Raw genomic sequence first — 56,030 nt, 5'->3', positions numbered from 1 at the left:
AGCGACATCCTGATCGTCCACGACGCCGCCGCGGCCGCCGACCCACGGGTCAGAGAGCTTCGGCTCGCCACCGCCGCCGAGGGGCTCAAGGTCGCCCAGACCGAGTCGGGCGGCATGACCGCCACGACCGCGAACGGCGCCCTCGACTACGTCTCGCCGCTCCCCCTCATGTGGGACTCCTCCACCGAGGCCGCTGGAACGCCACAGGCGAAGTCCGTCCTGACGAAACCGGGCACCCAGGCCGCCGCGGAAGCGCCCACCGTCACCGCCGCGCAGCGGCCCGGGGCACCGGCCGCCTCCTCCGTCGGCGGACCGGGTGGCGGCGCATTCGTCGACACGGTCCCGATGACGGCCACGCCCGACGCGCTCACTCTGCGCCCGGACGCCTCCGCCCTCACCGGCCCGGACGTGGTCTACCCGCTGTACATAGACCCGTACACCAACCCCGTGTCGAGCAAGTCGGGCCACTACGACGAGGTGTACTCCAACAGCTCCTGCTCCGGCAGCCCGCAGTACGACAAGCCGCAGTCCGGCGGTGAGGGCGTGGGCTACCAGCGCTGGGGCGGCGTCTGCGGCAGCGGCCTGGAGCGCTCGTACTACGCCATCGACACCAGCGGGCTCTCCCCGCAGATGGTGGTGTCCAAGGCCCTGATCACGATTCCCACCACCTACGCGGCGAGCTGGGACTGCTCGCAGAACCAGCCGATCACCCTGCGCACCACGGGGGTGATCTACTCCAACACCGCCTGGAACAACCAGCCCTCCGTCGACAACGGATACGCGGCGGTGGGCGTGACGGTGCCCAGTGGCGCCAACTCCAAGAGCAGCTGCAGCAACAGCACCGCCACCTTCACGGTGACCGGTCAGGCGCAGAAGATCGCCCAGAACGGCATCGACACCTGGACGGTCGGCCTGTTCGGCGACGAGTCGATCTCCAGCAACAACGACAACTACCTGCGCGTATCGACCGTGATCACCCTGGTGACCACCTTCGACATCGCGCCGGAGGTGCCGTCCGACCTGCACACCACCCCATCCGCCGTCGGGGCCTCCGGCCCGTGCACCATCACCGGGCTCGGATGGGTCGGCGCCACGAGCTATTCGGCCGCGGGCAGCAACCTCCAGCTGCACTCGACCGTGAGGACCAATGTCTCGGGTGAACTCGCCAGCGCCGTCTACGAGTTCTGGGACAGGACCATTCTGACCAACGGCAACCCGACCACGATCGCCTCCCCGTCGAGCACGTACGTGGCCTCCGGCCAGGACGCTGCCGTCCCCGTCGGGATCGCGCTCAAGGACGGCCACGAGTACGGCTGGGACGCCTACGCGAAGGACAACGCGTCCGCCGCGCTGACCTCCCCGGTCTCCGAACACTGCTGGTTCCGTACGGACTTCAGCCCGCCCGAGACACCCGCCATCGCCGCGAACGCCTCCTTCCCGCACGTCGGCGCCGGCGCCGGCAATCCGGTCGTCTACGCGGGACCGGGCCGCACCACCTCCTTCGACGTCGGCGCGAGCGATGTCGCCCCGGCCACCACCTGCACTCCCGGCCCCTGCCTCTCCAGTGGCATGGACCACTTCGTGTGGCGCCTCGACAGCCAGCCCACGGCCCAGGTCGGCACCCCGGTCGCGATCGGCGCGACCGACGGCGCCGGCCGGGCGACCGCGAAGCTCACCGTGCCCGTGACAGCCTGGGGCGTGCACACCCTGTACGTCGCCGCCGTGGACAAGGCGGGCAACCTCTCGCAGGCCCCGGTCAGTTACACCTACGCCGTCCCGTGGAACCCCGACACCAAGATCACCCCGGGTGACATCACCGGCGACGGCATATCCGACCTGCTCGCCACCACGCGGACCGGCGACCTCAACCTGATCCCAGGCAACACCGACGCGGCGCAGCCCGTCAAGCCGGTGCAGACCGGCCCCCACACCGACCCCGCCCCGCCGGCCACCGGCCCGGTGACCGTCGCGACCGCCGCGCAGTCCCCCGACGGCACGGGCTGGGACAACTACCTCATCGCGCACCGCGGCAACCTGCACGGCAGCGACGTGGACGACCTGTTCGCCTTCAACAAGACGAGCCACCAGCTCTACATCGTCAAGAACGACCTCGACCCGAACGCCGACAACGCCTTCCCGCGCGTCGCGTACTCCACGTACGGCGGCTTCACCGGCAAGCGCTTCGACGTGGTCCCCAAGGACGCCTGCGAGCCGGTGACGCGCGTGGTGGACGACAGCCGCTGCCGCACCGCCGGGTACAACGCCTCCGCCTGGAACATCGAGCAGCTGATCACCCCGGGCAACCTGTACGGCAACACCACGAACTATCCCGCGGTGATCACCGTCGAGGGCAAGAAGCTGTGGATCTACCAGACCGACGGCGGCGGCCACTTCAAGCACCCGCTGCTGCTCGGTGACGGCGACTGGTCCGGCTACACGCTCCTCGGCCCGGGCACCGTCGGCGGCGCTCTTACCAAAGACGCCAACGGCAAGGGCGCCATCATCGGCGGCTCCGCCGTCGTCTGGGCCCGGGACGACATGACCGGCTCGGTGATGTCCTTCCCTATCACCGTGGACGCGAACCTGGTGCCCTCGCTGCTGCACGCCCCGGTGCGCACGGCGCTGACCTCCCAGGTGACCACGACCGACGGCCAGAAGCTCTGCCTCGACGTGGACCACGCCAGTAAGGCCAACGGCACCCGCGTCCAGGTCTGGTGGTGCAACCAAACCAACGCCCAGAGCTGGACGCTGATGGCCGACGGCACGCTCCGGGCCCTGGGCGGCTGCCTGGACGTCGACAACAACGGTTCGACCAACGGCACCATCGTGCAACTGTGGTCCTGCGGCCCCGGCGTCGCCGCCCAGCAATGGGTCCTCAGCCCCGGGGGCGGTCTGATGAACCCCAGCTCCGGCAAGTGCCTGGACGACCCCAACGCCAACCAGACCCCCGGCACCCAGCTGACCATCTACACCTGCAACCAGACCAACGCTCAGGTCTGGACCGCCGGCGCCCCGGCCGGCTGGGCCTCCAACCCACCCACCCCACTGGCCCCGGTCCTCACCGCGGCCGACTACCCCGCGGTCATGTCCCCGGGCGACCTCAACAGCCCGGCCGGCGGCCCCGACGGCAACCCCGAGCTCTACGCCGTCGACGCCGCCAGTCAGCTGATCGAGTTCCCCGGCACCGCCCCGCAGGCCGGGATCGCCGCCTTCGCCGCTCCCGCCTCCCTGGGCGCGGTCGGCAGCTCGGCCACGCACGCCTGGCGGTTGAACGAGGGCACGGGCATCTCGGTGGCCGACGGTCCGGGCGCACTCGACGCGACCCTGTCCGGTACGTACGCCTGGACCACGGACGCCGCCCGCGGGCGGGTCCTGAGCCTGTCCGGCACCACCGGCTACGCGGCCTCCACCGGCCCCGCAGTCGACACCTCGGCCAGCTACTCGGTCTCGGCCTGGGTGAAGCTGGGCTCCCTGACCGGCAACTCGACGTTCGTCTCGCAGACGGACGCCGCGGCCCAGTACAACGGCATGCAGCTGTACTACTCGGCGGGCAAGAAGGCGTGGGCCTTCGGCCTGCACCACGATCCCGCGGTCAGCACCACCACGTTCTCGGCGGTGTACGGGGAATCACCGGTTGTGGGCCGCTGGACCCACCTGGTCGGCGTCTTCAACGCGACCACCGACCAGCTCAGCCTCTACGTCGACGGCCAGCTCTCCGCGACCGGCCCGTACACGAGCCCGAACTGGAACGCGGCGGGCCCGGTACAGATCGGCCGCCGCATCGCCACCGGCGCGTACGGCGAGTACGCGAACGGCGCGGTGAGCGACGTCCGCATCTACCCGACGGCCCTGCCCGCCGCCAACGCGGCCGCCACGGCCGACCTCCCGACGATCACCCAGCTCGACTGATCCCCGGATCGTGAACGCGATGTCCCCCACCGGCATGCCGGTGGGGGACATCGCCATTGCGGCCCGAGCACCATCGCCGTGGGGCCCCCTCCGGAGCGCCAGTCCCGTCGGCGATGACGGAAGAGACAACATTGCTCAGCAGGAGAGGATCCTCCCCGCATATTTCCCCTTCCGGTTCCGGGCCGAGGCCGACGACGATCGCCGATGTCACACGGGTCGCCGGGGTGTCGCGCACCACGGTCTCGCACGCTCTCAATGGGCTCGGCAAGGTCGACTCCCGGACCCGAGAGCGCATAAAGCAGGTCGCCGCCGCCAGCACCAGGGAAGGCAAGGCGAGGCTCCGCCGGTTCGGCCACTTCCCTCGACGGGGCAACGGTCCCAGCCGGGCCGGTCCGCTGATGTCAGGCTTCATCCGCTCGCTCCTCGGCATTTGATCCCGAGGGCGAGCGTGACGCCTGCGACGCCGATCCATCACCACACCCGGCCCCAGCACTCCGATTTCCAGTAAATCGGAGTACTACTGAGGTTGTAGGCGTGGTGTCGGCAGTGTGAGTCCGGTCCCGGTGAGGCATCCGTCGATGATGTCGCTGCGGTACTGGATCAGGGGGTGTCTTGGGATCGGTCACCATGCGGGGAGAGACCCAGTACGATTTCGCCCGTCCGCGCGTCGAGGGCCACCGCGGCACCGGTACGGCCGCGCAGCGCGTCGAATGCGGCCCGCTGCACCACCGGATCGATGGTGGTCGCCACGTCCTTACCCGCGTCGAGGTCCTCCCGCCGAATGCTCTCAAGCTGGATGTCTCCGAACGCCAAGGAGCGGTAGCCGGTGACGGGCGCATACAACTCCCCGTCCGTATAGGTTCGCCGGAACGGGAACCTCGCGTTGCCGGAGGGGACCGAACCGGTCACAGGACGGCCGCCCACGAGGATGTCACCGGGCGCCCCCGCAGGCTTCGGCGCGGGCGGTTTCGCCTCCGCCGTCCCCGCCGCGCCGGACGGATTCGCCCTGTTCGCGTCGGGCTGGTTCAAGGAGCACCCCGACAGACCGGCTGACACCAGGGTGGGCAGCGTGACAAGGACAGCGATACGGGGCCGTGACGGTACAGACATGAGGCCATCCTAGGAACAAGATCACGCATGTCCGACTGGCGGCGTTCACCGCGCTTGCCTCCGTTGCCCCGCCACCCACCACCGTGGTGCCGCCCGTCCACCGCGAACCGGCGGTCAGCCCGACGCCAGTGGTGACGGGCATGCGGTTCCGTGCAGTTACTCCTCATCACTTTCAGTTTCGGCATACAGATGGCCGGCTGGCTTCGTAGGTGATGACGAAGAGCGTTTGATGCAGAGTTTCGGCAGCGGATGTTGATCTAGCCGAGTGAAGATGTCGCTGAGTTCCGGGTTCTGGCACAGATCTTGGGCTCTGTCGCAAATTTGGGGGTAGCGGCCTCTTGATCATGGTGAGAGCAGGATGCGGCGTCGTAGGAGGTCGAAGTTGGCGCGGCCGTGTCATCTGTCTCTTCAGCAGCTTAATCCTGGTGACGTTGCCCTCGACGGCTCCGGACGTGTAGGTCGTGGTGAGGGCGGTCTGGATGGCCGCGCGGTCGCGTCGCATGGTTGGCAAAAGTTCGGAGTTCGCGTTGTCCGTCGAGGCGAACGTCGGCCATCCAGAGGTCGAGGGCTAGGTGTTCACTGCGGCGGTCGCTGATCGTGAGTGCCAGGCGGCGTGGGTACTCGACGGTCGTCGTCAGCGCGGGGTTCCTCTCGCACAGCTCATCGAGACCCTTTCGCTCAACGTCGGTGAGGTGCTCGGGCCGGCGCATGATCCAGTCGGTGACCCTGCGGACGGTCAGGTGTGGCAATGGAGCGGTGACCGGGATCGCGCCGTTGCGGTAGGGCTTGAGGTACCGGCGGACGGTGTTGACGTCGCCGCGGTAGCCCAGCCGCTGGATTTCCCGGGTGAGCGCGGAAGCGTTGGTGCAGCCTTCCATCCAGCGATGGTGCAGGTAGAGACGGTAGTCGTCGATCAGGGCGGGTCGGTGGATAGCTGCGAGGAGGAGTTCATCGACTTCTGCGGCGCGCGCGAAGCGGTTGACCGTGCCGCGGCTGAGCTGGAGGTCGCGTGCGATGGCGCGAAGGCTGTCACCCCGTTCGATGCGCTCGTGGATCTGTTGGTGGCGTTCGCGGGTGCGGGCGACCAGAGGCCGAGGCCGTCCGTGGATGTCCAGCTCTTCGCGGTCGCGGCCCTCAGAGGCCGGGCCGTGTTCGGCTGGATGAGCGGGATCAGCTCGGTGACGTCATTGCGGTTTCCCCCGGTCAGCGTCACCGCCAGAGGGAAACCGTGTGCCTCGACAATCACGTGGTGCTTGCTGCCGATCTTGCCACGGTCCACCGGGGAGCGTCCGGTGGCCGGCCCGCCCTTCATCGCGCGCACATGCTAAGAGTCGACGGCGGCCCGGGACAAGTCCAACATCCCGGCCGCCCGCAGTTCGGCGAGCAGCAGCTCATTGCAGACGCTGCCAGACCCCGGCCTCGTTCCGCTCCCGCAGCCGCCGCCGGCAGGTCATCCCCGAGCCGTAGCCGAGCTCTTGCGGCAGATGCCGCCAAGGGATGCCGGTGTGCAGCACAAACAGGATCCCGCGCAGCACCCGGCGCTCATTGATCCGCCGACGCCCCGGATACCGGAAGCGCCGCTCGACCACCGGCAGCAGCGGCTCGATCCGCTCCCACAGACCGTCCTCGACCAGCCACGGCTTGCTCCCACCACGCGTCTCGGCCGGGCCCACCCCCTGTCTGGCGGGTAACAACGCCAACTGGCATCCCGTCATTCCCCATTGGCGAGCACCTCATTCTGATCCCAGTCCTTACAGGACCAGTGACAGCAGCAGGACGAAGCCCAGGCCGGCCACCGAGATGATGGTCTCCATCACCGACCAGGTCTTGATGGTCTGTCCGACCGTCATCCCGAAATACTCCTTGACCAGCCAGAACCCGGCGTCGTTGACGTGGCTGAAGAACAGTGATCCCGACCCGACCGCCAGCACCAGCAGGGCCGTCTGGGTGGTCGACATGCCCGCAGCCAGCGGAGCCACCAGCCCGGCCGCCGAGATCGTGGCGACCGTCGCCGAGCCCGTCGCGAGCCGGATGGCCACGGCGATCAGCCAGGCCAGCAGCAGGGCCGGGATCGACCAGCCCTTCGACAGGTCCAGGATCATCCGGCCGACGCCCGCGTCGATCAGGGTCTGCTTGAAACCCCCGCCGGCGCCCACGATCAGCAGGATGCCCGCGATCGGGGCCAGCGACTTCTCCACCGTCGTCGAGAGCCGCGCCTTGGTGAATCCGGCCGCCCGCCCTAGGGTGAACATGCCCACCAGCACCGCCGCGAGCAGGGCGATCAGCGGCGATCCCGCGACGTCCGTCACCCGCTGCAGCCCGTTCTTCGGATCATCGACAACGATGTCGACCAGCGCCTTGACCAGCATCAGCGCCACCGGCAGCAGCACCGTGAACACCGTCGCCCCGAACCGCGGGCGGTGCTCCAGCTCCGCCGAGGGGCGCTGCGGGGTCATGCGCTCAGGCGCCGGGATGTCCACCCAGCGGGCCGCGTACCGGGAGAACAGCGGCCCGGCGATGATCACGGTCGGGATCGCCACCACCACGCCGAGCGCGAGCGTCACGCCGAGGTTCGCGTGCAGCGCGTCGATGGCGACGAGCGGGCCGGGGTGCGGGGGGATCAGCCCGTGCATCACGGACAGGCCGGCCAGGGCCGGGATGCCGATACGCATGAGCGAGTAGTTGCCCCGCTTGGCCACCAGCAGCACCACCGGGATCAGCAGGACGATGCCGACCTCGAAGAAGAGCGGCAGCCCGATCACCGAGGCGATCAGCACCATGGCCCATGGCATGGCCCGCCCCTTGGCCTTGGCGAGGATGGTGTCGACGATCTCGTCGGCGCCACCGGAGTCGGCGAGCAGCCTGCCGAGGATCGCACCGAGCGCGATGAGTACGCCGACCCCGGCGACCGTGGCGCCGAGCCCGGCCGTGAAGCTGGCGATGGTCTTGTCCAGCGGGGCGCCCGCGAACACCCCCAGGGCGAGCGAGCCGACCGTCAGCGCCAGGAAGGCGTGCAGCTTGAGGCAGGTGATGAGCAGGACGATGACGGCGATGCCCGCGAGGACGGCCACGCCCAGCTGGGCGTTCCCGGCCGAGGTAATCGGGGCGGGCGCGGCCGCTGCCAGTATCTCGACGCTGAGACCTGTCACGGTGGGGTTCCTTATCTTTCTCGGGAGGGAGCGGCCGGCCGGTCGGCACCGGGCAGCGCGGACAGCGCGGACAGGGCCCGTTCGGTGATCTCCTCGGGTGATCCGGACACGTCGACGACGACGCCGAGTTCGTCCCGCTGGAGCGGTTCCAGCGTGGCGAACTGCGAGTCCAGCAGCGCGGGCGGCATGAAGTGGCCCGTACGCGCAGCCATGCGCCGCTCGATCAGCGGGCGCTCGCCGGTCAGGTGCACGAACACGACGTCGGGCGCGGCGGCGCGCAGTCGGTCGCGGTAGGCGCGCTTGAGGGCGGAAGAGGCCACCACCGCGCTCTGCCCCGGCGGCCGGGCGCCGATCCACGCGCCGATGGCGTCGAGCCAGGGCCGCCGGTCGGCGTCGTCCAGCGGGATGCCGACGGACATCTTGGCGACATTGGCCGCCGGGTGGAACGCGTCGCCCTCCACGTACGGGAGGCCGAGCGCGTCCGCGAGCAGCCTGCCCACTGTCGTCTTGCCCGTGCCGGCCACGCCCATCACCACCATCACGCGCTGGGTGCCGCTCATGTCGTGCCTCGCTGTCCTCGTCGACATCGGTTCGTGCGCCCTCACTGAAACCTATTAAGTAGTACTTATTCAAGAGTGTGGCGGCAAACATCACATCTTTTGTTCGCCAAGGGGCCACCCGTACGCTTACGCCATGACCACCGAAGGCCAGGGACTCCACTCCCACGTGCTGGACACCCTCGGCCTCGCGATCACCGCCGGCGAGCACCCTCCAGGCAGCGTCCTGCGCACCGACGAGATCGCGGAGCGCTTCGACGCCTCACGCACCGTGGTCCGTGAGGTCGTCCGCGTCCTGGAGTCCATGCAGCTGGTCGAGTCCCGCCGCCGCGTCGGCGTCACCGTACGCCCCGCCGAGGAGTGGAACGTCTATGACCCGCGCGTCATCCGCTGGCGCCTCGCCGGCGCCGACCGGCCCCGCCAGCTGCGCTCCCTGACCGTGCTGCGCTCCGCGATCGAGCCGGTCGCGGCCGGCCTCGCCGCCGCCCGCGCCACCCCCGGCCAGTGCGCCGCGCTCACCGAGGCCGCCCTCGGCATGGTCAGCACCTCGCGCGGCCACCAGCTGGAGGCGTACCTGCGCCACGACATCGACTTCCACCGGATCGTGCTCAACGCCTCCGGCAACGAGATGTTCGCCCGGCTGGGCGACGTCGTCGCCGAGGTCCTGACCGGCCGTACGCAGCACGCCGTGATGTTCCCGGACCCCGACCCGGCCGCCGTCACCCTCCACGTCCAGGTCGCCGAGGCCGTACGGGAGGGCGACGCGGTCCGCGCCGAGTCCCTGACACGGCAGATCGCGGTGGGCGCCCTGGAGGAACTCGATGTCCTCGCCCCGGCGCCCATCTCCCCCACGACCAGCCCCTGAAGCGCGTTCGGCCCCGGCGTTTTCACGGCCGGTTGCCCACCGGTGCCGTCTCGAAGCCCGTGAGGTTTGCGGCGGCCCGGTGTCCTCGGCGCCGTACCCCGCCCGGCACTACCGCCGTGATCGACTCGCGCTGCCGCCCCACGTGAATGCGCCCGTGCCCAAGCCCAACGCCTTCAGGGGCGTCGTTCCTCGTAGCGGATGTGGTGTCGGGCGGCGATGGGGTTGATCTTCTCGGGGTCCAGCTCCCCACCGGTGAGGACGGTCGTGAACTCGCCAACCTCGCCGGCGACCACCTCGCCGATGTCGCCGACGCCACCGAGCAAGGCATCCACCGCATCAACCACAACCCACAACTGCCATGGTCCTTCCTCGCCCACACCGGCCTGACCATCCACCCACCACACCCACCGAACTTACGAAAAGATCAGTAAGTCCTGTCGCGACTCCGGCGGCCCGGCCCGCACCGGACTATCCCGAAGCTGGCGCCCTTGCCGGACCTCCCCACGGGAAGGATGCCGTTCGCTGCCTCAGGGGAAGTCAGTAGGCGGCCCCGGCTCCGGCTCGTACTCGTGCGGGCCGTCGCCCTGCCAGACGATCAGCGGGCTGTCGCCGAGGACCAACTCGTCCGGGTCGGGGACCTCCATCGCAGGAACTCGATCACGTCAGCGTCGCTGCACGCCGCCCCCAGGACGGTGTCGGTACCGCGCACGTGGAATGTGACCCGCCGGCCGCCCGACGGGGAGATCCGGTGCACAACGATCGGTGCGCGCTCCATTCCACCGGCCTGCACGCGGCCAGTCAGTCCAGCACGCCGAGAGTCGCCTCCCGGGCACAGTACGGGCAGGGCTCCAGGCGCTACATGCCGAGCGCACGCAACGCAGCGTCCCGGCTCGGCGGCTGCTCCGGAACCCCTTCCCGCCCATGCCGCACCCGCCCAACATGCACACGCACCGGCCGTCGGCCGACGTCAGTCCCCAGCTCCCACTCCGGCCGCAGCGCCGACGGCAGGCGCGCGGCCACCTCGGCGCGGCGAGCCCTCTCAGCGGCGATCTGCTCCGGAGGCGGGCGAGGCTCATGACGAGCCACGTCTCCAGGGGGGCGGAGACGGGGCAGGACGACTTATCAAGCCAGTTGCGGCGGCCGCTACCCGAGCGAGCCGAAGCCCGTCCCGGGTACCCGCAAGGAGCGATGATGGGCAGCATGGACGAGCAGCGCTTCACCCCCGACAACAGCGGCGTCACGCCTGCGTTCCGCCACAATCTGCGCTTCGAGGACCACAGTGAGGTCCGCGACTGGCAGGTCAACCCCGCCCAAGGGAGGCGCGACCGGGTCCTCACGGGTGAGACCACGGCGACCTGCACCTGTGGCTTGGACACGGGCGCGGTCCCGAGCGACGAGGCGCGCCTGGTCTACGAGGAGCACCGCAACCTGATCCGCGATGAGATTGCTACCGAATCCGACGGCTGAAATCCAGTCACGCCCGAGGGTGTTGTTTCAGCCAAGCCAGGCGTAGCGTGAGCCTCCTCGCAAGCACCCTGGGGCTATGCGCACACTCCCACCCTGTGCGCCCGGAGCACCCGGTCGGGGAACGCTTGCCATGCGGCGTCGTACCTTCCGAGGGCGTGGCGTCGCGGCAGAAGGGCCCTGCCTCCCGCCCCCGCGAGGCAGGGCCCTTCGCCCAGTTGCAAAACGGGCCGCTGTGCCCCCCGATGAGCCGCAGATCCGGCATGCCCGGACACTGAGGCCCCGCCGATGCGCGGGACTTTCGCGTATCACGAGTGAGTCACGATCCGAGCGCCCAGCGCCCGACATAGACAGCATGGCGCGATGCGCACCCACCGCACCGCCCTGGTGCTCATCACGACCGCACTCCTGACGTTGACGGCATGTGGCAGCAGCGCCCCAGCTGACGGGGTCGAAGCCAGCATCATGTGCGAGAAGTTCGTCAAGCAGCGTCTCAAGTCGCCAGGTTCCGCCGAGTTCAGCGGTGCCGCCGAGACCACCGTCACCACCATCAGTGGTACGGCCCCGTGGAAGTACAAGGTGGCTGGTCACGTCGACAGCCAGAACTCCTTCGGTGCCAAAGTCGGCAACACCTACGACTGCACCGCGTCCACGCCCGATGGTGAGACCTGGACCCTCGACGAGCTCGACATGAGCAAGAACTGACCCGGAAACGAAGCCCCGCCCCGCGCGGGACTTTCGCACGTCACAGACCAGTCACAGCCACCTCACAGCACCAACCGGCCCGCGAGCATGGCCCGATGCGCACACACCACGCCATCACCCTGCTCACCGCAGCCGCAGCTCTCACCGTCACCGCGTGCCAAGGCGACCCTCACCAGCACCGCCCCGGCCCCAGCAGCAACCACACCGGCTACGTCGGCCCCGGTCGCACCACCCGCGAAAGGCAAGACGGCCACCCTGCCCAATCTCGTCGGTAAGGGCCTCCAGACCGCACAAGACGAGGCACAGGCCGCCGGCTTCTACGCGCTCAAATCGCACGACAGCCTCGGCCGTGACCGCATGCAGGTCCTCGACCGCGACTGGAAGGTGTGCAGTCAGACTCCGGCCGGCGGCGCCTCTGCCGAAACCAGCACCACCATCGACCTCGGCGCCGTCAAGCTGCAGGAACCCTGCCCAGCCAGCGACGTCACAACGCCGAAGCCTGCTAGGCAGTGTCTGACAAATGATCACGGATTGGTTCGCGGAGCCAGAGGGCCAGCGAGGCCAGGATGACTCCGGCGCGGTAGCGGTCGGCGAGCTTGTCGAACCTGGTCGCGATCGCGCGGAACTGCTTGAGGCGTGCGAAGCATCGTTCGACCACGTTGCGGTCGCGGTAGATCTCCTTGTCGAAGGCGGGCGGCCGGCCGCCGAGGCGCCCTGCGCGCCGGCGGTTGGCCGCTTGGTCGCGGCGCTCGGGGATCGTGACGGCGATACCCCGACGCCGCAGCAAGTGCCGGATCGCCCGGCTGGAGTAGGCCTTGTCGCCCAGCACCCGCACCGGTGTCGTGCGCGGGCGGCCCGTGGCGATGCGAGGGATGCGGATCCCGTCGAGGACCTGGGCGAACGCGGTGGCGTCGTTGACATTGCCGGGCGTGAGCACGATGGACAGGGGCAGGACCCGGCCGTCGACGGCGAGGTGGACCTTGGCGGTCAGCCTCCTCGGGACCGGCCGAGGGCCTGGCGCGTCTGCGAGCGGCCCGGATCTTCCAGTTCGTCCCCGTCAGCGGCCCCCTTTTACGTGCGCCGGCGGCGTGCTGGTGGGCACGGTTGACCCTGGAGTCGACGGCGACGGTCCACTCCACCTGGCCCATCGCGTCGTCGCGGACCTGCACATGCTCCAACAGCCGTGCCCACGTGCCATCCGCCTCCCAGCGGGCGAACCGCTCGTAGACCGTCTGCCACGGCCCATACCGCTCGGGCAGGTCACGCCACGGAGCCCCGGTCCGCAACCGCCACAGCACACCGTTGACCACCTGCCGGTGATCACGCCACGGCCGACCACGCCCATCCACCTGCGGCAACAAGGGCTCTATCCGCTCCCACACCGCGTCCGTCAACCCACCTCGACCTGCCACAAGATCAATTGTCAGAGAACCAGGTCAGGACACCGCACTCGACTAACTTCATTGGCAACGGACAACGAAACGGAGCGGCCTGACCCCGCGTCAGAGCGGTGTTCCCACACCGCACGTGCGGTCACCCGGTACGGAGCGGCCCAGCGCTGCTTGGGACTACCGCGCATCGGCAGTCCCCAGAGCCGGTCCCCGCCCCGCCTCCCGCCCCCTTCCGCCGCGTTGGGGACGTCCTGCTTGCTTTGTGGGTTCACCCCAGTCTAATCTCGTCATCATGACGATAATCGCTCACCGGCCCCCGCTCCCTGCGGGCATTGACTCCAGGGGCCTCGATCCGCCACCGCGCGCACGGCCGTGACGTCGAGCACGAACCCGGAGCCATGCCGGCGCGCGCACCAGCCGCCCGGCGGCCGCCTGCCGCCGGACCACCGGCAGAGATCGACACAAGGCGGTCCCCATTTCAACGCTGCGGCACCCCAGCGCCTGATCCCTGATGCGCGATCCCTGCTCTCCGATCCACCGCTCGTGCACTTCAAACCCTCGAAGACTCCGGCGCTCGTGGCGCCGCGTGCCGACGCGAAGAAGCGCGTCGATCGAAGTGTGAACTCGGATGGCGCAACCCCTCTCCTCCCGGAGAAATCCACCCGCCAGGAGCGTTTCGTGCGCCACGCCAGTCCCCCTCCGCCCTCCGCCACGCTGCACCCTGTTCTCCTCCACGGCCACGGTGGCATCGACAATGACCTCAGGACGGAAAAGTGAGCATGTTCGGAATGCCGGTAAATCCCTTCGACCTCTCCGAAGAAACGCTGGGCAGAATATCCGCCGATGACTCATGGGCCCCGACCGAGTCGGAGATCCCACACGTCGATGCCAGGGTGATTCGGCATTTCCTCACTCCGGCTGAAGTGGAGGTATTCGCGGCCGAACTCTCTGCCCAACGCTTTGTGCCGGTGGGTCTAGATGGCATTGCCGCCAACTACGCAGAGGGAGATCCGGTCGGCTCTCTCCGCGCCACGGCTGATTCCGAAGTCTTGGCGGCAGAGCTCTACCGCAGGCTGCGGACGTTTCTGTCGTTTGAAGTAGGACCGGACGATCCGACGGATTCAGACGGAAGGCCCTGGAAGCCGGCGTCCGTCAATCCGCGTATGCGCTTCATCACGTACGAACACGGCGGATTTCTTGTCCCGCACTACGATTCGCCCTATTTCGCCCCCGACGGAACGCGAACTCACCTGACGGTCGTCGTCTACCTGTCATATGAGGCAGTGGGCGGAGAAACGCGGTTCATCGCCGACAAGCAGAACGACCTTCCCTTTGCGCAACGCGACTTCTCGGACTGGCCCCGGCTCGCAGAGCCTGAGGAAATATTGAGCGCCCACCGCCCCGAACCGGGCGATGCGCTCCTCTTCTGGCATCGGACGCTTCACGACTCGGCCCCGCTTCTTGAGGGTACGAAAACAATTCTCAGAACCGACGTGCTCTACGAGCCCATAGATGTGCCTTGAGCAACAGCAAGGCAACATGCACGTCGTCGAATCCGATGCCCGCCCTGGGCGCCCACCCGGTGTCACCAGCCCGGGCGGGTACCACGTGGGCCCTCCTGTGCGACGGTTTGGTGCTCCCCCTGAAGGGATCTTGCGTGCAGGGACAGTAATCCGCATCCCACCTGGGGCGGAACATCTTTTCGATAACAGGGCGTGCCGAGCTCAGGGCGGGTGGTGAGGGGGGCTTCGATAAGGAGGTCAACCGCGACCGCAACGCGGTCGAACGATGCTTCGCACGCCTCAAGCAGTTCCGCGCGATCGCAACCAGGTTCGACAAGCTAACCGACCGCTACCGCGCCGGAGTCATCCTGGCCTCGCTGACCCTCTGGCTCCGCGAACCAATCCGTGATCATTTGTCAGACACTGCCTAGGCCCATGCGAACGGTTCTCGCTCGACCCGGCGTCGAGTGCGGCCGCAATAGCCCTAACGCTCTGCGTTGGCCCCAGTGCTCCGGATTGCAACGGCTCCGTCGCTCACCAGTGTCAACGGTCGCGGATGGGCCCGCGCCGCGAAATCGGACGGACTACGAGTCCAAGTCGGCCGGGTTTGGTGGAGACAAGTGCACCGTTAAAGCCACCAATTCCGTCAAGACCGACGCACGTGAGCACGTACAGCTCCGGGCCAGCTCGGCGCGACGGATCCCTCCGCCAGGCCACCCACCAGCGGACGGTGCGTAGGGCTATCGCATGTCGTGGTCGGCCCGGCCCTCGGCTTCTGCAAATTCCTCGCGAAGGAAGTCGTGCACCGCGCTCTCAGGCACACGGAACGACCGGCCGACCCGGATGGCGGGAAGGTGCCCGTTGTGGACCAGTTTGAGGACCGTCATCTGCGACACCCGCATGACACTGGCGACCTCTTCAACCGTGAGGAAGGTGATGGCGGGAAGACGGCCTTCGCCAGCAGAAGACTGGGGGGGCGTGCCAGGCCCGGTGCTCTGCAGCAGAGTCGACTGTGCCTCCTGCGCGAGCCGCTCCTGAACGACGCATAGCCGCTCGGCTGTGTCCACCCCATCGGCCCACAACTCGCTCACGGCACGAGCGGCGTTCTGCAGCCTGTCTTCGATGCTCATCAGGCACCTCCTTCTACATCTGCAAGGAGCGTCTTGAGGGTGGCACGGGCGTGGTGCAGATGTGCCTTTACCGATCCGGTCGATATACCCATGATTTCTGCGATCTCCGCGAGAGGGTGGTCGAACTGAAGCTGGAGGGCAATCGCGCTTGCCTGCTGTCCGGGAAGCTTGCGGACCGCGTCCAGGATCGTGAGCCGATCTTCGCGCTCCGCCAGGCCATCGCGATGGTTCACCCTTCCCGGAAGCTCATGCGGGTCGGTACTGATCCCGTGCCGCTGACGGATGATCCGGGCTTTGATCAGGCGCTGCTGAGCCACCTTGAACAACCACGCCTTGGGGTTCTCCAGGGAAGAGACCCGGTCCCAGTACCGGTGGGCGGTGATCATCGTTTCCTGCGCCGCATCATCGAGCACACCCGAATCGCCCTCTAGCCAGATCAGATACCGCCTGACGTGCGGATCCCACTGTGTGAAGAACCGCGCGAACTCCACCGAGGTCGGTGCCACCCACTCCCCCTTGCGCTCGTGCCGGCTGCTCAGTGCCGGAAGTGGTTGTCCGAGCTGGACCCGCCGATCACGGTTCGGCGCCCCTGAGTCGTATCTTCCACCCGCAGCCCGGACCCAGGCAGCCGTTCCAGCATCACCACCAAAGTCGCTCGACGCTCACGCTCCCACCCGGCCTTCCCGCGGCCCTTGGCCAGCTCGTGTAGAACGTCCCAGAGATTCGAACTGCCCCTCCGGGACCGAAGAAGGAGGCCTGCGAGCCCAAACAGCACAGGGACACCCACCGCAGCCAGAACCTCAACGCTCACTGGCCGACTCCGCATGCCTCACGCCACAGCCTCTTGCCGCAGCCTTGCCTACTACAGGCTCCGAGACCTGCCTCAGGTTTAAGAGGGCCTCAAGATCTTTCGGGGTCATCGCAGCCAAGCCCTTCGGACGGGGCAGGATCTGCGCGCATCTAAGCGTGGACGCGCTGGAAACCTGGAGCGGTCCGGCGGAGGGTGGGGGCGGTACGTGGGGAGATCGGTGGGACGCTGGGCCGAGCGCCCCAGCGCACGCCGGGCCCCCGCCCGCGAAGCGGGTCCTCCTCCTAACACGGTCCTAAGGCGGAGCAGGGAGGCATGGACCGGACACGCGCAGCTGAGCCTTTAAGGTGAGAGGGAAGGGGTGCGCGGTCGTTGGGCGCGACGCCGACAGCGTCGACTTCCGGGCACAGTCACGTGTGCCGCCCCGCCCGGGCGAAGCGCAGCAGGAGCAGGGCGATGTCGTCGGTACGGGAAGTTCCGCCGCGGGCTTGGCCGATGAGGTCGTCCGCCAGCGTGCGCATCGGGTGGCCTTCGTGGGTCGCGGTGATGCGGGCGGCGACGGCCGCGATGCCATCCTCCAGATCCTCGCCGGGAACCTCGACCAGCCCGTCGGTGTACAGGGCGAGCAGAGTGCCCGGCTCGAACGGGATCTCGACAGCGGTGTACGAGGCGTCCGGGTCGATGCCGAGGAGCAGCCCGGGCGGCAGGTTCAGCATCTTCGCCGGGCCGCCGGCATGGCGCAGCAGCGGGGGCGGGTGGCCAGCGGAGGCCAGGCGGACGGTGTGGCCGGCGAGGTCGATATGGGCGTACACGCAGCTGGTGAACAGCCCGGGGTCGAGGTCGGTCAGGAGCCGGTTGGTACGGGCGAGGACCTCTTCGGGTGGTGCGCCGGCGCCCGCGTGGACGGCTGTGCGGACCTGGCCCATGAGGGCGGCGGCATTCACGTTGTGGCCCTGGACGTCGCCGACGGCGGCCGCGGCAGTGGTGTCGTCGATCCGGATGAGGTCATAGAAGTCGCCACCGATGTCGAGCCCGTGCGCCGCCGGCAGGTAGCTGGCGGCCACTTCGAGGCGCGGCACGCGGGGCAGGGCGCGCGGCAGCAGGCCGGTCTGCAGACTGTGGGCTAGCTGGTGGGTGGAGTCGTAGAGGCGGGCGCGGTCGAGGGCCTGCGCGATGAGTCCGGCGAGGGAGGTCAGGATCGCCCGTTCACCGGGGACGAACGTATGGGGACGCGCGTAGGCCAGGATGAGGGTGCCGATGGGCCGGCCGGACGCGATCAGGGGCAGGAAGGCCCACGCTGCCATGTCGTCCCGGATCACGACGGCCGGGAAGGCGGCCGCGAGCTCGTCGGCGTTCGCGAAGAACAGCGGTTTGCCCGTCCGCAGGCCGTGGGTGCTGGCTGTGTGGATGCCGAGCGAGATGCCGTCGTAGCAGGCCATGAGCTCGGCTGTGTAACCACGGAAGCCGACGATGCGCAGACGCTGCTCCTCGGCCACCAAAAGGGCCAGGGCCTGGGCGCCGAGCGCGGGGACGAGCAGGTCGGCGGCCTGGTCGACGACGTCGCGGGCGTGGACGGCCTCTGTGAGGGCGGCCGCCAGGTGCATGAGCTGGTAGAGGGCGGTGGCCCGGCTGGGCGAGGGCTCCGCGGGAGTGGCCGTCGGCGCGGCGGGCGGCGGGACGGGCTCGTCGGTGGTGACGGGGGTGATGCGGACGCTGATCCCGGTGTCGTCCGGGTAGAGGTCGAAGCGCAGGTAGTGGCCGATCGGGGGAGCGGCGGTGAAGCTGCGCGGCACTCGGCTGATCGCTGCGGCCCGGTAGTGGTCCTCGATGACGGGGGTGTCCATCCAGGGCAGTGCTTCCCAGGGCAGGGCTCCGCGGAGCCGGGAGACGGGTGCGCCCAGCATCTCGGCCGCCTCGGCGGTGATGAAGGTGATCGTGCCGTTCAGATCGAGCGCGCAGTTGCCTCCGGGTAGCCGACGGATGAAGGCCATGGCGGCGGCCGCCTCGGCCGGTCCGGGCGTGGGAGGGGAAAGCGGTCGCAGCATGACCGGGTGCGTCGGCGGACGGACGGGGGATCCGGCGCCGGCGGCTCGGCGCAGGTGGTTCGCGAGACGGCCGCAGGCCGAGTCCACGGCGACGCGTTCCCGGCCGGTCAGGTAGGGCGCGTGGGAGCCGGGCCACAGGAGTACGAGACCGGCCCCGGTGGGCTCCGCCCCGGACACCGGGTCGGGGACGAGCGGGGCGGCGGCGAGGGCGAAGTCGTACGGCAGGACGAGGCCGAGACGCGGGTAGCGCCGGGCCGTCTCCTCCTGGCCGCCCAGCCAAACGAACCGCCCGTCGCGAACCGCGTCGGCCACCGGGATGGAATCGTCCATGGGGACCCGGGACCAGGGCAGCGCGAGCTCACGGGCCAGGCCAAAGGTCATCGCCAGATGCAGGACGCGTCGGGTGACGTCGGGCAGGTAGAGCATGCCAATGGAGGCTCCTGTGGCCGCACAGACTCCGAGCAGGGCCGCGCCGAGCGCCCGCTGCTCGGCCCCCTCGACACCCTCGGCGGGGCCGGCGGGCTCGGGCGGCTCGGCCCCCTGGTCACGCCCTGGAACGTTTCGCACCCGTCCATGGTCGCCCCACACCCCGCCCGCGCTCCGGCACCGCCCCGCTCCGGCGAGCCCACGCGTCGGCCAAGCGCGGAAGCGATGCGCGACCAGGTGTCGGCGAGCTTCGCGCAGCAGGCATTCCACCGCGGCCTGGAGCCCTCGCACAATGGGCCGAACGGGAAGGCGCCCGTCGACCCACTTCGTTCGGTCTTCGGGCTGGCGGTAGGTGAGGACCGGCGTCTCCAGCACGACGAAGCCCGAGTGGTACCACTTCCGTACAGCCGCCGTACTGCCCGGCGCCCATCGCCATCGCTGCTCCTGAAAAGCCCCGGGACCATCAGGTATCGCCGGTGCCCGGGACGTACTGCAGGCCGCCGTTGCTGTACAGCAGCTGACCGTTAATCCAGCCGCCCTCGGAAGAGCAGAGGAAGGCCACGAGGTGGGCGCACTCGCGCGGTGTGCCCAGTCGGCCCAGGGGGGTGGCCTGCGCGAGCGTCTCCCGGGCGCGGTCGGTCATCCAGCCGGTGTCGACCGGGCCGGGGTTGACGGCGTTGGCCGTCACGCCGAGTGGGGCCAGTTCCCAGGCAGCGGCCAGCGTGATCCGGTCCAGGGCACCCTTGCTCGCTCCGTACGGCAGGTTCCCGACGGTGTGGTCGCTGGTGAGGGCAACGACGCGGCCGCTGCCGTACGGTCCGGGGAAGCGCTCGGCATAAGCCCGGATGAGGAGCCAGCTCGCCCGGACGTTGACAGCGAAGTGCCGGTCGAAGCTCTCGAGACTGGTGTCCAGGAGGCCGGAGGCGACTGACTCTGCGTGGGCCAGGACCAGGGCGGTCACTGGCTGGCCGAGCGCGGCCCCGGCCCCGTCGAGCACGGTGGCAGCGGCGGCGGGGTCCGTGAGGTCGGCCTCGAGGGCGGCGACCCGGGCGCCGGCCTCGGCGAGCCGGGCGGACAGTTCCTCCGGGGCACCGGGGTCCGTTCCCCAGGGCATCCTCGCGTCGTACGGGGTCCAGTAGGTGAAGGCGATGTCCCAGCCCGTCTCCGCCAGGCGGGTGGCGATCGCGGCACCGAGGCCCCGCCGCCGCCCCACTCCAGTCACGAGCGCGACGGAGCGGGGTGCGGTGGCGAAGGCGCGCCCATCGGCCGACATCCCCGACATGGTTCCTCACGCCCCGCCGAGCAGGGCCGTCAGGTCCGGCCGGGAACGGTGCACCGCGACGAAGTTCGGGCCGAAGAACCGCTCGTCGAACAGCGTGTACGGGCGGAAGTCGACGCGCTGCGGCAGGATCCGGCCCACCTGGTACCCCAGGGGATTCAGGAGGCCGTACAGCCGGTACAGGAGCGAGCCCGAGAGGATCGCGGCGTAGCCGTATTCGAACTGGATCGCCGTCACCCGGCCGGCGCCCAGGGCGTCGTGGAACCCGGTCAGGACGTCCAGTTCGGCCCCTTCGGCGTCGATCTTCAGCAGGTCCACGGTCTCGATGCCGCACGAGGCCAGGTAGTCGTCGCCGCGGAGCACGGGCTCCTCGCGCCACTCGAAGCGCGCGTCGTGCGGGTAGTCGTACAGGGAACTGAGATCGTTGCACGCCGGGTAGAACTTCACGCGTCGCCTCCCGGAACGGTCCGCCAGCCCCGTGTCGGCGACGACGACGCCCGCCCGGCCGGCCGTGCGGCGCCGCAGTAGCTGCCGTACCGGCAGGACCAGCTCGAAGCAGTGGACGGTGGCGCCGGGGCAGGCGCGGAGCGCGGTTACGGCCCAGGTCCCGCGGTTGGCGCCGACGTCGAACAGCACGGGCCCGCCAGTGGCCTGACGTGTCGTGACGCAGGCTCGGCCCAGGCACCGCAGGACGCGCTCCTCGCCGTTGGTGGCCGGGCAGTGGTCCTCGGTGTGGAGCACGGACAGTGCGCCGTACACCGCGTTTCGGGCAGCGCGTACGAGGGGGGCGTCGGGGTGCTGGCGGACCCAGTCGCGCAGGGCTCGGTCCGCCCAGGAGGGTAGGCCGCTGGGCCGCACGCCCGGGAGGGAGCGGGCGGCCAGCGGGCTCACGGGGTGCCCCCGGCAGTGCCGGGCCCCGCAGCGGGCCCGGCACTGCCGGGGGCAGGCGGGCTGCCGGTCCCGGCGCCGGTGATCGCGCTGGCATTGGGGTCAGAAGCCCGGATGGCCGTTCCGATGGTGGTGACCATCTTCCGGAAGCCGCGGAAGCGGGTGACGGTGTACATCCACAGTCCGGCTGCGGCAGCGGCCGACACTAGGACGAGGACCGCCTGCCGCTCCCCGCCGACCAGCATGACCACCACGTAGGAGCCGATCATCAGCGGTGGCGTACAGCCGAACAGCAGCATGGAGTACACGTCGGCAGCCGTGCTGCTCTGGACGTACACCCGGCCCTGCGGCGTGGACGCGCCGTACAGCGCCCGGGCCGTGGTCCCGCCGCCAGCGTCGAGCCTGCGCAGGAAGTGCTCCCAGCGCAGGACGGGGCGGCGGATGTCCGCGCTGAGCTGCGGGCTCAGTTCCAGGGCGATGTAGCCAGCGATCTTGTACACCTGCCCGGCGTGGTCCACCCAGAACAGCCACAGGAAGCTGGAGGCGGCAGCGAGGCCGAGCAGGACGTCGGGGAGCCGGGTCATCACTGACAGACCGGTGCCGAGTGCCGCGAGCTGGAGCGTGATCAGGGCGTAGGCCAGGCTAGTGCGGTTGTTGATCTCTGCTCTGAGGTTCTGGAACTCGGTGACGTCGATCTCCTCTGGGGTAGGCGGAGCACCGCTCATCCCTCGTCCCCCGGAAAGCGCTTCCAGTTCGCTACGGATCCCGTCGGGTCGCCCGCGCGGGCCGCCTCGTACATCTCCTCAAGCCGGCGCGTGTACGTGTCGATGCCGTAGCGCCGTACCCACTCCCGGCCTCCGGCGACGACCCGACGGCGCACCGCCGGGTCGTCGTCGAGCAACCGCAGCGCGGCGCGGGCGAGGGCGGCGCTGTCACCGCGGGGCACGACCAGTCCGTTGACACCGTCGGCCACGGTCTCCACCAGACCGCCGGACGCTGTGACGATCACGGGCCGCTCGGAGGCCATGGCCTCCAGGGGGACCAGCCCGTACGGCTCTTCCCCCGTCGTCGGGTACCAGACCAGGTCGCATCCGCGGTAGGCGTCGCCCATCGTGAGGGGCGGGAAGTCCTGGAATACGACGTGCTCGGCGACGCCCGCGTCAGCCGCGTAGGTCAGCAGGCGCTGCCGGAGCTCGGAGACGACCGCCGACTCGCCGATGATGTTGTCACCCGAGCAGAGGACGAGAGTGCCGCGGCCCAGTTGCCTGCGCACCTCGACGAAGGCCTCCAGGCCCGTCTCCACGCCCTTCCAGGGGAGCGGGCGGGCGGGGTGGAAGATCACGGGTCGTTCGAACCGGACGAGCGCCTCGTGCCGGGGTCCGTCCGGTGCGAACCGCGACAGGTCGATGCCCAGCGGCAGTGTCACGGACGGGGCCCTGCTCGGGAGGGCGGCGCGTAGGAAGTCGCTGACGTACAGCAGCAGGTGCCACGGCAGATCCATCACGTCGTGGAGCACGTGCTCGCCGGTGTGATCGTGGACGCTGTTGAGTACGACGGGGCCGGTGCGCCCCGCGCGGCCGCGGGTGGCATCCACGGCGGCCAGAACGCCGTGTGCGAGTTGCGGCCCATAGTGGTGTGCGTTGTGCAGGTGCACGACGTGGGGCCGGGCGGCGTCGAGGAAGGGTCGGACGACCGCCTCGACCGATCTGAGGTGCGCGGCGCGGGCCTCGGATCCAGCGCGGTGGACCCGGAGGAGCTCCGAGGGCCGCAGGAGCGGGCGCCGGTGCACCCGCAGTCCCTCCCATACCTCGTCGGACTCGTCCCCGCCGACCAGGCACAGGATCTCGTGGCCCCGTCTGCGGAGTTCCCGCGTTAGGTCGGCCAGATGCGTCTCGACCCCGCCCCAGGTGGGCGGGAAGGCGTGAGCCACCATCATGATGCGCACAACACGGCCTCTCGGTTGCGGATGACGTCCGTCGCCCCGCGCGCCGCTGGCCGCGCTGGCAGACCGTCCGGCTCGGTGCGGCGGCCTCGGCACCCAGGGTCCCGCGCGTCGTGGTCTGACGTCGTTCCCAGGCGCGGGGATCCTGCTTCGACCGTGGACCAGCGTGGCAAACAACGAGGACCGATGCCAGGAACACCTCGCCGACGCGCCGACGGGGTGGGCGGCGCACCAGAGCCCGCCGCGGGCCTGACGGCCGTGGCTGCCGGCAGCACGCCGCCGACCCGGAGCGGCATCCGGAGCGGCATCCGGAGCGGCATCCGGAGCGGCATCCGGATGCGGGTGTGGACGAGGTGGCTGTGCGGGGAACACCCCGAAGCCAGCGGCCGCCACCTCACGTGCCGGATCCCAGGCTCCGACGGGTTCGACCGTTCGGCTTGAGATTGCCCGTGTACGGGCACGTTTGCGAGACACCGAGGCAGCCCCTGCCTACCTTCTAGGGTGTTCCTTGCCCGCTCGAATTAGGTGAATTCGTGCGATGGCGTGCTGTTTGAAGGGGCGCACGTGCCGTACTCCCTGCGGCAGGTCCACAGTCTTCAGGAGATCTTGATGTCGCGTATCGCAAAGGCCCTCGCGGCCACCGCCTCAGCCGCCGCCATCCTCGCCGGCGGCGCCGGTCTGGCGGCCGCGGATGCCACCGCCGAAGGTGCTGCCATCGGCTCCCCCGGCGTCCTGTCCGGCAACGTCGTCCAGGTGCCCATCCACGTCCCGATCAACATCTGCGGCAACACCGTCAACGTCGTCGGCGTCCTCAACCCGGCCTTCGGCAACGTCTGCATCAACGACGGCGGCCGTGACAAGGAAGACCACTACAAGGAGAACCACCACAAGGCCGAGCACCTCAAGGACCAGCACGACGGCGAGTACTGAGCACCACACCCCTGACCTGCCGGCAGCCACGGCGCCTCAGCCGACAAGGCACGCCATCCTCCGAACCAGCCGCACAGCACACCCCCTGAGCCTCCGGTCTCCCCCACGTCCCGGGGAGGCCGGAACGCCACCCGACACGGCACACAGTGCGCGCCCCAAAGGTGGGACTCGCCACGAGGAGATCACTGCTCTTCGTCGTTCGGTCGACGCCGTCGCCCAGCACGTCCAGGGAGTCACCGTCGACAGCCCGGGATCGTGTGGGACCCGGCCGAGCGGCCTGGGAAGAGAACCCGGGCGCCGCACGCGCCTGCTTCACCCACACCGCCACCCTGGCCGCGCCCGTCACCGCGACCGCGCTGGAACACCCTGTAGGGCAGTGGCTCGTCAACGCCCAGCAAACACCCAGCCTGGGCCCTGTCCGGGTGGCGCAGCTCGCCGCGATCGACGCCGAGCGGGAACGGGCCGCCGCCGGGGAAACCCTCACCCGGGACACAGGCGCGGCCGGGGTGGAGGGCGGTGTCGTCGGGAGTGCAGGGTCGCGTCCACGAGACGCCCGACCGTGGTGGAGGACGGGTCGTCCTTCCAGGTGGCATCGATCCCGAGGCGGGCCAGGTGCGCGGCGAGGAGACCGGTGCCGCCCTGGTCGCGGATCTGGTCCATGCGGTGGGCCAGCCGAGGCCACTGGCGAGAGCCGACCAGGAGGCCCACTTGCGTCTCGGGCAGCACGTCCTTGACGACTCCCACGATCGCGGCGTGCGCGAGCCAGTTCACGCCGAACTGTTCCAGCGCCTTCGCGCGGTAGCCGAGGTCCAGGTCCCGGGGCACGTTCAGGCCCTCGGTCAGCGGGCCCCAGGAGCGCTTCGCGTCCGTACTCGCGGGCGGCGCCCACGGGTCGGCGGCTCCCGCACCGGCGCCGCCGCAGCAGGAGCGGGGGCGGGGGTGGGAGCGGGTGCAGCCCGGATCCGGGGCGGGTACGCGTCCCACCGGAGGCGCACCCCATGGGTCGGCGGCGGTCAGGGCGCGGAACGCGGTGACTGTCTCCCGCAGCTGGACCCGGGCCTGGAGCTCCGTCAGCACGTCCCCGGCGTCACGGGAGACCGGCACCAGCACGTGCTGCGCGACCGCCATCACCTGCCGTCCCGCCCACGACGCGGGCGACATCCCCTCCCGCCCCGCAGCCAGCCGGACGACCAGCTCCGCGTCGCTGAAGGACAGGCACCCGCCGTCCGCGTGGCGCGGACGCGGTCGTGGACGGTCGAAGTACGCGTCAGCTGACCCGAAGACCGACCGCCAGCGTCAGTTCAAGGACCCGGTGTGGCGATGCGAGATCCGGAAACCGCTCCCGCAGCTGCGACATCCGGTACCGGACCGTCTGGGGATGGACGAACAACGCCGCCGCCACCTCGTCCCGCCTGCCCTGGTGCAGCAGCCACGCTCGCAACGTCTCCTCCAGCCGCCGTGCGGTCGCGACAGGCAAGGTCCGCAACGGTGCGAGGGCTCGGGCACGCAGGTCTGCGAACGCGTCTGCGTCCGCGCTCAGCACCAGCTCGGGCAGGTGGTCTTCTGTGTCGCGAATATCAGAGGAGAGGGAGCGCGCGCGTACGGCTCGTGCGTACGAGGCGGACGCACGAGTCCATGGCCGGGCCGGGCCGACCACGGGGGTGCGGTCGGTCAGCTGCCGCAAGAGATGTGATCGGTCGGCATCGGGGACGAGCAGCACGCCGGTGGCGTCCGGCAGATCGTCGAGGACGAGGGTATTCGGGTCGAGCGCGCGGTAGGCAGGCCGGGCCTGGGCGGCGGGCAGCAGGACTGCGGTCAGCGAAACCGGAGGCTGCCACCCGGCCCGTTGAACAGAGGCCAGCAGCACGTCCGGGCTCGCGCCGGCGAGGAGGTCGCGGGCCAGGTGTTCCAGGTGGCGCTCGCGGGCCCTGCCCCGGGCGGCCAGTTCGTCGGCGTGGCCCGCGGCGCTCGCGGCAGAGAGCTCGTCGATGTAGGCGAAGGTCAGCTCGGCGAACTTGGCGACCTCGGCGGCGGGCAGACCTACGGGTACGGCACCCGCTGCCAGGCATCGCCAGGCCACGCGGGCGCCGACGCGGTAGGCGCTGAGTAGGGCGTCCATCGAACGGCCGTCGCGCACCTCGCCGCGGCCCAGCTCGTAGGCTGCGTCACCGGCGTCGCCGCCTGTGGCGTTCCCGCTCGCGAGGTCCAGGTAGTGCCCCAGGGCAGTACGGACGGCTCGGCGGATGGTGGCGCCCATGTGGCCCGAAAGGGCGTTGGCGTAGGGAGGGACCTCGTCGATGATCGCCTGGACGACCTCGTCGGCGGTGGTCTTCAGCGCTGCCCGAAGTGCGGTGACCGTCGTCTCATTTAGGGCCAGTTCGCTGGCCCTCCGGGTTGCATGGCTCACGGTTTTGTTCCCTGCGAACAATTCAGCCGATCAGATTTACGTCCTGCGGTCAGGACTTTACGCCTTGAGGCGCAGCAAGCTGGAGTCATGACGAGTGCAGCCCTCCGCAGCAGGGCCTGGAAACTGCTGGAGATGGTCACGACGCCGCTGCTGCCGTCGGACTACCTCGACCTGGTCAGCCCGCTGCGTGCGGGCGCTGACCTGCGCGGGCGCATCGAGGCCGTGCACCCCGAGACGGCTGACGCCGCGACCATCGTGATCAGGCCGGGACGGGGCTGGCGCGGCCACACAGCCGGTCAGTACGTGCGGATCGGGGTCGACGTCGACGGGGTGCGCCTGTGGCGTGCCTACTCCATCACCTCGCCGACAAACCGCCAGGACGGCCGCGTCACGATCACCGTGAAGGCGATCCCGGACGGCAAGGTCAGCAACCACCTGGTCCGCAGGGCGAAACCGGGCACGCTGGTCCAGCTCGACCAGCCGACCGGTGACTTCGTGCTGCCGCAGGCCAAGCCCGCTAAGGTGCTCTACCTGACGGCCGGCAGCGGCATCACGCCCGTGATGGGCATGCTGCGCGACATCGAGTTCGACGACGTCGTCATGGTCCACTGCGCGTCACAGCCGCAAGACGTGATCTTCCGCAACGAACTGCACGACCTGGTCGCGGACAAGAAGCTGCGGCTCACCGAGGTGCACACCGACACAGACGGCATGCTCGACATCGCCCGTCTCGACGAACTCGTGCCCGACTGGGCCGAGCGCGAGACCTGGGCTTGCGGGCCGGCGGGCCTGCTCGACGCCGCCGAAGAGCACTGGACCGAGCACGGCGTACAAGAGCGCCTGCATACCGAACGCTTCCGCCCCAGCATCGTCGTCACCGGCGACGGCGGCGAGGTCACGTTCAGCGCCACTGGCAAGACCGTCGACGCGGACGGCGCCACGCCGTTGCTGGACATCGGCGAGGAGGCCGGCGTGCTCATGCCCTCCGGGTGCCGCATGGGCATCTGCTTCGGCTGCATCACGCCGCTCAAGGCGGGCGCCGTCCGCGACCTGCGCACCGGCGAGATCACCGAGGCCGAGCCAGGCGTCCTCATCCAGACCTGCGTGTCCGCCGCGGCGGGCCCCTGCGACATCGAACGGTAGGAGCACCTTGACCGCCATCGACCCCACCGCCCACCTGACCGCGGAACAGATCGAGGAGCTTGGCCGGGAGCTGGACGCGATCCGCGACGAGGTGATCGCCAGCCGGGGCGAGAAAGACGCCGCCTACATCCGCAAGGTCATCTCGGCGCAGCGCAAGCTCGAGCTGGTCAGCAGGGGCGTGCTGCTGTTCTCGATCTTCCCGCCCGCGTGGCTGCTCGGCACCGTCGGTCTGTCCGTGGCGAAGATCATGGACAACATGGAGATCGGCCACAACGTCCTGCACGGCCAGTGGGACTGGATGCGAGACCCGAAGATTCACTCCACCACCTGGGAGTGGGATCACGTCTCGCCGTCCGAGCAGTGGAAGCACTCGCACAACGAGCTGCACCACACGTACACCAACGTGATCGGCAAGGACAACGACCTCGGCTACGGCATCATGCGCGTCGACGAGGACCAGAAGTGGCACCCGTTCCACCTCGGCCAGCCGCTGTGGAACTTCATCAACGCCTGCTTCTTCGAGTACGGCATCGCAGCGTACGACCTGGAGCTCGGCAAGAACCTGCACAAGCGCCGCCGCAAGAATCCGGAGTTCCGCGCGCGGGCCAAGGCCGTGGGCCGCAAGATCCGCAAGCAGGTGCTCAAGGACTACGTGATCCACCCGCTGCTGTCGGGCCCGTCGTTCCTCACCACGCTCGCCGCCACGTTCACCGCGAACCTGGTCCGCAATATCTGGTCCCACTCGGTGATCATGTGCGGGCACTTCCCCGAGGGCGTACAGGTCTTCGAGCGCCGGTCGATCAAGGGCGAGACGCGCGGCCAGTGGTACCTGCGCCAGATGATGGGCTCGGCGAACATCAGCGGCAGCAGGGCCATGCACTTCATGACCGGCAACCTGTCGCACCAGATCGAGCACCACCTGTTCCCGGACCTGCCGAGCAACCGGTACGCCGAGGTCGCGGTGAAGGTGCGCGCGCTGTTCGAGAAGTACGAGCTGGAGTACGTCACCGGGCCGCTGCCCAAGCAGGTGTTCTCCGCGTGGCACAAGGTCTTCCGGCTCTCGCTGCCGAACAAGAAGCCCAAGGTCAAAACGCCGGACCGCGAGCAGGAGCTCGTCGCGGCTTGATTCCCGGTAGTGGTTCAGATCTTTCGGCCGTACCGGCGGCACCGCCGGTTCCGGTGAGATCCGTTGCGGACGGTGGGCGGTCGCGATATCAGACTGTACGGCACGGGATCCGGGCAGCCCGGTGTCCGGCTGCGCTGCCTGGACGTGCGCCAGGAGCTCAGCACACAGCCCCGGCGAGGTGTTGTAGTGCACTGACCTGCCGTGGTCGGGCCGGTGGCCGGGCGGCCCGTTTGTCATTCCGGCCCGGGAGGAGCCGATCGGCGGCCTGCCACTCCCGGACGAAAGCGGGGTAGATCGGCGGCAGGTCGGGGTGGAGAACCCTTTCTCCGTGTTCCCGCTGTCCGCCGGTGGCGGGGCCGGCCGCGCCCTCGTGGCCATATCCCGTTTAACGCGCAACCACCCGGCCGGTTACCGCACCACGGGACTGACAGATACTTTCGGAGGCTACGCACGCCCGCGCTCTTCCCCCTGCCCGCGGCACCGCTCGGCCGACTGGGGTAGCAGGCTGAGATGGGCAATGGTGCCGGTGGCGTCCAGGACGCGGGCGACGGCGGGCCGGAGCGGGCCGCTGAGGTGGAAGCCGGCTCCCGCTCGGCCGCTTCGGCCTTCGCCCACAGCAGGGCGCCCAGGCCGGAGCAGTCGCAGAACGAGACCCCGCTGGTGTCGATGCGCAGCAGGGCGGGACGGCCGGTGAGAGACTCGCGGACTGCGTCATGTACGGTCGGCGGGGTCGCCACTTCGAGTTCGCCGGTGAGGTGGATCAGGCCGTAGCGGTCGGCAACGAGCACGGTGCGGGTGGCCCGGCGATGGGGTGGGATCACGCCCGGCTCCCGCCGGCCGGCTTTCTCCCGACGCATCCGCCCTCCCCGCCTTCAGGCCGCGGCCGGTGGGTTCACCGATCCGGCGGTGCGGCGGCACTCGGCGTTGATGCGCTGGGCTTCTACGAGCTGGTCTTCGAGGATGACGATCCGGCAGGCCGCCTCGACGGGCATGCCCTGGTCGACGAGCTCGCGGGCGCGGGCGGCGATGCGCAGCTGGTAGCGGGAGTAACGCCGGTGGCCGCCGGCGGAGCGCAGCGGGGTGATCAGGCGGTGCTCGCCGATCGCGCGGAGGAAGCTCTGGGTGGTGCCGAGCATGTCGGCGGCCCGGCCCATCGTGTAGGCGGGGAAGTCGTCGTCGTCGAGACGGCCGTAGGAGTCGTCTGCGGTCATTCACCTCTCTGTGGAGCATGCGGAGGGGCTCTGGTGCCGATGGCACCAGGGCCCCGAAGGAACTGCTACACCATCTACCGGCCCTGGTACTGCGCCGGCCTACTTATCCGCGTGCCCGACCTGAGCTCTGTCGGGGTGCGGGGATCGCGGTTGCTCGACCGGAGACCACCTCACCATCGATGTCCTGCGGTACCCGGGCTCAGACCTCGGCCCGGGCGATCCTGATGGCGCCCAATCCCTCCGTTCATCCCTCGGGTGATCGACTGCCTACCACTGGGAACTGCTGTACTGCGAACTTCGGGTACTGCTCCACTCAGAACTGCTGGTACTGCTGGTGATGCGAACTGCTTGTGCTGCTCGCGGCCTGACCGAGCGCCACGCTTCCGGCAGCCAGCCCCGTCACCCATCCTGCGTCTGCTCTGGCTTAGTGGTTGGGGTTGGAAATCCTTCGGGGGTTGACGCCCATGCCAACGTTATGCGTGGCTCTAATCGCAGTGGTCTGCGGAGATTGCACGTCCGGTTGGGGTCGGCTTCATCGTGACGAAAGGTCTTGCGCCTCCAGCAGCTGGAGGTCGCAGACTCTGAACCATGGAGGGCACGCGAACAGCACGGATCTTTCCTGGCCCATGCGCGCTGCCGTGTACAGGGGCCCCGGGGTGCAGTTCAGGGGGCGGCGGGCTTGTAGATGAAGCCGGTCAGAGGTGCGAGGACCTTCCAGTCGAGCGTTTCGTACAGCGCTCGGCCTTGGACAGTCGCACCCAGGATGCCGGTAGCCACGCCTGTCTCGACGGCCGCGTTGGCGAGCGTGCCCATCACGACCGTCCCAAGGCCGAGGCGCTGGTGCGCCTCCTCGGTGACGATCTGGTCGAAGACACATGCGGCACGTGTCAGACCGATCTGACCGCGTGCGGCGAGCTCCCCGTCGGCGGCCAGAACGCTCACGTAGGTGACATCGTCGGCCGTCTCGGTGGTGGTTGTGTAACCGTCAGGCGCGCGCACGGCGGACGGCCGCAGGTCTACGGCCATCAGGAAGCCGGGATCGGTCCGCTCCCACTCGGACGAGAACCACGGCTCCACGGCAGCTGGTTCGCGAAGGGTCTTGATCCAGGTGGTCGGCTCGGTGATCGCGTCGACGAGCCCGCGGGCGGTCTCGACATCGGCGTCGAGCAGGACGTGACGGACCGTCTGGGCCGGCAGCCCGACCTCGATGCTCAGTCCCCACGGCACGTCCACTGGCTTCGGTGTCCGCCGCGAGACGGTCCACCCTTCGACCCACAAGCGCGCGATCTCCAACATCCAGACACCCCTCCGAGTAATGACTGACACCCTAGGTCAGATATTACATATGTAGGGTGATGCAATCGACGGATCGCCACACGGCCGCAGGCCAGGGGACTGTCCCGCGCCCAGTTCGCCGAGCAGAGCCGCGCGCCGGGGCCGTGAATGTTGACGCGTCAGAGGTCCGGGTAAGCAAGGCAGAGGCCGCAGGCGCAGTCCAATGCGTCCTCGGGACTGCCGGCGAAGGCGCCGGTGGGCAGGATGGTGTCCTCGTACTTGTTGGTGCTGGCGAGGTAGAGGGCGAAGCCCCAGACGCTCGCGGAGCCGCCGTAGCACAGGCGCATGAGTTTGACGACCTCGCCGCCGGGCAGTTCGCCGTCCACGTAGACGAACTGGCCGCGGTAGCGCACGTGCACGTATGCCAACTGCGGCCAGGAGGCACGGGCGCGGGAGGTCAGCTTCTGGGCGAGTGAGGACTTGATGGAATCCCGTGGCTGGGCATGACCGTCATCCTGCCCGACGCTTCCCGGCCCGGGCACGGCAGACTACGGCCTCTCGTGATCCACTTCTCCCGACTCAGCCTGCCTGCCATGCCCGTTGCCGTCGCCCGCCCGATCGTCCTGACTAACGCCGAACGCGAGCGGCTGAAGAAGGCGGCCTACGGCCACAAGACCGAACACCAGGCCCGGGTACGCGCGCACATCGTGCTGCACGCGGCCCGCGGGCGCTCCAACGCGCGCGTTGCCCGCGAGACGGGCCAGCACCTGGACACCGTGCGGACCTGGCGGAACCGGTTCGCCGACGGCGGGCTGCCGGCTCTGGCCGACCGCAGGCGCAGCGGACGGCCCGCCCGTTTCACCCCCGTGCAGGTCGCCGAGACCAAGGCGCTGGCCTGCCAACTCCCAGCCGAGACCGGCACCCCGCTGTCGCGCTGGTCGTGCCCGGAGCTTGCAGCCGAACTGACCGCGCGCGGCATCGCCGACACCGTCTCGGCGTCCACGGTGCGCCGCTGGCTCCGCCAGGACGCGCTCAAACCCTGGCAGTACCGGTCCTGGATCTTCATCCGCGGACCCGGATTTCCGCGCCAGGGCCCAGCGGGTCCTGGACCTGTACGCCCGCACCTACCAGGGCGTACCCCTTGGCCCGGACGAGTACGTGATCTCCAGCGACTTCACGAGTACGGCCGCGGCGGAGCCCTGGCCTACCTGGCCGCCTACGACGTCCACTGGGCCGCGGTCTTCGGCCGCTGCGAGGCGACCACCGGCATCGTGCCCTTCATGATCCTGGTCGAGCAGGTCATGACTCATAAGCCCTACGCCAGCGCGAAGCGCGTCTTCTGGATCGTCGACAACGGCTCCTCGCACCGCGGCAAGCGGGCCGTCGACCGCCTGGCCGTCAGGTTCTCCAACGCCGTCCTGGTCCACACCCCGGTCCACGCCTCTTGGTTGAACCAGGTGGAGATCTTCTTCTCCATCGTGCAACGCAAGGTCGTCCCCCCCAACGACTTCACAGACCCCCCCAGGTCCGGGACCGGCTCCGAGCATTCGAAGACCGCTACAACGCCACGGCACAGCCGTTCCAGTGGAGGTTCACCACATCCGACCATCTGCTGGCCCGGCTCGACCGACACGCACTCGCCGACCGACAGGAGCCGACCACTTAGTACTGCAACGGTCTTTGGCCTGACAGGTTGGCAGCTTCGGGTGGGGTGTGGCCGCGTTGTTTGTAGTGGCTGACGCGGGCTTGGTGTTGGCGTCGGTGTCGCCAGTGTGACCAGTGCAGGACGTGACCAATGGAGGCGGGGCGGTGATGGGTGAGGCGGGTGATCAGGCGTCGGAGTTCGGGGAGGGTGAGGGGTATGAGCTGGGAGGATCCGTTTCTGCTTTTCCGGTATCCGATGCTCGGGCCCGCAGGACGGTGAGGCAGGCATGGGCGGCCATGGCCAGGGTGATGTGGCGGTGCCAGCCGGGGTAGCGGCGGACCTGGTAGTCGTCCAGGCCGCATTCCTGCTTCGCGGTCTGGAAGCACTCCTCGATCGCCCTGCGGCTGCCCGCGACGCGGATGAGTTCGGCGGGGGTGGTGTCGGCGGGGCAGTAGGCGATGTAGTAGGAGATCTGGTCCGGCCGGCTCACGCTTCGGCGGGCGATCACCCAGTGCCGGCGGTCTTCTCGATGCCAGGGCCGGGCCTCCACGCGTGCCCAGTCATAGACCCGCGGGCCGTGGGCGCCGTTCCCGCAGGAACGATGCTTCCACTTCTGCCGGGGCAGACTGTTGAACAGGTCGTGAACGGGGTGGTCCATGGCCCAGCGGGAGACGACAGTGTCGTGCCGGGTGGTCGCCATGACATGGAAGACATCCGCCCGCTCGAGCTCGGTCCGCCAGCCCTTGGAGAAGCCGTAGGCGGCGTCCGCGGTCACCCACCGGAACGGAGTCCTCGCCGCGATCGCCCGGCGGACCATGGCTTTGGCGATGACGACTTTCGTCTCGAAGGCGACCGTGTCCTCGATGCCCGCGGCCCGGCACTGTTCTCGGTCATCGGTCCATGACGTGGGCAGATACAACCTGCGGTCGATCAGCGTGCGGCCCCGCATCCCGGCGTAGGCGAGGAAGACACCGACCTGGCAATTCGCCGTGCGGCCCGCCGTTCCCGAGTATTGGCGCTGGCCGCCGGCCGACCGGACGCCCTTCTTCAGGAACCCGGTGTCGTCCACGATCAGTACCGCCTCAGGGTCACCGAGATGCTCGACGACGTAGTCGCGGACGTCGTCGAGGACTTCATCAGCGTCCAGTCGCACCGGTTCAGCAGCCGGTGCATGCGGTCGGGCGCCGCATGTCCTGCCTCCTCGGCAAGCGTCCAGCCGTTCTTCCGCTCCAGCGGAGTATCAGGCCTCGCATATACGCCAGGGCGGACTTACCCGGCTCCGACCGGGCAAACCGGTGCACGAACCGCTCATGCACCTCACTCAGACCCGCCGCCCCACACCCTCACATCACCAAGTGCCCCACCCATAACCAGACCAATGACCACCCTGGCAACCAGTCACGCCAAACGCCGTTGCTGCATTAGACCGGCCGGGCGCTGTGCGCTGGGCCGACCAGGGGAATGTCCGCCGACGGCCCGGCTTCCCACCGTCGCAGTCACGGCCCGCCCCGGGCTGAATGCGAAGCTGACGTTGTCCAGCAGTTGTCTTGCCCGGCAGGGCTCAACGATCGGGGAAGCGCGCAATGGGCGGTGCGAAAGAGCCTTCGAAACCAACGGAAACCCCACCCCCGACCATCGGAGAGATTCAGGCCGCGCTGGGAAAACGTCTGGACGATGTGGCCAAGATCCTGGCCGGTGCCCTTGTGGCGGTGGCTGGCATCATGACCACCTTGGGGCTCAACAGCAAGTTCGTGTTCGTCGCTCTCAACAACAGGTCGTGGCCCATCTACGTGGCCTCGCTCTGCGCCATCATCTCTATCGTCTGCAGCATCGCCGCCCTACTCATCCGCCCCACAGGACGCGGAGTCCTGTGGGAGACGGGCGTGCTCGTCCTCGGCGTCATCTTCTACATGGCATCTCTGAGCATTGCCGTGGTCGGCGCCGCCCAGGCCGCGGGCGGAAACGGCCGCCCGACCTTCACCAACGTCAGACTCGACGGACCGCGCTCCAACATGCGGCTGCACTTCGGCGTTCACGCCGACGGCGTCCAGAAGTGGTCGCACATCGAGGTGACCGTAAACCCTCAGAACGGTTCCTCCGGGAAGTGGGGTAGCGACCTCTACTGGAGTGTGCTCAGACCTGACGATCAGGGGAAGATTGCGCAGGAGATCGACATCCCGCTCGCGCCTCCGGCCGGAACGTCGGTGGTGGCGGTTGGGGCCGTTAACCCAGACGAGGCCGAGCCGGGAGAATGTGAAGCCAAAACGCAGCACGGGCCGGCTTGCACGGAACTCCACATCCCCTGAAGCCGGACCACATAGACGGGATCCGCGGCTGGACTCGCATAGCCACAGTGAGAACAGCTTGGAGCCTGCCGATGCTGCAGCGGTCGCGGCCGTCCGGGCCGTCGCCCCGAGCCAGTTCCTCAAAAGATCGCCCCGCCCCACGCCGATCCAAACGGCCTAGGCATGAGGCGGTCGCCAGACCCCTCGGACAGTCCCTAGGCCAGCAGCGACGGGTCGACCCGATGGCCGCCATCGGCGATGACGGTGGTGCGTCCGACGGCCGCCTTGGCTCCGGAGAGGTCCCATGCCTTGCAGTCGTTGCGGTTTCCCGGCAGGGTCCGGCCGACCGCGACGACCAGGCGGGTGTCGGCGTCGATGACGACCTGTTGGTCGAGTAGCGGTAGTTCTTGGACTGTTCGGCGACGCTGTGGTCGCGGGTGAGGATCAGGGTGCCGTCCACCCGGAAGCGTTGCTACCGCCAAACACTGTTCCGTTGGTCCCCGAGGCCGTAACCGAACAGATATATCCGATCAACTGACCAGCCCATCAAAGAGACACGCTCTGGTCCGGCGTGCCGGTCCGCGTGCGTCGTGCCGGCCTGCAGGACTCTGGAACCACCTGCACGAGACGTACCCCACCAGGAGGCGTCAGGACATGCGACCCCAGTTCAGGACGCAGAACGTGGCATCGACCCCCGGCTTCCTGTCGGCGGAGGAGTGCGCCGACGTCATCCGGGCCATGGACGAGTCACCCCGCGAGCCGGCCCAAGTCGTCCGTGCGGGCGAATCGGTCCTGGACGAATCGCTGCGTCTCTGCTTCGACCACCACTTGCCCGAAGACCACAAGCGGCGCATCGGCGAGCGCATGGCGTCGTACTTCGACGACCACCGCAGGGCTTTCGAATCGGACGCGCACTTCCTGTACGGCCCGTACTTCATGTCGTATGAGAAGGGCAGCTACTTCCGCGCGCACCGTGACGTCGCGAACCACAAGGACGATCCGCCGCGGCTCGCCGCCCACCGCTGGTCGCTGTTGCTCTACCTGAACGGTCGCGGCGCCACCCGAGCGCTGCCCACGTTCGACGGCGGCGCGCTCACCGTCTACGAGACCGATCCCCGTCTGCGCGACCGGCGGGTGGTCGTCGTGCCGGAGCCGGGGATGCTGCTTCTGTTCCGGTCCTCGCTGATGCACGAGGTGGCGACCGTGCGGGACGGGACGCGCTACGCGGTCGCCGGTTGGATGTCCAGTGCAAGTTCCCCCGCGCTCGGAGGCGTGCGATGACCCACCATTCCCCGGCCAACGAGTCGGTTCGGATGCATATGACCGGGGCGGGAAAGGTCGACCCCGAGACGCGGACCGCGCTCGCGACGTTCTGCCGCCGCAACGGCTACCCGTACCTCTTCATCGAGGTCCTCGAGCCCCTGCTGGACGGGCACGGCCTCGTCCTGGCGCTGGCTGCGACGGAGCGGCCGTGGCCGCCCAAGGGCATCGGGTCGAAGACGGTCGAGGCGGTGGCCATCGCCATGATCGGAACCGAGAAGCGGGCCCACCTCACGCCCGTCCTCACCGACCGGCGCAACGCCACCAACATCGGCCTCGTCGGCGCCCTGACGAAGCAGCTGTTCGAGTACCTGCGCGAGGCGGACGTACCGACGGCCGGCTACCTGGTGCGCCAGGGCGACCGGTCACTCGAGCGTGCCCTCGGACAAGCAGGCTTCGCCGAGGCGGACTTCCGGTCCTCCACCGATTTCGCCGACTACCTGGAATTCTCCGCCGCGCCGCAACACGTCATCGACACCCTGGGCCTCGCCCGACTGCGGACCGGCGACCTGCTGTCGCTCACCCTGGACGGCGCGGAACTCGACCGGCTGGGCTCCTACCACTTCGCGCTCACCGCCGGACTCACGGCCTACCTGCAGGACTCGATCCGGCACGCGGCCCTGCTGCCCGGCCTGATCGACCTGGTCGCCACGCTGCCCCCCGGGGGCGTCCCGCCGGGCACCCCCGGGCCGCGCTGACGTGAGCCGCACGGCGTCCTCGACCGGTCCCGCGCCGCGCGGCAGGCAGACGCCGACGGTCTCGCTGGTCGTCTCGACGCTGGACGAGGGCGCCGAGCTGCACGCGACCCTCGAGTCCGTGTTCGCCGGCTCCGAGGTCGCCGACGAGACGATCGTCGTCGATGACGGCGGCGCCGACGGCAGTTGCGCCGTGCTGGAACAGGCGCAGTGGCGGGCGCGCGGCGTCGTGGTACGTCGAATCCGGCGCAGCGGGGTCGCAGCGGCCCGCAACGCGGGCGCCCGGCTCGCCCGCGGTACCTACCTGGTGTTCCTCGACGCGCACTGCCGCCTGGAACGGAGCTGCCTGGCCCGCCTACGGGCGGCGCTGGACGGTGGGCCCGACGCCGTCCTCGTGCCCACCGTGCAAGACATCGGCGGCACAGCCGCGGGCTGCGGGGCGCGGCTGATCGATGCCCACCTGAGGGTGCGCTGGCTTCCGCCCGGGCCCGACGGCGCAGCCCCCTACCCGGTGCCCCTTGCTCCCGGCGGTTGCCTGGCGGTGCGCCGGACCACGTTCGACCGGCTGGGGGGCTTTGGTGCCTTCCGCGAACTCGGACTGGAAGACGTGGACTTCAGTCTCAGGGCGTGGCGCGCCGGCGTTGACGTACTGTCCGTCCCGGGCGCCCGGCTCGCGCACCGCTTCCGCCCGTACCCGCCGTACCGCCTGAGTTCCACGAGCCGCGCGTACAACCTGGCACGGGTCGCGCTCGTCCACTTCGACGGTTCGCGGCGCGAGGAGTGCCTGCGCAAGGTGCTCGGGACGTCGAGGGCCGCCGAGGTCCTGGTCGAAGCATTCGCCGGCGATTGGGAAACGCAGCGCGCCGCGCTCGAAACGACCGGTGTGCGCTCCGTGGAGGCGTACTTCGAGAGGTTCGGCGACTGGAGATGAGGCGTGCGCCGGCGCCCGGGACACGGGGCGGCTTCAGTCGGACGTACGAAACCTCTTCTGCGGGCCTGACGGCTTGTCACACAGCCGACGAACACCCCGCGGCCTCCGCTCGATAGCGACCCGGGGTGGTCCCGAACTCCCTCTTGAAGGCGTGGGAGAAGGTGTAGGGGGTGCCGTAGCCGACTCGGCGGGCGACGGTGGCCAGGGAGTCGGTGGTGTCACGGAGCAGGGTGGCGGCGAAGGTCAGGCGCCACCAGGTGAGGTACGGCATCGGCGGGCGGCCAACCAGGGCGGTGAACCGGCGGGCGAGGGTAGGGCGCGAGGCTCCTCGTTCCTGCGGACAGATGTTGTATGGGGCGGAGGTGATGGCCGCCGGGCCCCTGCCCAAGCCGGCGAACAGCCAGGCCGACTGAGCCACTCCACAGGTCCCGGCCACCGAGTCGGCGGGGGCCTGGGCCCTCAGCCCATTCTCGTTCTCCCCCTCTTCGGCGCCGTCGGGCTTGGGGGTAGCCCCCGGCCGAACGGAATCACCACGAGGCCAAACAGCTGGCTGTCTTCCTCGGCCGCACCCGCATCCGCCCCAGCTTCCGCACCCCGCTCGAACGACGCCTTGCCAGCACCTCGTCCCGAGCCTCTTCAGGAACTCCGTCCGCCGCCCCGGAACGGTGCCCGGCCCGCGTCCACCACAGGCCGGGATGGTTCAGAGAAGCGACCAGACCAAAATGCCTAAATATGCCGCATTTGCGCTTCTCCTCACAAAAGCTCTCAGGCCGCCGCGGTGGTGCCGCGCGCAGACGCAGTTCTCTGCCTACAGCCCGCATCTGAAGGGCACGGTGGAGAGCCTCAACCGGCGCACGGACCGCATGTTTTTCGCGGTCCTGCCCGGCTACACGCTTACCCCCAAAGCCCTGGGCCGTCAAGAAGAAGCCCCGACCCTGACGAGCCTGTGCCGCTGACCTTCACCGAGTTCACCGCCGAGGTCCTGGACTGGGCGCCTTGGTGGAAATCCGCACACCGCCCCGCCGACCTCGCCGGCCGGGTACCGCGAGCACGGCACCGCCGCGGCGTGGACCACCCTTGCCGCTGCCTGGATCATTGGTGAGCCACTGCCCGCTCGCCCGGTCCAGGGCGGTCGCGTGCCGCGGCGCGGCGAGGTGCCGTGCTGCTCGTAGTAGGCCCGCGCGGCGGCGAGTTTTCCGCGAAGCGTTCCGGGGCGCTGGCCCATTCGTATTCCCGAAAGGCCGTTCCTCCTCCGGCAGCGGCCGGACCGGCTCTCCGATGGCGACCGGGTGGTCCGGATGGCAGCCTGGAAATGATGTCGAAGCGAAAGCGACTGGTCGCCTCACCCAAGCGCTCGAAACCACTGTTCGTCGCGGGAGGTGTACCTCGTGAATTGCACTGCTTCACGGACCCGGAGGCTCATCGGTCCGGCCGTTGCCGCCATCCTGGCGGCGACGCTGGTACCCGCTGCCGCGTCCTCGGACGCAGCTGCCCAGCCCGGGGATGTTGTGGGCTTGATCAACGCGCAGCGTACGCAGCGCGGGCTTCCGGCGCTAACCGTCAACGCCGCCCTGAACACCGCGGCCCGGCAGCATGCCGCTGCGGCCGTGCAGCTGAAGTGGTGGGGGCCGGGCCAGGACTCGCACACCAACCCACAGACGGGCTCGACACCGCAGAGCCGCATCATGGGGGCTGGCTACTGCCCGAACCCCCGGTCGTGGCAGGTCGCTGAGATCACGTACACCGGCTGGGGCACCTCGGGCACGCCGAGCGCCGCCGTCAGATGGTGGATGAACAGCCCGGGACACCGCGCGAACATCCTCAACGGGACGCTGCGTGAAATCGGCAGCGCGGCGTTGGCCGGCTCCGCGGACCGGGCCGGAGCTGGCGCGAGCGGCGCCGCGACCTATGTGGTGACGTTCGGGCGGTGCCAGCGGTGACGTCCTGCTCCCACGGCAGTCATCTGACAAATCCGGTTGTGAATGCGTGGTGTGCTGGCAGCGGCTGCTTGGCTGTGGTTGACAGGTTGTGCCATGGGTGTCCGCAGGTGCCGTTGCAGGACGTCTCCCTGCACCGTATGTCGGCGACGGCGAACAAGGAGACGAGGACGCGGAAGGCCTTGGCTGCTTGCCCACGACGAGATCGAGGGTGCTCGTGGCCATGCCGGCGGCCTCACTGGTCGTGCAGGGCGGGGCCGGGCACCGTACATCCCGGTTCCGGCTCGATGACCCGCACCTGGTCCTGGCCGACGATGCGGAGGGAGAGGACCGGTTGTCCGGCTGGTCCAGCGATGATGACGCCGAAGCGCTGGCCGCCCTGACGGCGGGACAGTCCCGGGCGCCGGTGGGCCGGCTGACCGCGCCGGCACGGCCCCGTTGGCGGTGCTCGGCCAGATGCGGGTGGTCGAGCGGTTCCGATCGGGGTCGGGCGGCCTGTGGGTGAGGCTGGTCTGGCCGGCCGGTCTGCGGCGCGCGGCCGCGGAGGGTTCGGCGGGCGGCGTGATCCGGCACGGGATGACGTAGGCAGATCGTCAGCCTTGGAGTGCAGGACGCCGAAGGCGCCCAGGACCGTCTTCGACAGGAAATCCCGGCCGCGGTCGACCCGCACGTGCTTCAGGGATGCCGCCCGCGGGCCCGTAGGGGCCGGTGCGCAGCACGGCCGCGCGCAGGACCGCCAGGGATCGACGCCCGGGACGCATGGCCAGGCGCAGGCCGCGGCCGGACGCAAAGGCCGTGGCGGGGCGGGAGGCACTAGCGCCCGAGGCGGTGCACGGCGTCAGTCGGTCTGCGCCGCTGATCCGGCGGTCAGGATGGTGAGCAGGTCCTGGTCGGTGATCGCCGGCAGCGAGAGCGTGCGGTACCCCACGGTGTCGAACAGGACGGTGATGCGGTCGCCGTCCTCGCTGAGGACCAGACCCGCGCCCCATGACGTGTGCCGTACGCGGGTCCCGGCCGGGAACTCGGTGGCCGTCGGGTGCGCGGCGGGGGCGCTGTCACGCCGGGGCAACGCTGCCGGGGAGTCTGCGCAAGGCGTGGGCGCCGGGTCGCACGTGTCGCAGTTCGCGCACGCGTCCTCGTGGCCCTCGCCGAAGTACCCCAGGAGGAAGCGCCGCCGGCAGCCGGTGGTCTCCGCGTACGCCCTGACCATCTCGACCCGTGAGCGTTCCAGCATGCGCCGGGTACGGGCTGCCTCGGCGGCGCGTTTCAGGGCTTCCGCGGCCGTCAGTCCCTCCACCGCGGCCACGGCTCCCTCCTCGTCGGTGGTGGCCGCCCCGATCTCCTCCAGGAGGTTCGCGGCCGCCGTGACACGGTTGCGGGAGAAGCCGGTCTCCTCCCGGAGGTCTTCCAGCGCGAGGGGCTTCTCGTGTTCGTGCAAGCGGGCCGCCACCTCCGCGACCGTGTCCTCGGCCGGCCCCCGCGCGGCGAAGAAGTGCTGCAGGCCGGTGTCCTGCGGCCGGTAATGCAGCACCGCGACGGCCGGTTCCCCGTCCCGTCCCGCCCGGCCGACCTCCTGGTAGTAGGCGTCGAGGGAACCGGGAACGGCCGCGTGCAGGACGAAGCGCACGTCCTCCTTGTCGATGCCCATGCCGAACGCCGAGGTGGCGGCGACCACGTCGAGGTCGCCCGCGAGAAAGGCATCGTGGACCCGGGAGCGCTCCGCCGCGCGCATACCGGCGTGATAGGCGGCCGCCCGCAGGCCCAGGTCGGCGAGCTCGGCCGCGTAGCTCTCGGTGTCCTTGCGGGTTCCGGCGTACACGATGCCCGGCTTGGGCTCCGCCGCCGCCCTCTCCACGACCGCCCGGCGCTTGTCCTCGTCCTCCAGGAAGCGGCGCACCTCCAGCCTGATGTTCGGCCGGTCGAAGCCGGCGACGACCAGGACCGTGTCGCGCATGCCGAGACGCGCCACGATCTCCTCCCGCACCGGCGGTGCGGCGGTCGCCGTCAGAGCGAGCACCGTGGGGCGCCCCACTCGCTCGACCACCTGTTCCAGGCGGAGGTAGGCGGGCCGAAAATCGTGACCCCAAGTGGACACGCACTGTGCTTCATCCACCACGAAGAGCGAGGGCGCCGCCCGGGCGAGACGGTCGACCACGTCGTCCTTCGCGAGTTGCTCCGGGGAGAGGAAGAGGTATTCGACGTCGCCGCTGCTCACGGCTTCCCACGCGGCGGCCGTTTGCTGTGCGCCCTGGTCCGAGTTCACGGCGGCACCTTCGGGCGCATCGTGGCGCAGGAGCCCGGCGATCTGATCGCGCTGGAGTGCCAGCAGCGGCGATACGACAGCGGTCGGGCCGGGCTGACAGAGCGCGGCCACCTGGTAGACGGCAGACTTCCCCGCCCCCGTCGGCATCACGACGAGGGTGTCCTGTCCCCGCACCACTGCTTCCATCGCCTCGAGTTGTCCCGGCCGCAGGGCGTCCCAGCCGAACACCTCGAAGGCCGTGCGCCTGAGCCGGTCGGCGTCGGCACGCCTCTTCGATGCCGTTGGGGGCATGGACATGGCACCTCCTGTTGGCCGCCGCCCGCCGTTGACCGGTCTGAGAGTCGCCCCCTGCCCCGAATCGCTCGTCTTATTCCGGGAAGCGGCAAAGAGCGGAAACAGTGACAACGGTGAGAACGCCCTACTGAGCAGAGGAGGAGACCACCATGGCCGAGGTCAGTCCCATCGACGTGCAGAAGGCCCTCAAGGGTGCCCAGTACCCCGCCAGCGCTGACGACCTCGCCTCGCTGGCCAAGAGGAACGGAGCCGACCAGACCGTTGTCGAGAAGCTCGAGGGTTCCGGATCCAAGCGGTACGACGGTCCCGATGACGTCCAGAAAGCCGTCTTCGGCAGCGGCTCTTGACCTTCCCCGTTCCCTTTCCGCGGCAACGCCCGCGGGAAGGGAGACGTCCGCACGGGCGCGCCCGGGACGACACTCGACGCCCGGCGGGCCGCACTGATGTCCAACCCCCAGCGGCCCGGGGCCCGACGTAGCGGCCTGGGCGGGGGCCACCCCCAGGGAGAGGAGAGCTGGAGGCCGAGCGCGGTCACGGAGGGAGGCCCGCGCGGGTGACGGGGCCGATCCCGTACGACGTGTGATCGACATGGGTGGCGCGGCCGACACGGCGCAGCCGACCATGACGGCGACCCCTCCGCCGTACCCTCCAGCGGTGCTGTCCGGCCGGCCGCGGGCGAGAAGACCGTCGTACCTGCATACCGGCCGCTCCACAGCAAGCCTCCAGGGCGCGGCAGAGTGAACAACTGCGGCGAGGCGGGTGGCGGCGCGTAGTCGAACGCTTGCCGGGCGCGCGGTCGGGTACCCGAGTCTCATGCCCACCATCTTGGACAGCACCCTGTCTCTCTTGGCCCAGGGATACGCCTGGCTACCCAACCGGATGCGCACCACAGCGGACGGCACGTTCAGGACCCGCCTGCTGGGCCGACCGACGATCGCGCTACGCGGCCCGGAAGCCGTCGGCTTCTTCTACGACGAGCGCCACGTGCTGCGGACGGCAGCCCTGCCTGGTCCGGTACTCGACACCCTGTTCGGCCGGGGCGCAGTACACACCCTCGACGGTGACGCCCACCGGGTCCGCAAAGCGATGTTCGTCGCCCTTCTCAAGGACGAAACCGGCGTGGCTTCCTTCGGTGACCACATCAGCCGGCGGTGGCGCGAATCCGTGGCGGAATGGAAACGCGACCGTGTGGTGCTCTTCGATGAGGCGGCCAAGGTCCTCGCTCTAGCCGTCTGCGACTGGGTCGGTGTCCCGCTCTCCGACGCGGAGACCGCCGAAATGGCGCGCGACTGCACAGCCATGGTCGACGGCTTCGCCACTCCCGGCCCCCGGCACCTGCGCGCCCGCCGCGCCCGCGCCCGCCAGGAGATGGCCCTCGCCGAGCTGATTACCCGCACCCGCGAAACGCAAGAGGCAGACGCCAAGAGTTCAGCTTTGGAAACGGTGGCTTGGCACCGCGACCTGGACGGGAACCTCCTGAGCCCGCACACCGCCGCGGTGGAACTCCTCAACATCATCCGGCCCGCGGTCGCCGTCGCCTGGTTCGCCACCTTCGCCGCACACGCCCTGCACCGCTGGCCCCACCACCTCGATCCCCTGAGCTCCGACCCCGAGGGAACCTACGCCGTAGCGTTCGCCCACGAGGTGCGGCGCTTCTATCCCTTCGCCCCCTTCGTGGGCGGTCTCGCCGCCCGTGACCTGATCTGGCACGGCGTGGACATCCCGAAGGACACCCTGGTCCTGCTGGACCTCTACGGACAGGACCACGACCCGGTCCTGTGGGAGCGGCCTTACCGCTTCGACCCGCACCGCTTCACCGGTGCGAAGAGCCCGCTCGACCACCTGATCCCCCAGGGCGGCGGCCACGCCGCTCACGGTCACCGCTGCCCGGGCGAGGACATCACCGTGACGGCCCTCGCAGTCATCGCCACGGAGCTGGCGGGGCTCGACTACGACGTCCCCGACCAGGACCTGACCATTCCCCTCTCCCGCATTCCGACCGCTCCGCGCAGCGGCTTCGTTCTGCATCTGCGCTGACCCGGTCCCGAAGTCGCCTGCTCGCACCAGACACGAGCAGGCGCGGACTACAACCTCATCTGGTGCTCAAGAGCTGCTGGGGATGCCTTGCGGCTGATAAAACAGGATGCCGAGCGCAAGGGTGACACCGGTACTCGTGGCCTCTTTGCGCAAGGCCCGGCCGACGGCCGCACGGGCGCCGCAAGCGGCTCGTCGGAAGCCGCTTCGGCTGGCTCCCCCCGCACCTCGTCGGGGACGCGGCCATGGCGTGCGGCACTTGATCTGCGCGTATACGGGTTGTTGCGGGGGCAGCCGCACGGTGTGGTCCGGTTGGGAAGGAGAGGATGACGGTGGTGGACTCGCAAACGGTTTCCATACCGGTCGATGGCTCGACCATTTCCGGTGACCTGGTGCTTCCTCCCCGTCCCTGCGCGGTGGTGGTCTTCGCCCATGGCAGCGGCAGTTCCCGGCACAGTCCGCGCAACCAGGCCGTGGCCGCGTCGCTGCGGCAGACGGGCCTCGGGACGCTACTGATGGATCTGCTGACCGTGCGGGAGGAGCGGGCCGACATGGCGACAGGGGGGCATCGCTTCGACATCGGCCTACTGGGACGGCGTCTCGTGTCGGCGATCGACTGGCTCGGTACCCTGCCGGCCACCGCATCGATTCCTCTGGGACTCTTCGGGGCGAGCACTGGAGCTGCGGCCGCGCTGGTGGCTGCGGCCGAACGGCCCGGTCGTGTGGGCTCGCTCGTGTCACGTGGCGGCCGGCCGGATCTGGCTGGCGACGACGTTCTGAGCCGGGTGCGGGCGCCGGTCCTCCTGATCGTGGGCGGCGCTGACAGGAACGTCCTGGAGCTCAACCGTGCGGCCGCCGCACTGCTGCGTGCACCTCACCGGCTGCAGGTGGTCCCCGGAGCGACGCACCTGTTCGAGGAACCCGGGGCTCTGGAAACCGTCGCCGCGGCGGCGCGTGATTGGTTCCTGCGGCCCGCCCCCGAGGAGAAGCCGTGAAGCCCCGGTCACGGCACAGTTCCCGGCGGTGGCGCCCAGAGCCGGCAAGGCCCGACTTCCCCCCGGACGGGAGGCTCTCAAGGTGCGGAACTCCCCCTGTACCTGTGTTGGTCACGCACCGCGGTGCCCCGGATTGCTGCACTGGGCCGAGCTGACGCAGGCGCCACCAGGCGACAGTCCGACGCAGCCACTACCGACGACGCCGTCCTCGATGGCGCGCACGGCGGCGGCACGATCACGTTCGCGTCCTTCTTGTGGGATGTGTCCCTCAGGGCTGGGCGGGCGTGGGGTGCAGTTCGACGCAGCATTCGCCAGGGCGGGGCGCGAGGACGGCCGCAATGCCGGTGATCTGCATGGCTTGCAGGTAGCCGGTGATGAAGGCGTGGTTCATGCCGCACACCAGGTCGGGGGCTTTGGCCGCGAGGGGGTGGAAGGGGCAGTTGTGGAGGCGTAGCCGGTCCGGGGCTTCGCGGAAAGGTTCGAAGCCGTGCCGGTTGAGCATGCGTTCGCAGGCGGTGAGGCCGCGCTCGGAACCGATCCGGCCGGGACGTGTCTGCTCACGTTGTGCCTCGCCCAGTTCCCGGCCTCGCTGGTCTGCGGTGCGTACGGCCGCCTCGGTGGCGGTTTCGTCGTCGCCTTCGGTCAGGACGGCCTGCAGGAGCAGGTCTGCCAGCAGTTCGTGGCGCCGGTCGGGGATGCTGACGCGGATTTCGGTGTCGGTGGGTTCGTAGACCTTGGGCTGGCGTCCGACTTTGCGGATCACGCCTGGGGCTCCGTAACGGGCTCGTAGGAGGCCGGCGTCGACGAGCTTGTCGAGGTGGAAAGCGGCGAGTTTGCGGGATATGCCGACGCTCTCGGCGGCCTCGTCCCGGGTCACGGGTCGGCGGGCGCGACGGATGAAGGCGTACATCTGCCGTCGGGAGTCCTCACCGAGGACGCTGAGGGAATCGATAGCCGCATCGCCCGCGGGGACCGGCGGAGTCATGTCGGAAGCCACCTCCTCAAAGTAACCCCCATGTGGGTGGGCGGAGGGGTTGATTCGGGAACGTGATCAGGCACACTTGACCCCCGAACCGAATAACGGAAAGATCTGTTAGCGAAACTGGAGGTGGTTCGACATGGATGACTCACTGCACCGGCAGGCGAAACGGCCGGTGAGCGCAGCGTTGGCGGGCCCGTACGGGCATCCGTTTCACCCGATCCTGGTGACCGTGCCCATCGGCGCCTGGGTCGCGGGCCTGGTCTTCGACATCGCCTCCCATGTCGTGGACGACCCGGAGTTCCTGAGCCGCGGAGCGATGTGGCTGATCGCCGTCGGGGTGATCGGTGCCCTCGCGGCGGCAATGGTCGGTTTTCTGGACCTGTTCGCGATCCCGCCCCGCACCCGGGCGTTCCGCGTCGGGCTCACCCACATGACGCTGAACCTGCTCGTGACCGCCGCGTACGCGGGGAACTTCCTGTGGCGGCACGCAGGCCACGGACCGTCCGGCAGTGTCGGAGCCGGGATGCTCACCCTGAACGCCGTCAGCCTGGCTGTCCTGGGTTTCTCCGGCTTCCTGGGCGGAAAACTCGCCTACCGCTACGGCGTCCGTGTCGTGGACGAGTCCGCCCAGGCCGAGGGCTTCGTCCCCACCGACAGCCGGCCACGCCCGCCATCCGGCTGACCCGCAAACCCGATTCCACCCCACCTCGCCCCACCGTCGCCGTTGCCGGTATCGGTGACCGTCGCCCGTAGTCAGTTCCCCACCAAGGAGTCCCCCCAATGGACATCGCCGCACTGATCACCTGGGTGATCACCGCTCTCGGCGGCTTCTACATGCTCGGCACCTGGCTCTCGCGCGGCGGTGGCCGAGGAGGTTCCAGCCGGCTGCCCGTGCCCGTCGTCTTCGGGCACTTCGCTCTCGCCGCGATCGGCCTGGTCGTCTGGATCGTCTACGTGGTCTCCGACAAGGATGCGCTGGCCTGGACGGCCTTCGGCCTGCTACTGCCGGTCGCCCTGCTCGGTTTCACGATGTTCGCCCGCTGGATCCCCGTCTACCGCAGCCGTACCGCCGCCAGCACTACCGGGCAGCAGGCCGAGCCGGCCGAGCGGTACTTCCCGGTGCCGGTAGTCGCCGGACACGGCCTGTTCGCCGTCGTCACCGTCGTCCTGGTCCTGCTGACCGCCCTCGGGATCGGTGGCGGCTGACATGAGCCGGCTAGTCCACACCCCCGTGTCCTTCACTTCGGGCGATCCCCAGATACCGGTACCGGTGACGGCCGCCCTGCGCGTCGTCCACGAAACGGACAGCGTTGACCTGGCCGCCGCCGAACACGCGGCGGGCCAATTCCTGCGGGCTCTCGGCATCGCCACCACCTCCGAGAATCTGCGCGGCACCCCGGGCCGGATGGCGCGCGCGTACGCCGAACTGTTCAGCCCGCGCCCGTTCGACCTGACCACCTTTCCCAACGACGAGGACTACGACGAACTCGTGCTGGCCCGCAGCATTCCGCTGCGGTCGGTGTGCGAACACCACCTGCTGCCCTTCGTCGGCACCGCCCACGTCGGATACCTGCCCGGCAAGCGCATCCTGGGCCTGTCCAAACTGGCCCGCATCGTCGAACACTTCGCCTGCCGCCCCCAGGTACAAGAGCGCCTGACCAAGCAGATCGCCGACTGGCTCCAGACGCACCTGGAACCGAAGGGTGTGGGCGTCGTCATCGAAGCCGAACACAGCTGTATGACGCTGCGCGGCGTCCAGGCCACCGGCACCAGCACTCTGACCTCCACCCTCCTCGGCACCCTGCGCAGCGACGCCCGCTCCCGAAGCGAATTCCTCGCCCTGACCGCCCTGCGCTCCTGAACCGACCCGCGGCCCAGCGCCTACGACCCCTCCCTGAACGACCACGACGGACACGAGTGCATGGAAATCTGGATCAACCCCGCCTGCTCCAAGTGCCAATCGGCCCTGTCCGCGCTGGACGCGGAGGATGCTCAGTACACGGTCAGGCACTACCTTCAGGAGCCGCCGACGGTGGCGGAACTCGAAGAGCTCCTGCGACGGCTGGGCCTGGAGCCGTGGGACATCGCCCGCACCGGCGAACCTACGGCCACCGAGCTGGGCCTCACCTCGTGGCCCCGTGAACCAGCCCACCGTGGCCGATGGATCAAGGCGCTCGCCACCCATCCGATTCTGATTCAACGGCCGATCATCACCGCCGAGGACGGAACAGCGGTGGTGGCCCGCTCCCCCGAGTCACTCCGCTCGCTCCTGCCGTAACCAGCCCGGAGTATCTGGAGGGGTGTGGCCGAAGGCGTGGGTCCGGTGTTCGACGAGCTATCTGAAGGCACGAGCGGCGGCGCTCTGGGCGAAGTCGGCCTGTCCGCCCGATTCAGTCACCGGTCGTGCCGTCGAGCATCTCACGCAGGATGTCCAGGTGGCCGTTGTGGCGGGCCGTCTCCTCGGTGAGGTGAAGGAGAATCCAACGGAGGTCGACGTGGAGGCCGTTGCGGACAGCTCGTTTGGCCTGGCTGTCCAGGCCATTCCCGGCGACCAGTTCTCGGTAGCGGGCGCTCTGTTCGGCGTATTCGTCGAGCAACTGGGTGAGGGGGAAGTCGACGGCGATACGCATCTCGCGGTCGGGGTCCTCCTCGGTCCAGGGGCCCTGGTCTTCCTCGCCGAGGAAGACCACCTGGAACCAGTAGTACTCGACCCAGCGGAGGTGGTTGATCACTCCGTTCATGGTCATCAAGGGGGAGCCCGGCAGGAGCGCCTTGCGGGCGTTCTCCGCAGAGACGCCGGCGCACTTGGCTCGGGCGGTGTCACGTGTGTAGTCGAGAAACGTGGTGAGCTGGGTGCGTTCGTCCCACGCGGGCGGCGTGTCGTCGATTCTGGTCATCGCGTGCAGCGTCCCCGATCACCGCGACCGACGTCGAGCTATTTATCGGCGGTCCGCTTCGCCTGGCCCCTCGTCCGGCGGATCGTTACAGTGATTCAGCCTCTGCGGGCCGCCGAGGTCATGGAAGACTCCGGTGGCTCTTCCTTGGTATCGGGGACCTCTGCGGCAGAGCTTCGTAGTCACGTGCCAGGCGGCGGCGCTGCATCAGCCAGCCGAAGGTGCGCTCGATCACCCACCGCTTGGGCAACGGCTGGAAGCCGCATCTTGCGCTCAGGTAAGCCACAGCCAGCTCGCCTCAAACCATATTAACCCTGAGTTTTCCGGAGCATCACACTAGGTTCGCCGCTGCAACCGGCGAGCAGGGCGGTGGCGGCAAGCAGGCCGATGATGGTGCGGGTGCGCATGGGTCCCCCCAGGTGGAATGTTGCGTGGCATCATGCCGGGCGGGCGGTTACGTCCGTCGATCTCACGCGCACGCGATGTCACGCGTCACTCGCAAGTCGAGATAGCCACTCCGCCCCCACGGCCTACGCCGATCGCGTCACAGGCAAGACGCTCCTAGACTGGTGAAGGATTCTGGCCGAATGCTGCGGCGATCCGGCACCCAGCAGATCCTCAGTCTTCTTCGCCGCCCATCCCTCCGAAATTGCAATCGGGGAGGCAAGGATGAACAGCTCGCATTATTTCCCCGCCGTTGGAATCTTACTGTGTGCTGCCCTCACATTTCCGTCTGCATCGGCAGCGGGCGCCACCGCGCCTGCTGTGGAGAGGGCGGTACAGCACCGCAGTCCACAGGCCATTGCACAGGATCCCCCTTGGTCGGGATGCGTCTACTACTTGGAGTTGAATCAGCCCTATTGGCGAGGCCACTGTGATGGTTACCGAGTGGGTGAGCGAGCTGGAAAAAGGGCCGGCTGGAGCTGTTCCCGCTGGGGCCCTCCGGTGTTCCGGCCAACCACTGCCTACGAAGTAGGCTACGCCACTGGTTACAGAGTGGCTTACAGGTACTACTACCGGGTGTACCTCAGCCAGAAAGCATGCGAGCTCCGGTCCGGACAGGATCCTCGTGGGCCCATTACCCGCTGAAAGCACCTGCCCCACCATACTCAGACTGTCGTTGGATGTCGTGCGAGGAGGTGTGGGTGGGAGGCTGTCGAGGTGGCTTATCGACCTTCGCCCTCTGCGGCCTGCGCCTCCCTTCCTCCCTTGTTGCGGCCTCAGTTGGCGGAGGCGCGCCGTGTTCGGGCGGTCGAGTTTTTCGAGGGCGGTGTCTCGAACGCGGAGATCGCGCGGGCGGTCGGGGTGTGTGCGGAGAGCGTGCGGCGATGGCGGCGGGCATGGGAGGAAGGTGGTGCTTCGGCCCTGCGGCGGCGTGCTGCCACCGGTCGTCCACCCAAGCTGGACGACGCGCAGGTCGAGACCGTCCGGGCCGCGTTGGAGAGAGGAGCACAAGCCCATGGTTTCGAGGCCGGCCTGTGAACCCTGGAGCGATTCGTCGCCGTCGTTGAGCGTGTGACGGGAGTGGTGCTGTCGAGGGCGTCGGTGTGGCGGTCGCTGACCGGCCGGCTCGGATGGAGTCTGCAACGCCCCGAGTGGCGGGCAGTCGAGAGGGACGAGTCGGAGATCGCCCGCTGGATCGCACACGAGTGGCCGCCGATCAAAGGGGCCGTGAACACACGTGCCTGGATCGTGTTCCTCGACGAATCAGGCGTCTCCCTGCTGCCTCAGATCCGCCGCACCTACGCACCCCGAGGTCGGACCCCGTTGCTGCAGCACCGGCTGAACTGGAAGCGCGCGTCGATGGCCGGGGCCCTGGGATACCACTCCACCGACCCCGGTCGAGGGGCCCGCCTGTGCTTCCATCTGCCGGCAGCTACGACACCGCCGCACTCATCGAGGTCCTGGAGCAGATAAAGGTGTTCTACCGCGGCCAGCGGGCCGTCCTGGTCCGGGACGGCCTGTCCGCCCATTGGAGCCGGGCGATGCGGGCTTGGGCCGCGGGCCAGGACTGGCTCACCCAGGGGCGATCACCCGCCTACGTTCCCGAGCTGAACCCGGTGGAGCCGCTGTGGTCCTCACTCAAGAAACGTGAACTCGCCAACCTCGCCGGCGACCACCTCGCCGATGTCGCCGACGCCACCGAGCAAGGCATCCACCGCATCAACCACAACCCACAACTGCCATGGCCCTTCCTCGCCCACACCGGCCTGACCATCCACCCACCACACCCACCGAACTTACGAAGGATCAGTAAGTCATCTGGTTGCCGGCAGGGATGAGGAGTTGGCCGGTGGCGCGCAGGTGGAATGGGATGGCCGTCTTGGGGGTGACGAGGTAAGCCAGGGTGGTCGAGTCTGTGCCTCACTCGTGGCGTGGCGGTGGCCGGCCGCCCCACCCAGGCGGCTGGCCACTGCCATTCCAGAAGGGTGGGGGCGGGAGCAGACGGTTGAGCGGTCGGTCAGGCGGTCTGGGTGAACGTGTGGAGATGTTCGCGGAGGAAGGTGCCCAGTGTCCTGGCGGGGCGGCCGAGGATGGTCTCGATGGTGTTGTTGGGGGATTCCGGGCGCTCGCTGGCCAATTGCTGGATCTCCACCACGTGACTGGCGAGCCAGGGCGGCATATGTGCGGTCGACAGGAGGTGGCCGTGGAACTCGTTCGGTGGCAGGTCGATGTAGCGGACGGGGCGGCGAATCAGCTCGCCGAGTAGCCGGGCGAGCTCGGGGTGGCTGAAGGCCCTCGGGCCGGTCAGGGTGTAGGTGGTGCCGGCAAGGTCGGGGCGCAGGAGAGTTTCTGCGGCCACGTCGGCAATGTCCCGGACGTCGATGTAGTTGCAGGGTGCTTCCCGCATGGCCCCGATGAGTACGCCCTGGGCGATCGCTGGGGCGTTCAGGAGCAGCTTCTGCATGAATGCGTATGGTCGGAGCAGCGTAGCCGTCATGTCGGTTGTCGCCAGGTGTGCCTCGACCCGCCAGTGGCCGCGCGAGATCGCCACCGGTGAGGCGGGCTCTGCTGCTGGGGCGGAGAGTTTGACCACGTGCCTTACCCCGCACTGGGCTGCGGCATCTATCACGTTGGTTTCCAGCGCGGCTTGGCGCGGGCTGTTGGCCATGGCGAGGAACAGTTGCGTGGATCCCTCGAACGCATCGCGGAGCGTTTGAGGGTCTGCGGCGTCCGCACCGACGATCTCGACGGGCGTGTCGGTGCCGGTGACGGCGCGCAGCTCGTCGGGGGTACGGCTGACGGCGCGGCAGGGGACTTCCAGTTCGGTGAGCCGCCGGAGCAGAGCGCCGCCAGTGGCACCAGTGGCACCGATGATGGTGATCACAGTGTGCTGCCTTTCGTGGGTGAGAGCTTCGGAGAGTCGGGTGGAAGGGCTGGGTCAGGCCTGTTGCCGGGATGTCGTTCCGTGCCACCGCCAGGTGACGATGGCGGCGGCCAGGGCGGCCGACAGCGGCAAGTCGATCCGCAGCCGCTCCAGCCATGCGGCATCGGGCACCGGTGTGTGCGACGGCAGCCAGTCGCATCCAAACCACCCGGCCAGGCCGCCGATTCCGGCCGCTGCAATGGCAAGTGCGAGCGTGAGTACCGGTCGCGGCGCCGAGGCTGTCCAGCGCCGAGGTCGGCCACGGTGGTGCAGCCACGCGCCGAGGAAGCAGGCCACCAGGGCTGATGTGGCCCCGATGGAGGTGAAGGCGGCCGTGGTCAGTTCGGGCTGGCCGCTAAGGAATCCGCCGAGCCCGGCGGTGAACGCGGGGGCCAGGTAGGCGGTCGCGACTTCCTTCCACAGGATGAAAGGGCGCGTTGCGAAACCTCGTGGGGCGGTTCTGGGAGGGGAACTCATACAACTCCTCAAATATACTTAGCTGGCTAACTAGTTACTTAGGCGGCTAACTATCGGGGTGTGGGAGAGTGCCGTGCAGTCGACACAGCTGCCGTCGCGCGGAAGTGATGCCGTAGCTATTCGGCAGTCAATGCACCGATCCGCCGAGTGATCCGCTCCAGGAGGTCGAGGAACAGCCCGCGTTCGTCGGCGGCCAGTCCACCGACCAACTCTTCAAGCCGTGCGAAGTGGTCCGCGGCCATATCGCGCAGCAGTCGGCCGCCGCGCGCTGTGAGTACGACCACTGCGCCCCGCCCGTCCTCCACGGAGGCGCGGCGAGCCACCAGACCCTCTCGCTCCAGGCCGACGACCAGGCCGGTCACTGTGGCGCGCGAGACGCCAAGGCTCTTCGCGAGCTGCGACGGCGACTTCTCCCCGTCGCTGTCCTCGAGATCCACCAGGAGGCGATAGCGCCCGGTCGACAGCCCGGAACGCGCAAAGTGCACTTCGGACGCCCGGTCCAGGCGCGCCCCGGCAGCCATCAGGCGCACTGCAACAAGCACCGCCTGCGGGTCGGCGTCAAGCCCGTACCGCGCGATCTGCTTCTGCGCCTGTTCGAGCGTGGGCGCAGCGCCGGGGTTCGCATCCTCGTCACTCATAAGAAGTAATATGGCGGCTAACTACCTGGCAGTCAAGTCGCCGAGGGCATGGCAGCCATAGACCATGGATAGCTCAGCCCCCGACTACAGCCCGGCGGGCCTGTGTTTCGGCGTCCGCATCGCAGCGGGCTCCAGGCCTCGCCGCCTCACCCCGGTCAGCGACCCAGCCGCCCATCGGCGACGCCGGAGGTACGGGCCTACCTCACGCGCCGGCCAGACGGCACGTCCTGATGCATCGTCGAGAGCACCGTACGGAATACGTGCCCGACGGTCATATGGTCCGCCTGGCCGCGAACATCAACCACCTTGGCCGCCCGCCGGTGTGCATCGTCATGTGGCTCGGCATGCCCATGGCCGCTCAGGCAGTGCAGGATGCCTTCGCCTTCGTGCCCCGATTCGTGCCATGGGACGGTGAAAGCCCCCGAAGCTTCTTCGCCTTCACAGGCGCCGCAACAGGACTTTGGACCATGGCCGTGATCATCGGCTGGAGAAGCACCTCGGTGCGCGCCGGACTGGTCGACGGCCTGGGGTTACGGCCTACATCGATGCGTCAGGCACTGCGGTGGGCGGCTGTAGGGCTCGGCGCAGCGGTGGTCTTGTGAGCAATGGTCCAAAGCCGTTCTCCAGGTGCCGGGCCTGACTTACGTTGCCCCCGCCGAGGATCCGCGGCAAGTCGCCGTTGCCGAGATGTGGTGGCCAGATCGCGCAGGTGGTCGCGGGCATCGCGCACGGGGCCGAGGGCCAGGTGCCTGTCGGTTTTGGGACCGTGTCGGCGGCCTCGGGCGCGTCTTTGCGGGTGGTCTCGACGAGGGACGCGATCGGGTTGGCCGTGGCGACGGGGTTCATCGCGCGGATCATGTCGCCGATGTCCTCAATGTAATGCGGCGGGAACTGATCACGCTCTCCTGCGGGATCAGCGTGCACCCGTTCTGGCGGGCGGGCGGGTACACAGCGCGCCTCGACAGGCGGCCGAGACAGCTTCGGGCGGGGAGCCGGAGCCGATGGTGCGGTACGCCGACGGCGCCTTCACGGTGCCCATCCGGGGAAGCGAACCTGATGAGCGGGACCCGGGAGCGCCTGGATCGGTGTCGGGCCGTCCACGCCTGGCTGACCTGGCAGCAGCACCAGGTCCAGCGCACCATCACCGCGCTCGAAGCGGCCCTGGCCGAGGAGCAAAGCCGGCTTCCTCTGCCACCTCCCCCGGACTGGAAAGCAGAGGCCATCCGCACCGCCGCCGGCCTCCAGGCGCTGCGCGTCCACGTCGGTGCATGTGGGATGGGCAAGGCGAAGCCTTCCCGGACTGCCCCGACCGGCCGCGGTTCCCCAGTTCGGAACTGCGGCCGGACGCGGTTTACCGCTTCGGAGACGGTGTACGGCTTCGGCGTCCGCGGCTGCTGACGGCGCACGCCCCGCCTCACTACCGGTCGTCGGAGAGCACCGGGTCCTGGGCCTTGCGGCGGCGTCCCCAACGCTTGGTCTCCAGCTGGAGGTCGGCCTGCTCCGACGACGGCTCGTCCGCGGGTGCGAACGCGAGAACCTCCGTCTTCGCGGGCCGCTCCGGGGACGAGGAGGCAGCGGTGTCCACGGCCGCCGACACGGCCGTGGATCCCGAGGGGAGATCCACGATGAGCGGTACCAGACTGACCTTGGAGTCAATACTGGCATCGCTCCTGGCGTCGCTCTGGCCCTTGGCCTCGCTCTGGCTCTTGCCCTTGCGTGCCCGCCACAGCCCCCGGGACTGCAGGGCGGTGCCGAGGTTGTTCAGGACCCGGCTCTCGTTGTCGCCCATCTCGGTGAACCGGGCGGCGGCCTGCTGATGTGCGTCGATGGCCTCGTCGAACCGCCGGACCTGCTGCAAAGCCATGCCCAAATTGTTCAGGGCGCGGCCCTCACCCTCGTGGTCGCCGAGTTCCGTGAACCGGGCGGCGGCCTGCTGATGTGCGTCGATGGCCTCCTCGAACCGCCGCACCTGCTGCAAAGCCGTACCCAGATTGTTCAGGGCCCGGCCCTC

At 69.2% G+C, this 56,030-nt stretch carries 50 protein-coding genes and 9 pseudogenes (1 of these 59 only partly in view); 27 read left to right on the top strand and 32 right to left on the bottom strand.

Annotated elements, in window-relative coordinates; all coding sequences use genetic code 11:
• Positions 1–3,909, top strand: partial view of a LamG-like jellyroll fold domain-containing protein gene (locus ACWGH1_RS09820; RefSeq protein WP_453408587.1) — the 3' portion only. Its footprint begins 513 nt before the window's first position; only the last 3,909 of its 4,422 coding nucleotides appear in the window; its start codon lies off the left edge, out of view; the stop codon is at positions 3,907–3,909.
• Positions 3,910–4,070: 161 nt separating this feature from the next.
• Positions 4,071–4,224 (top strand): annotated as a pseudogene (locus ACWGH1_RS09815) (LacI family DNA-binding transcriptional regulator); the annotation flags it as partial.
• Between the two features lie 285 nt (positions 4,225–4,509).
• On the opposite strand, the gene ACWGH1_RS09810 reads toward ACWGH1_RS09815, so the two are convergent.
• The 5 genes and pseudogenes from ACWGH1_RS09810 to ACWGH1_RS09790 form a co-directional block, all read right to left on the bottom strand.
• Positions 4,510–4,938 (bottom strand): hypothetical protein, encoded by a 429-nt coding sequence (locus tag ACWGH1_RS09810; protein ID WP_453354454.1) that lies wholly within the window; start codon positions 4,936–4,938, stop codon positions 4,510–4,512.
• A 497-nt stretch (positions 4,939–5,435) separates the two neighbouring features.
• Complete coding sequence (locus ACWGH1_RS09805) at positions 5,436–5,897, bottom strand: hypothetical protein (protein WP_453354453.1); 462 nt, start codon at positions 5,895–5,897, stop codon at positions 5,436–5,438.
• 281 nt (positions 5,898–6,178) lie between these two features.
• Positions 6,179–6,734, bottom strand: a pseudogene (locus ACWGH1_RS09800) (IS5 family transposase); the annotation flags it as partial.
• 36 nt (positions 6,735–6,770) lie between these two features.
• Positions 6,771–8,168, bottom strand: a complete 1,398-nt coding sequence (locus ACWGH1_RS09795; RefSeq protein WP_453354452.1) for a GntT/GntP/DsdX family permease — start codon at positions 8,166–8,168, stop codon at positions 6,771–6,773.
• 11 nt (positions 8,169–8,179) lie between these two features.
• Positions 8,180–8,728: a gluconokinase gene (locus tag ACWGH1_RS09790; protein WP_453354451.1), complete on the bottom strand. Its 549-nt coding sequence runs from the start codon at positions 8,726–8,728 to the stop codon at positions 8,180–8,182.
• Positions 8,729–8,861: 133 nt separating this feature from the next.
• On the opposite strand from ACWGH1_RS09790, the gene ACWGH1_RS09785 reads away from it, so the two are divergent.
• On the top strand, positions 8,862–9,590 hold the full coding sequence (locus ACWGH1_RS09785; protein WP_453354450.1) for a FadR/GntR family transcriptional regulator: 729 nt from the start codon (positions 8,862–8,864) through the stop codon (positions 9,588–9,590).
• A 173-nt stretch (positions 9,591–9,763) separates the two neighbouring features.
• Here the strand turns inward: ACWGH1_RS09785 and ACWGH1_RS09780 are convergent, their stop codons facing one another.
• The gene (locus ACWGH1_RS09780; protein WP_453354449.1) at positions 9,764–9,922 is read right to left on the bottom strand and encodes a hypothetical protein; all 159 of its coding nucleotides are present in this window, start codon (positions 9,920–9,922) and stop codon (positions 9,764–9,766) included.
• An 868-nt stretch (positions 9,923–10,790) separates the two neighbouring features.
• Between ACWGH1_RS09780 and ACWGH1_RS09775 the strand changes: the two genes are divergently transcribed.
• A complete protein-coding gene (locus tag ACWGH1_RS09775) occupies positions 10,791–11,057 on the top strand; it encodes a hypothetical protein (protein ID WP_453354448.1) in 267 nt (88 codons plus the stop codon).
• Positions 11,058–11,417: 360 nt separating this feature from the next.
• Positions 11,418–11,759: a hypothetical protein gene (locus ACWGH1_RS09770; protein WP_453354447.1), complete on the top strand. Its 342-nt coding sequence runs from the start codon at positions 11,418–11,420 to the stop codon at positions 11,757–11,759.
• Positions 11,760–12,261: 502 nt separating this feature from the next.
• On the opposite strand, the pseudogene ACWGH1_RS09765 reads toward ACWGH1_RS09770, so the two are convergent.
• Positions 12,262–13,171: pseudogene (locus tag ACWGH1_RS09765) on the bottom strand (IS5 family transposase).
• A 758-nt stretch (positions 13,172–13,929) separates the two neighbouring features.
• Here ACWGH1_RS09765 and ACWGH1_RS09760 point away from each other — a divergent pair.
• Positions 13,930–14,673, top strand: coding sequence for a 2OG-Fe(II) oxygenase (locus ACWGH1_RS09760; protein ID WP_453355354.1), 744 nt, complete (start codon positions 13,930–13,932; stop codon positions 14,671–14,673).
• Between the two features lie 200 nt (positions 14,674–14,873).
• Positions 14,874–15,083 (top strand): annotated as a pseudogene (locus ACWGH1_RS09755) (IS5/IS1182 family transposase); the annotation flags it as partial.
• A gap of 309 nt (positions 15,084–15,392) precedes the next feature.
• Here the strand turns inward: ACWGH1_RS09755 and ACWGH1_RS09750 are convergent.
• From ACWGH1_RS09750 to ACWGH1_RS09720, 7 genes are all read right to left on the bottom strand, one after another.
• Positions 15,393–15,590 (bottom strand): helix-turn-helix domain-containing protein, encoded by a 198-nt coding sequence (locus ACWGH1_RS09750; protein WP_453355355.1) that lies wholly within the window; start codon positions 15,588–15,590, stop codon positions 15,393–15,395.
• A 191-nt stretch (positions 15,591–15,781) separates the two neighbouring features.
• Positions 15,782–16,288 (bottom strand): RNA polymerase sigma factor, encoded by a 507-nt coding sequence (locus ACWGH1_RS09745; protein ID WP_453355352.1) that lies wholly within the window; start codon positions 16,286–16,288, stop codon positions 15,782–15,784.
• Positions 16,289–17,000: 712 nt separating this feature from the next.
• Complete coding sequence (locus tag ACWGH1_RS09740) at positions 17,001–19,202, bottom strand: SpoIIE family protein phosphatase (RefSeq protein WP_453408586.1); 2,202 nt, start codon at positions 19,200–19,202, stop codon at positions 17,001–17,003.
• Positions 19,203–19,524: 322 nt separating this feature from the next.
• A complete protein-coding gene (locus ACWGH1_RS09735) occupies positions 19,525–20,334 on the bottom strand; it encodes an SDR family oxidoreductase (protein WP_453357318.1) in 810 nt (269 codons plus the stop codon).
• Positions 20,335–20,349: 15 nt separating this feature from the next.
• The gene (locus tag ACWGH1_RS09730) at positions 20,350–21,231 is read right to left on the bottom strand and encodes an FkbM family methyltransferase (RefSeq protein WP_453408585.1); all 882 of its coding nucleotides are present in this window, start codon (positions 21,229–21,231) and stop codon (positions 20,350–20,352) included.
• Positions 21,228–21,953, bottom strand: coding sequence for a hypothetical protein (locus tag ACWGH1_RS09725; RefSeq protein WP_453408584.1), 726 nt, complete (start codon positions 21,951–21,953; stop codon positions 21,228–21,230). The genes ACWGH1_RS09730 and ACWGH1_RS09725 overlap by 4 nt, the downstream gene beginning before the upstream one ends.
• A complete protein-coding gene (locus tag ACWGH1_RS09720; RefSeq protein WP_453352633.1) occupies positions 21,950–23,164 on the bottom strand; it encodes a glycosyltransferase family 4 protein in 1,215 nt (404 codons plus the stop codon). The genes ACWGH1_RS09725 and ACWGH1_RS09720 overlap by 4 nt, the downstream gene beginning before the upstream one ends.
• A gap of 615 nt (positions 23,165–23,779) precedes the next feature.
• Between ACWGH1_RS09720 and ACWGH1_RS09715 the strand changes: the two genes are divergently transcribed.
• Positions 23,780–24,100 (top strand): chaplin, encoded by a 321-nt coding sequence (locus tag ACWGH1_RS09715; protein ID WP_453352634.1) that lies wholly within the window; start codon positions 23,780–23,782, stop codon positions 24,098–24,100.
• Positions 24,101–24,580: 480 nt separating this feature from the next.
• Here ACWGH1_RS09715 and ACWGH1_RS09710 read toward each other — a convergent pair whose 3' ends face one another.
• Together ACWGH1_RS09710 and ACWGH1_RS09705 are read right to left on the bottom strand one after the other, a co-directional pair.
• Positions 24,581–25,228, bottom strand: a complete 648-nt coding sequence (locus ACWGH1_RS09710; RefSeq protein ID WP_453408583.1) for a hypothetical protein — start codon at positions 25,226–25,228, stop codon at positions 24,581–24,583.
• Between the two features lie 139 nt (positions 25,229–25,367).
• Entirely contained in the window at positions 25,368–26,507 is a 1,140-nt protein-coding gene (locus tag ACWGH1_RS09705) for a PucR family transcriptional regulator (protein WP_453352636.1), read from the bottom strand.
• 87 nt (positions 26,508–26,594) lie between these two features.
• Here ACWGH1_RS09705 and ACWGH1_RS09700 point away from each other — a divergent pair, with 87 nt between their 5' ends.
• Positions 26,595–27,650 (top strand): ferredoxin reductase, encoded by a 1,056-nt coding sequence (locus ACWGH1_RS09700; RefSeq protein WP_453352637.1) that lies wholly within the window; start codon positions 26,595–26,597, stop codon positions 27,648–27,650.
• A gap of 7 nt (positions 27,651–27,657) precedes the next feature.
• Positions 27,658–28,776, top strand: coding sequence for a fatty acid desaturase family protein (locus tag ACWGH1_RS09695; RefSeq protein ID WP_453352638.1), 1,119 nt, complete (start codon positions 27,658–27,660; stop codon positions 28,774–28,776).
• Between the two features lie 233 nt (positions 28,777–29,009).
• On the opposite strand, the gene ACWGH1_RS09690 is transcribed toward ACWGH1_RS09695, so the two are convergent.
• From ACWGH1_RS09690 to ACWGH1_RS09675, 4 genes are all read right to left on the bottom strand, one after another.
• Positions 29,010–29,633 carry an STAS domain-containing protein gene (locus tag ACWGH1_RS09690; RefSeq protein ID WP_453352639.1) on the bottom strand — a complete coding sequence of 208 codons (624 nt, stop codon included), beginning with the start codon at positions 29,631–29,633 and terminating at the stop codon, positions 29,010–29,012.
• A gap of 15 nt (positions 29,634–29,648) precedes the next feature.
• Complete coding sequence (locus ACWGH1_RS09685) at positions 29,649–29,987, bottom strand: helix-turn-helix domain-containing protein (protein WP_453352640.1); 339 nt, start codon at positions 29,985–29,987, stop codon at positions 29,649–29,651.
• A gap of 663 nt (positions 29,988–30,650) precedes the next feature.
• The gene (locus ACWGH1_RS09680) at positions 30,651–31,283 is read right to left on the bottom strand and encodes a GNAT family N-acetyltransferase (RefSeq protein WP_453352641.1); all 633 of its coding nucleotides are present in this window, start codon (positions 31,281–31,283) and stop codon (positions 30,651–30,653) included.
• Between the two features lie 158 nt (positions 31,284–31,441).
• On the bottom strand, positions 31,442–31,804 hold the full coding sequence (locus tag ACWGH1_RS09675; protein WP_453352642.1) for a hypothetical protein: 363 nt from the start codon (positions 31,802–31,804) through the stop codon (positions 31,442–31,444).
• 51 nt (positions 31,805–31,855) lie between these two features.
• Between ACWGH1_RS09675 and ACWGH1_RS09670 the strand changes: the two genes are divergently transcribed.
• Entirely contained in the window at positions 31,856–33,001 is a 1,146-nt protein-coding gene (locus ACWGH1_RS09670) for a helix-turn-helix domain-containing protein (RefSeq protein ID WP_453352643.1), read from the top strand.
• A gap of 90 nt (positions 33,002–33,091) precedes the next feature.
• Here the strand turns inward: ACWGH1_RS09670 and ACWGH1_RS09665 are convergent.
• Positions 33,092–34,275 (bottom strand): annotated as a pseudogene (locus ACWGH1_RS09665) (IS701 family transposase).
• A 215-nt stretch (positions 34,276–34,490) separates the two neighbouring features.
• Between ACWGH1_RS09665 and ACWGH1_RS09660 the strand changes: the two are divergent.
• Positions 34,491–35,213: a hypothetical protein gene (locus ACWGH1_RS09660; protein WP_453352644.1), complete on the top strand. Its 723-nt coding sequence runs from the start codon at positions 34,491–34,493 to the stop codon at positions 35,211–35,213.
• A 221-nt stretch (positions 35,214–35,434) separates the two neighbouring features.
• Here ACWGH1_RS09660 and ACWGH1_RS09655 read toward each other — a convergent pair.
• Positions 35,435–35,652: pseudogene (locus ACWGH1_RS09655) on the bottom strand (IS5/IS1182 family transposase); the annotation flags it as partial.
• A 194-nt stretch (positions 35,653–35,846) separates the two neighbouring features.
• Between ACWGH1_RS09655 and ACWGH1_RS09650 the strand changes: the two are divergent.
• From ACWGH1_RS09650 to ACWGH1_RS09640, 3 genes are read left to right on the top strand one after another with little or no spacing between them, the layout of a single operon-like run.
• Complete coding sequence (locus ACWGH1_RS09650) at positions 35,847–36,473, top strand: 2OG-Fe(II) oxygenase (protein ID WP_453352645.1); 627 nt, start codon at positions 35,847–35,849, stop codon at positions 36,471–36,473.
• 38 nt (positions 36,474–36,511) lie between these two features.
• Complete coding sequence (locus ACWGH1_RS09645; protein ID WP_453408582.1) at positions 36,512–37,210, top strand: hypothetical protein; 699 nt, start codon at positions 36,512–36,514, stop codon at positions 37,208–37,210.
• 1 nt (position 37,211) lies between these two features.
• A complete protein-coding gene (locus tag ACWGH1_RS09640; protein WP_453352128.1) occupies positions 37,212–38,138 on the top strand; it encodes a glycosyltransferase family 2 protein in 927 nt (308 codons plus the stop codon).
• A 76-nt stretch (positions 38,139–38,214) separates the two neighbouring features.
• Here ACWGH1_RS09640 and ACWGH1_RS09635 read toward each other — a convergent pair.
• A pseudogene (locus ACWGH1_RS09635) lies at positions 38,215–38,472 on the bottom strand (helix-turn-helix transcriptional regulator); the annotation flags it as partial.
• 1,174 nt (positions 38,473–39,646) lie between these two features.
• Here ACWGH1_RS09635 and ACWGH1_RS09630 point away from each other — a divergent pair.
• A complete protein-coding gene (locus ACWGH1_RS09630; RefSeq protein WP_361319328.1) occupies positions 39,647–40,078 on the top strand; it encodes a CAP domain-containing protein in 432 nt (143 codons plus the stop codon).
• Between the two features lie 19 nt (positions 40,079–40,097).
• Here the strand turns inward: ACWGH1_RS09630 and ACWGH1_RS09625 are convergent.
• Both ACWGH1_RS09625 and ACWGH1_RS09620 read right to left on the bottom strand, forming a co-directional pair.
• A pseudogene (locus ACWGH1_RS09625) lies at positions 40,098–40,253 on the bottom strand (DUF5958 family protein); the annotation flags it as partial.
• 660 nt (positions 40,254–40,913) lie between these two features.
• The gene (locus tag ACWGH1_RS09620; protein ID WP_453352129.1) at positions 40,914–42,635 is read right to left on the bottom strand and encodes a RecQ family ATP-dependent DNA helicase; all 1,722 of its coding nucleotides are present in this window, start codon (positions 42,633–42,635) and stop codon (positions 40,914–40,916) included.
• Between the two features lie 146 nt (positions 42,636–42,781).
• Between ACWGH1_RS09620 and ACWGH1_RS09615 the strand changes: the two genes are divergently transcribed.
• The 3 genes from ACWGH1_RS09615 (at position 42,782) to ACWGH1_RS09605 (ending at position 45,661) form a co-directional block, all read left to right on the top strand.
• Positions 42,782–42,979: a DUF2795 domain-containing protein gene (locus ACWGH1_RS09615; protein ID WP_453352130.1), complete on the top strand. Its 198-nt coding sequence runs from the start codon at positions 42,782–42,784 to the stop codon at positions 42,977–42,979.
• Between the two features lie 466 nt (positions 42,980–43,445).
• Positions 43,446–44,669, top strand: a complete 1,224-nt coding sequence (locus ACWGH1_RS09610; protein WP_453408581.1) for a cytochrome P450 — start codon at positions 43,446–43,448, stop codon at positions 44,667–44,669.
• Positions 44,670–44,992: 323 nt separating this feature from the next.
• The gene (locus tag ACWGH1_RS09605; protein ID WP_453352132.1) at positions 44,993–45,661 is read left to right on the top strand and encodes a dienelactone hydrolase family protein; all 669 of its coding nucleotides are present in this window, start codon (positions 44,993–44,995) and stop codon (positions 45,659–45,661) included.
• Positions 45,662–45,929: 268 nt separating this feature from the next.
• On the opposite strand, the gene ACWGH1_RS09600 is transcribed toward ACWGH1_RS09605, so the two are convergent.
• Complete coding sequence (locus ACWGH1_RS09600) at positions 45,930–46,658, bottom strand: helix-turn-helix transcriptional regulator (protein WP_453408580.1); 729 nt, start codon at positions 46,656–46,658, stop codon at positions 45,930–45,932.
• Between the two features lie 121 nt (positions 46,659–46,779).
• Between ACWGH1_RS09600 and ACWGH1_RS09595 the strand changes: the two genes are divergently transcribed.
• From ACWGH1_RS09595 to ACWGH1_RS09580, 4 genes are all read left to right on the top strand, one after another.
• Positions 46,780–47,325 (top strand): DUF2231 domain-containing protein, encoded by a 546-nt coding sequence (locus tag ACWGH1_RS09595; RefSeq protein WP_453352134.1) that lies wholly within the window; start codon positions 46,780–46,782, stop codon positions 47,323–47,325.
• 98 nt (positions 47,326–47,423) lie between these two features.
• Positions 47,424–47,849, top strand: coding sequence for a hypothetical protein (locus ACWGH1_RS09590; protein ID WP_453352135.1), 426 nt, complete (start codon positions 47,424–47,426; stop codon positions 47,847–47,849).
• A 1-nt stretch (position 47,850) separates the two neighbouring features.
• Positions 47,851–48,504: a GTP cyclohydrolase I FolE gene (gene folE / locus ACWGH1_RS09585; protein ID WP_453352136.1), complete on the top strand. Its 654-nt coding sequence runs from the start codon at positions 47,851–47,853 to the stop codon at positions 48,502–48,504.
• Between the two features lie 60 nt (positions 48,505–48,564).
• Positions 48,565–48,921 (top strand): ArsC/Spx/MgsR family protein, encoded by a 357-nt coding sequence (locus tag ACWGH1_RS09580; RefSeq protein WP_453352137.1) that lies wholly within the window; start codon positions 48,565–48,567, stop codon positions 48,919–48,921.
• 112 nt (positions 48,922–49,033) lie between these two features.
• Here the strand turns inward: ACWGH1_RS09580 and ACWGH1_RS09575 are convergent, their stop codons facing one another.
• The gene (locus tag ACWGH1_RS09575) at positions 49,034–49,540 is read right to left on the bottom strand and encodes a DinB family protein (protein WP_453352138.1); all 507 of its coding nucleotides are present in this window, start codon (positions 49,538–49,540) and stop codon (positions 49,034–49,036) included.
• Positions 49,541–49,658: 118 nt separating this feature from the next.
• Positions 49,659–49,799 (bottom strand): annotated as a pseudogene (locus ACWGH1_RS09570) (transposase); the annotation flags it as partial.
• 899 nt (positions 49,800–50,698) lie between these two features.
• On the opposite strand from ACWGH1_RS09570, the gene ACWGH1_RS09565 reads away from it, so the two are divergent.
• The 3 genes from ACWGH1_RS09565 to ACWGH1_RS09555 are packed head-to-tail and all read left to right on the top strand — an operon-like array spanning position 50,699 to position 51,819.
• Complete coding sequence (locus ACWGH1_RS09565) at positions 50,699–51,019, top strand: helix-turn-helix domain-containing protein (protein ID WP_453352139.1); 321 nt, start codon at positions 50,699–50,701, stop codon at positions 51,017–51,019.
• Positions 51,020–51,022: 3 nt separating this feature from the next.
• Positions 51,023–51,454, top strand: a complete 432-nt coding sequence (locus ACWGH1_RS09560; protein WP_453352147.1) for a winged helix-turn-helix domain-containing protein — start codon at positions 51,023–51,025, stop codon at positions 51,452–51,454.
• The gene (locus ACWGH1_RS09555; RefSeq protein ID WP_453352140.1) at positions 51,394–51,819 is read left to right on the top strand and encodes a transposase; all 426 of its coding nucleotides are present in this window, start codon (positions 51,394–51,396) and stop codon (positions 51,817–51,819) included. Before ACWGH1_RS09560 ends, ACWGH1_RS09555 begins: the two co-directional genes overlap by 61 nt.
• A 179-nt stretch (positions 51,820–51,998) precedes the next feature.
• Here the strand turns inward: ACWGH1_RS09555 and ACWGH1_RS09550 are convergent, their stop codons facing one another.
• The 3 genes from ACWGH1_RS09550 to ACWGH1_RS09540 form a co-directional block, all read right to left on the bottom strand.
• Positions 51,999–52,865: an NmrA family NAD(P)-binding protein gene (locus tag ACWGH1_RS09550; RefSeq protein WP_453352141.1), complete on the bottom strand. Its 867-nt coding sequence runs from the start codon at positions 52,863–52,865 to the stop codon at positions 51,999–52,001.
• Between the two features lie 54 nt (positions 52,866–52,919).
• The gene (locus ACWGH1_RS09545) at positions 52,920–53,381 is read right to left on the bottom strand and encodes a hypothetical protein (protein WP_453352142.1); all 462 of its coding nucleotides are present in this window, start codon (positions 53,379–53,381) and stop codon (positions 52,920–52,922) included.
• 116 nt (positions 53,382–53,497) lie between these two features.
• The gene (locus ACWGH1_RS09540; RefSeq protein WP_453352143.1) at positions 53,498–54,019 is read right to left on the bottom strand and encodes a MarR family winged helix-turn-helix transcriptional regulator; all 522 of its coding nucleotides are present in this window, start codon (positions 54,017–54,019) and stop codon (positions 53,498–53,500) included.
• Between the two features lie 260 nt (positions 54,020–54,279).
• Between ACWGH1_RS09540 and ACWGH1_RS09535 the strand changes: the two genes are divergently transcribed.
• Positions 54,280–54,621 (top strand): hypothetical protein, encoded by a 342-nt coding sequence (locus ACWGH1_RS09535; RefSeq protein ID WP_453352144.1) that lies wholly within the window; start codon positions 54,280–54,282, stop codon positions 54,619–54,621.
• 815 nt (positions 54,622–55,436) lie between these two features.
• On the opposite strand, the gene ACWGH1_RS09530 is transcribed toward ACWGH1_RS09535, so the two are convergent.
• Positions 55,437–56,030 (bottom strand): tetratricopeptide repeat protein (locus ACWGH1_RS09530; protein WP_453352146.1); only part of this gene is annotated, 594 nt, incomplete at its 5' end.

The organism is Streptomyces sp. NPDC054883 (assembly GCF_053610645.1).
This window is presented reverse-complemented; position numbering and strand designations above follow the sequence as displayed.

Bases quoted from the DNA above. Each gene is read 5' to 3' on its own strand.
- ACWGH1_RS09790 (WP_453354451.1), bottom strand. From the start codon at position 8,728: ATGAGCGGCACCCAGCGCGTGATGGTGGTGATGGGCGTGGCCGGCACG.
- ACWGH1_RS09620 (WP_453352129.1), bottom strand. From the start codon at position 42,635: ATGTCCATGCCCCCAACGGCATCGAAGAGGCGTGCCGACGCCGACCGG.
- ACWGH1_RS09660 (WP_453352644.1), top strand. From the start codon at position 34,491: ATGGGCGGTGCGAAAGAGCCTTCGAAACCAACGGAAACCCCACCCCCG.
- ACWGH1_RS09785 (WP_453354450.1), top strand. From the start codon at position 8,862: ATGACCACCGAAGGCCAGGGACTCCACTCCCACGTGCTGGACACCCTC.
- ACWGH1_RS09575 (WP_453352138.1), bottom strand. From the start codon at position 49,540: ATGACCAGAATCGACGACACGCCGCCCGCGTGGGACGAACGCACCCAG.
- ACWGH1_RS09645 (WP_453408582.1), top strand. From the start codon at position 36,512: ATGACCGGGGCGGGAAAGGTCGACCCCGAGACGCGGACCGCGCTCGCG.
- ACWGH1_RS09775 (WP_453354448.1), top strand. From the start codon at position 10,791: ATGGACGAGCAGCGCTTCACCCCCGACAACAGCGGCGTCACGCCTGCG.
- ACWGH1_RS09700 (WP_453352637.1), top strand. From the start codon at position 26,595: ATGACGAGTGCAGCCCTCCGCAGCAGGGCCTGGAAACTGCTGGAGATG.
- ACWGH1_RS09680 (WP_453352641.1), bottom strand. From the start codon at position 31,283: ATGTTGGAGATCGCGCGCTTGTGGGTCGAAGGGTGGACCGTCTCGCGG.
- ACWGH1_RS09605 (WP_453352132.1), top strand. From the start codon at position 44,993: ATGACGGTGGTGGACTCGCAAACGGTTTCCATACCGGTCGATGGCTCG.
- ACWGH1_RS09650 (WP_453352645.1), top strand. From the start codon at position 35,847: ATGCGACCCCAGTTCAGGACGCAGAACGTGGCATCGACCCCCGGCTTC.
- ACWGH1_RS09595 (WP_453352134.1), top strand. From the start codon at position 46,780: ATGGATGACTCACTGCACCGGCAGGCGAAACGGCCGGTGAGCGCAGCG.
- ACWGH1_RS09715 (WP_453352634.1), top strand. From the start codon at position 23,780: ATGTCGCGTATCGCAAAGGCCCTCGCGGCCACCGCCTCAGCCGCCGCC.
- ACWGH1_RS09670 (WP_453352643.1), top strand. From the start codon at position 31,856: ATGCCCGTTGCCGTCGCCCGCCCGATCGTCCTGACTAACGCCGAACGC.
- ACWGH1_RS09540 (WP_453352143.1), bottom strand. From the start codon at position 54,019: ATGAGTGACGAGGATGCGAACCCCGGCGCTGCGCCCACGCTCGAACAG.
- ACWGH1_RS09735 (WP_453357318.1), bottom strand. From the start codon at position 20,334: ATGTCGGCCGATGGGCGCGCCTTCGCCACCGCACCCCGCTCCGTCGCG.
- ACWGH1_RS09615 (WP_453352130.1), top strand. From the start codon at position 42,782: ATGGCCGAGGTCAGTCCCATCGACGTGCAGAAGGCCCTCAAGGGTGCC.
- ACWGH1_RS09710 (WP_453408583.1), bottom strand. From the start codon at position 25,228: ATGGCGGTCGCGCAGCACGTGCTGGTGCCGGTCTCCCGTGACGCCGGG.
- ACWGH1_RS09580 (WP_453352137.1), top strand. From the start codon at position 48,565: ATGGAAATCTGGATCAACCCCGCCTGCTCCAAGTGCCAATCGGCCCTG.
- folE (WP_453352136.1), top strand. From the start codon at position 47,851: ATGAGCCGGCTAGTCCACACCCCCGTGTCCTTCACTTCGGGCGATCCC.
- ACWGH1_RS09690 (WP_453352639.1), bottom strand. From the start codon at position 29,633: ATGCGTCGGGAGAAAGCCGGCCGGCGGGAGCCGGGCGTGATCCCACCC.
- ACWGH1_RS09770 (WP_453354447.1), top strand. From the start codon at position 11,418: ATGCGCACCCACCGCACCGCCCTGGTGCTCATCACGACCGCACTCCTG.
- ACWGH1_RS09720 (WP_453352633.1), bottom strand. From the start codon at position 23,164: ATGATGGTGGCTCACGCCTTCCCGCCCACCTGGGGCGGGGTCGAGACG.
- ACWGH1_RS09760 (WP_453355354.1), top strand. From the start codon at position 13,930: ATGTTCGGAATGCCGGTAAATCCCTTCGACCTCTCCGAAGAAACGCTG.
- ACWGH1_RS09805 (WP_453354453.1), bottom strand. From the start codon at position 5,897: ATGGAAGGCTGCACCAACGCTTCCGCGCTCACCCGGGAAATCCAGCGG.
- ACWGH1_RS09545 (WP_453352142.1), bottom strand. From the start codon at position 53,381: ATGAGTTCCCCTCCCAGAACCGCCCCACGAGGTTTCGCAACGCGCCCT.
- ACWGH1_RS09685 (WP_453352640.1), bottom strand. From the start codon at position 29,987: ATGACCGCAGACGACTCCTACGGCCGTCTCGACGACGACGACTTCCCC.
- ACWGH1_RS09590 (WP_453352135.1), top strand. From the start codon at position 47,424: ATGGACATCGCCGCACTGATCACCTGGGTGATCACCGCTCTCGGCGGC.
- ACWGH1_RS09610 (WP_453408581.1), top strand. From the start codon at position 43,446: ATGCCCACCATCTTGGACAGCACCCTGTCTCTCTTGGCCCAGGGATAC.
- ACWGH1_RS09725 (WP_453408584.1), bottom strand. From the start codon at position 21,953: ATGAGCGGTGCTCCGCCTACCCCAGAGGAGATCGACGTCACCGAGTTC.